This is a genomic window from Vibrio sp. Vb0667 (assembly GCF_033391095.1).
Window position 1 is genome coordinate 49697 of record NZ_JAWPOL010000013.1, and the last position, 56654, is coordinate 106350.

Annotated in this window: 50 protein-coding genes and 1 pseudogene; 29 read left to right on the forward strand and 22 right to left on the reverse strand. The window is 43.9% G+C overall.

Annotation, left to right across the window (positions count from 1 at the left end; genetic code table 11):
• Nucleotides 1-306: 306 nt before the first annotated feature.
• From R8269_RS13785 to envZ, 5 genes are all read left to right on the forward strand, one after another.
• Nucleotides 307-2187: an ATP-dependent zinc protease gene (locus R8269_RS13785; RefSeq protein ID WP_318222563.1), complete on the forward strand. Its 1881-nt coding sequence runs from the start codon at nucleotides 307-309 to the stop codon at nucleotides 2185-2187.
• Between the two features lie 117 nt (nucleotides 2188-2304).
• A complete protein-coding gene (gene greB, locus R8269_RS13790) occupies nucleotides 2305-2796 on the forward strand; it encodes a transcription elongation factor GreB (protein WP_053307281.1) in 492 nt (163 codons plus the stop codon).
• A gap of 105 nt (nucleotides 2797-2901) precedes the next feature.
• On the forward strand, nucleotides 2902-3297 hold the full coding sequence (locus R8269_RS13795) for a DUF1090 domain-containing protein (RefSeq protein ID WP_017635004.1): 396 nt from the start codon (nucleotides 2902-2904) through the stop codon (nucleotides 3295-3297).
• A 129-nt stretch (nucleotides 3298-3426) separates the two neighbouring features.
• Nucleotides 3427-4146 (forward strand): two-component system response regulator OmpR, encoded by a 720-nt coding sequence (ompR, locus tag R8269_RS13800; protein ID WP_005379333.1) that lies wholly within the window; start codon nucleotides 3427-3429, stop codon nucleotides 4144-4146.
• Between the two features lie 102 nt (nucleotides 4147-4248).
• Nucleotides 4249-5541 carry a two-component system sensor histidine kinase EnvZ gene (envZ, locus tag R8269_RS13805; RefSeq protein ID WP_017820700.1) on the forward strand — a complete coding sequence of 431 codons (1293 nt, stop codon included), beginning with the start codon at nucleotides 4249-4251 and terminating at the stop codon, nucleotides 5539-5541.
• A 72-nt stretch (nucleotides 5542-5613) separates the two neighbouring features.
• Here the strand turns inward: envZ and R8269_RS13810 are convergent, their stop codons facing one another.
• The 13 genes from R8269_RS13810 to R8269_RS13870 all read right to left on the reverse strand — a co-directional run bounded on the left by R8269_RS13810 (nucleotide 5614) and on the right by R8269_RS13870 (nucleotide 21627).
• Entirely contained in the window at nucleotides 5614-7002 is a 1389-nt protein-coding gene (locus R8269_RS13810; protein WP_005379335.1) for a uracil-xanthine permease family protein, read from the reverse strand.
• A gap of 232 nt (nucleotides 7003-7234) precedes the next feature.
• Nucleotides 7235-9316 carry an ATP-dependent DNA helicase RecG gene (gene recG / locus R8269_RS13815; RefSeq protein WP_205391079.1) on the reverse strand — a complete coding sequence of 694 codons (2082 nt, stop codon included), beginning with the start codon at nucleotides 9314-9316 and terminating at the stop codon, nucleotides 7235-7237.
• A 253-nt stretch (nucleotides 9317-9569) separates the two neighbouring features.
• Complete coding sequence (gene trmH, locus R8269_RS13820) at nucleotides 9570-10253, reverse strand: tRNA (guanosine(18)-2'-O)-methyltransferase TrmH (protein WP_017635001.1); 684 nt, start codon at nucleotides 10251-10253, stop codon at nucleotides 9570-9572.
• Between the two features lie 52 nt (nucleotides 10254-10305).
• A complete protein-coding gene (gene spoT / locus R8269_RS13825; RefSeq protein WP_005379340.1) occupies nucleotides 10306-12426 on the reverse strand; it encodes a bifunctional GTP diphosphokinase/guanosine-3',5'-bis pyrophosphate 3'-pyrophosphohydrolase in 2121 nt (706 codons plus the stop codon).
• A 39-nt stretch (nucleotides 12427-12465) separates the two neighbouring features.
• Nucleotides 12466-12738 carry a DNA-directed RNA polymerase subunit omega gene (gene rpoZ / locus R8269_RS13830; RefSeq protein ID WP_005379346.1) on the reverse strand — a complete coding sequence of 91 codons (273 nt, stop codon included), beginning with the start codon at nucleotides 12736-12738 and terminating at the stop codon, nucleotides 12466-12468.
• A gap of 181 nt (nucleotides 12739-12919) precedes the next feature.
• Nucleotides 12920-13543: a guanylate kinase gene (gene gmk, locus R8269_RS13835; protein WP_005379347.1), complete on the reverse strand. Its 624-nt coding sequence runs from the start codon at nucleotides 13541-13543 to the stop codon at nucleotides 12920-12922.
• A 448-nt stretch (nucleotides 13544-13991) separates the two neighbouring features.
• Complete coding sequence (locus R8269_RS13840) at nucleotides 13992-15215, reverse strand: tetratricopeptide repeat protein (protein WP_005379348.1); 1224 nt, start codon at nucleotides 15213-15215, stop codon at nucleotides 13992-13994.
• Between the two features lie 9 nt (nucleotides 15216-15224).
• A complete protein-coding gene (locus R8269_RS13845; RefSeq protein ID WP_005379353.1) occupies nucleotides 15225-15857 on the reverse strand; it encodes an energy transducer TonB in 633 nt (210 codons plus the stop codon).
• 4 nt (nucleotides 15858-15861) lie between these two features.
• Nucleotides 15862-16269, reverse strand: coding sequence for an ExbD/TolR family protein (locus tag R8269_RS13850; RefSeq protein WP_005379359.1), 408 nt, complete (start codon nucleotides 16267-16269; stop codon nucleotides 15862-15864).
• 25 nt (nucleotides 16270-16294) lie between these two features.
• Nucleotides 16295-16822: a MotA/TolQ/ExbB proton channel family protein gene (locus R8269_RS13855; RefSeq protein ID WP_318222564.1), complete on the reverse strand. Its 528-nt coding sequence runs from the start codon at nucleotides 16820-16822 to the stop codon at nucleotides 16295-16297.
• A 9-nt stretch (nucleotides 16823-16831) separates the two neighbouring features.
• Nucleotides 16832-18193 (reverse strand): MotA/TolQ/ExbB proton channel family protein, encoded by a 1362-nt coding sequence (locus R8269_RS13860; protein WP_005384750.1) that lies wholly within the window; start codon nucleotides 18191-18193, stop codon nucleotides 16832-16834.
• A gap of 3 nt (nucleotides 18194-18196) precedes the next feature.
• The gene (locus R8269_RS13865; protein WP_005379365.1) at nucleotides 18197-18961 is read right to left on the reverse strand and encodes a DUF3450 domain-containing protein; all 765 of its coding nucleotides are present in this window, start codon (nucleotides 18959-18961) and stop codon (nucleotides 18197-18199) included.
• 65 nt (nucleotides 18962-19026) lie between these two features.
• Entirely contained in the window at nucleotides 19027-21627 is a 2601-nt protein-coding gene (locus tag R8269_RS13870; RefSeq protein ID WP_005379366.1) for a TonB-dependent receptor plug domain-containing protein, read from the reverse strand.
• 820 nt (nucleotides 21628-22447) lie between these two features.
• Between R8269_RS13870 and R8269_RS13875 the strand changes: the two genes are divergently transcribed.
• The 6 genes from R8269_RS13875 (at nucleotide 22448) to R8269_RS13900 (ending at nucleotide 28718) form a co-directional block, all read left to right on the forward strand.
• A complete protein-coding gene (locus tag R8269_RS13875) occupies nucleotides 22448-23473 on the forward strand; it encodes an ABC transporter permease subunit (RefSeq protein ID WP_005379368.1) in 1026 nt (341 codons plus the stop codon).
• Nucleotide 23474: 1 nt separating this feature from the next.
• Nucleotides 23475-24518, forward strand: coding sequence for an ABC transporter permease (locus R8269_RS13880; protein WP_005379369.1), 1044 nt, complete (start codon nucleotides 23475-23477; stop codon nucleotides 24516-24518).
• Nucleotides 24519-24555: 37 nt separating this feature from the next.
• Nucleotides 24556-26382 (forward strand): extracellular solute-binding protein, encoded by a 1827-nt coding sequence (locus R8269_RS13885; RefSeq protein ID WP_005379370.1) that lies wholly within the window; start codon nucleotides 24556-24558, stop codon nucleotides 26380-26382.
• A gap of 9 nt (nucleotides 26383-26391) precedes the next feature.
• Nucleotides 26392-27249, forward strand: a complete 858-nt coding sequence (locus R8269_RS13890) for an ABC transporter ATP-binding protein (RefSeq protein WP_213869971.1) — start codon at nucleotides 26392-26394, stop codon at nucleotides 27247-27249.
• Nucleotides 27250-27284: 35 nt separating this feature from the next.
• The gene (locus R8269_RS13895) at nucleotides 27285-28124 is read left to right on the forward strand and encodes an ABC transporter ATP-binding protein (RefSeq protein ID WP_005379372.1); all 840 of its coding nucleotides are present in this window, start codon (nucleotides 27285-27287) and stop codon (nucleotides 28122-28124) included.
• Between the two features lie 168 nt (nucleotides 28125-28292).
• Nucleotides 28293-28718, forward strand: coding sequence for a phosphate-starvation-inducible protein PsiE (locus R8269_RS13900; protein WP_025768316.1), 426 nt, complete (start codon nucleotides 28293-28295; stop codon nucleotides 28716-28718).
• 159 nt (nucleotides 28719-28877) lie between these two features.
• Here the strand turns inward: R8269_RS13900 and R8269_RS13905 are convergent, their stop codons facing one another.
• On the reverse strand, nucleotides 28878-29567 hold the full coding sequence (locus tag R8269_RS13905) for a GGDEF domain-containing protein (RefSeq protein WP_033905923.1): 690 nt from the start codon (nucleotides 29565-29567) through the stop codon (nucleotides 28878-28880).
• Nucleotides 29568-29976: 409 nt separating this feature from the next.
• Here R8269_RS13905 and R8269_RS13910 point away from each other — a divergent pair, with 409 nt between their 5' ends.
• The 6 genes from R8269_RS13910 to R8269_RS26690 all read left to right on the forward strand — a co-directional run bounded on the left by R8269_RS13910 (nucleotide 29977) and on the right by R8269_RS26690 (nucleotide 35112).
• Nucleotides 29977-30306, forward strand: a complete 330-nt coding sequence (locus R8269_RS13910; RefSeq protein WP_033905924.1) for a hypothetical protein — start codon at nucleotides 29977-29979, stop codon at nucleotides 30304-30306.
• A gap of 336 nt (nucleotides 30307-30642) precedes the next feature.
• Nucleotides 30643-31629: a helix-turn-helix transcriptional regulator gene (locus tag R8269_RS13915; RefSeq protein WP_080264747.1), complete on the forward strand. Its 987-nt coding sequence runs from the start codon at nucleotides 30643-30645 to the stop codon at nucleotides 31627-31629.
• On the forward strand, nucleotides 31610-32002 hold the full coding sequence (locus R8269_RS13920; RefSeq protein WP_318084282.1) for a TerB family tellurite resistance protein: 393 nt from the start codon (nucleotides 31610-31612) through the stop codon (nucleotides 32000-32002). The genes R8269_RS13915 and R8269_RS13920 overlap by 20 nt, the downstream gene beginning before the upstream one ends.
• Nucleotides 32003-32004: 2 nt before the next feature.
• On the forward strand, nucleotides 32005-33069 hold the full coding sequence (locus R8269_RS13925; RefSeq protein ID WP_137281645.1) for a chemotaxis protein: 1065 nt from the start codon (nucleotides 32005-32007) through the stop codon (nucleotides 33067-33069).
• 61 nt (nucleotides 33070-33130) lie between these two features.
• Complete coding sequence (locus tag R8269_RS13930) at nucleotides 33131-34837, forward strand: ATPase (RefSeq protein ID WP_318084281.1); 1707 nt, start codon at nucleotides 33131-33133, stop codon at nucleotides 34835-34837.
• Nucleotides 34834-35112, forward strand: a complete 279-nt coding sequence (locus R8269_RS26690) for a YkgJ family cysteine cluster protein (RefSeq protein ID WP_202640110.1) — start codon at nucleotides 34834-34836, stop codon at nucleotides 35110-35112. The genes R8269_RS13930 and R8269_RS26690 overlap by 4 nt, the downstream gene beginning before the upstream one ends.
• A 44-nt stretch (nucleotides 35113-35156) precedes the next feature.
• On the opposite strand, the gene R8269_RS13935 is transcribed toward R8269_RS26690, so the two are convergent.
• Nucleotides 35157-36167, reverse strand: coding sequence for a hypothetical protein (locus R8269_RS13935; protein ID WP_318084280.1), 1011 nt, complete (start codon nucleotides 36165-36167; stop codon nucleotides 35157-35159).
• 432 nt (nucleotides 36168-36599) lie between these two features.
• Here R8269_RS13935 and R8269_RS13940 point away from each other — a divergent pair, with 432 nt between their 5' ends.
• Nucleotides 36600-37262, forward strand: a complete 663-nt coding sequence (locus tag R8269_RS13940) for an inovirus Gp2 family protein (RefSeq protein ID WP_318084279.1) — start codon at nucleotides 36600-36602, stop codon at nucleotides 37260-37262.
• A gap of 50 nt (nucleotides 37263-37312) precedes the next feature.
• On the opposite strand, the gene R8269_RS13945 is transcribed toward R8269_RS13940, so the two are convergent.
• The 5 genes from R8269_RS13945 to radC all read right to left on the reverse strand — a co-directional run bounded on the left by R8269_RS13945 (nucleotide 37313) and on the right by radC (nucleotide 40022).
• Nucleotides 37313-37798: a lecithin retinol acyltransferase family protein gene (locus R8269_RS13945; RefSeq protein ID WP_318084278.1), complete on the reverse strand. Its 486-nt coding sequence runs from the start codon at nucleotides 37796-37798 to the stop codon at nucleotides 37313-37315.
• A gap of 101 nt (nucleotides 37799-37899) precedes the next feature.
• Nucleotides 37900-38460: a tyrosine-type recombinase/integrase gene (locus tag R8269_RS13950; protein WP_029834113.1), complete on the reverse strand. Its 561-nt coding sequence runs from the start codon at nucleotides 38458-38460 to the stop codon at nucleotides 37900-37902.
• Between the two features lie 208 nt (nucleotides 38461-38668).
• Nucleotides 38669-39097: a DUF2787 family protein gene (locus R8269_RS13955; protein ID WP_318222565.1), complete on the reverse strand. Its 429-nt coding sequence runs from the start codon at nucleotides 39095-39097 to the stop codon at nucleotides 38669-38671.
• A 26-nt stretch (nucleotides 39098-39123) separates the two neighbouring features.
• Nucleotides 39124-39549, reverse strand: a complete 426-nt coding sequence (locus R8269_RS13960) for a DUF2787 family protein (RefSeq protein ID WP_123015104.1) — start codon at nucleotides 39547-39549, stop codon at nucleotides 39124-39126.
• Nucleotides 39546-40022, reverse strand: a complete 477-nt coding sequence (radC, locus tag R8269_RS13965; protein ID WP_318222566.1) for a RadC family protein — start codon at nucleotides 40020-40022, stop codon at nucleotides 39546-39548. Before radC ends, R8269_RS13960 begins: the two co-directional genes overlap by 4 nt.
• 228 nt (nucleotides 40023-40250) lie before the next feature.
• Between radC and R8269_RS13970 the strand changes: the two genes are divergently transcribed.
• The 9 genes from R8269_RS13970 to R8269_RS14010 all read left to right on the forward strand — a co-directional run bounded on the left by R8269_RS13970 (nucleotide 40251) and on the right by R8269_RS14010 (nucleotide 53153).
• Nucleotides 40251-40688 carry an RNase H family protein gene (locus R8269_RS13970; protein ID WP_258666550.1) on the forward strand — a complete coding sequence of 146 codons (438 nt, stop codon included), beginning with the start codon at nucleotides 40251-40253 and terminating at the stop codon, nucleotides 40686-40688.
• Between the two features lie 161 nt (nucleotides 40689-40849).
• On the forward strand, nucleotides 40850-41053 hold the full coding sequence (locus tag R8269_RS13975; RefSeq protein WP_258666548.1) for a helix-turn-helix transcriptional regulator: 204 nt from the start codon (nucleotides 40850-40852) through the stop codon (nucleotides 41051-41053).
• Complete coding sequence (locus tag R8269_RS13980; RefSeq protein ID WP_237668767.1) at nucleotides 41043-41285, forward strand: ribbon-helix-helix protein, CopG family; 243 nt, start codon at nucleotides 41043-41045, stop codon at nucleotides 41283-41285. Before R8269_RS13975 ends, R8269_RS13980 begins: the two co-directional genes overlap by 11 nt.
• Complete coding sequence (locus R8269_RS13985; protein ID WP_309474193.1) at nucleotides 41282-44407, forward strand: anti-phage-associated DUF499 domain-containing protein; 3126 nt, start codon at nucleotides 41282-41284, stop codon at nucleotides 44405-44407. The genes R8269_RS13980 and R8269_RS13985 overlap by 4 nt, the downstream gene beginning before the upstream one ends.
• Nucleotides 44408-44445: 38 nt before the next feature.
• Nucleotides 44446-45525 (forward strand): anti-phage-associated DUF3780 domain-containing protein, encoded by a 1080-nt coding sequence (locus R8269_RS13990; RefSeq protein ID WP_318222567.1) that lies wholly within the window; start codon nucleotides 44446-44448, stop codon nucleotides 45523-45525.
• A 101-nt stretch (nucleotides 45526-45626) separates the two neighbouring features.
• Complete coding sequence (locus R8269_RS13995) at nucleotides 45627-48647, forward strand: anti-phage-associated DUF1156 domain-containing protein (RefSeq protein WP_258666541.1); 3021 nt, start codon at nucleotides 45627-45629, stop codon at nucleotides 48645-48647.
• Nucleotides 48648-48690: 43 nt separating this feature from the next.
• On the forward strand, nucleotides 48691-51438 hold the full coding sequence (locus tag R8269_RS14000; RefSeq protein ID WP_318222568.1) for a phospholipase D-like domain-containing anti-phage protein: 2748 nt from the start codon (nucleotides 48691-48693) through the stop codon (nucleotides 51436-51438).
• A gap of 30 nt (nucleotides 51439-51468) precedes the next feature.
• Entirely contained in the window at nucleotides 51469-52077 is a 609-nt protein-coding gene (locus R8269_RS14005) for a DUF4433 domain-containing protein (RefSeq protein WP_086597670.1), read from the forward strand.
• A gap of 8 nt (nucleotides 52078-52085) precedes the next feature.
• Nucleotides 52086-53153: a macro domain-containing protein gene (locus tag R8269_RS14010; RefSeq protein WP_123015111.1), complete on the forward strand. Its 1068-nt coding sequence runs from the start codon at nucleotides 52086-52088 to the stop codon at nucleotides 53151-53153.
• Nucleotides 53154-53236: 83 nt separating this feature from the next.
• Here R8269_RS14010 and R8269_RS14015 read toward each other — a convergent pair whose 3' ends face one another.
• A complete protein-coding gene (locus R8269_RS14015) occupies nucleotides 53237-54454 on the reverse strand; it encodes a tyrosine-type recombinase/integrase (protein WP_086597672.1) in 1218 nt (405 codons plus the stop codon).
• A 203-nt stretch (nucleotides 54455-54657) separates the two neighbouring features.
• Nucleotides 54658-55524, reverse strand: coding sequence for a YicC/YloC family endoribonuclease (locus tag R8269_RS14020; RefSeq protein ID WP_005395766.1), 867 nt, complete (start codon nucleotides 55522-55524; stop codon nucleotides 54658-54660).
• Between the two features lie 184 nt (nucleotides 55525-55708).
• Here R8269_RS14020 and rph point away from each other — a divergent pair, with 184 nt between their 5' ends.
• Entirely contained in the window at nucleotides 55709-56425 is a 717-nt protein-coding gene (gene rph / locus R8269_RS14025) for a ribonuclease PH (protein ID WP_031780917.1), read from the forward strand.
• 104 nt (nucleotides 56426-56529) lie between these two features.
• A pseudogene (pyrE, locus tag R8269_RS14030) lies at nucleotides 56530-56654 on the forward strand (orotate phosphoribosyltransferase); the annotation flags it as partial.

Below are 56654 nucleotides of genomic sequence, written 5' to 3' on the forward strand. Positions count from 1 at the left end.
AGGGTGACAGCGGCGTTGACTTGCTCTGGGCGAACATTCAGTTCTTGAGCAATCATGCGACAGATAGCTTGGCTCATCCGTGTTTTCTCTTTTAATTCGGTTTTGGTTGTATAGAACATTGGGGTCGTTCGAAGAATTTGCAATGTTTTAAATTAACGAGGCAAAAATTTACCGGGCGCTGGTGGACATCAGTCAGATTTATGTCAAAACTGTAATTAAATTGAGAACTTATATCCGCAGTTATCGACTAACCTAATTCCACGGTTGTTGATATCACTAAATGTACCTCGGCTTATACGGATAATCATGATGAAAAAAATGTCTTTGGCGTTAGCGCTTACGAGTGCCTTACTTGCCGCCCCGCTTAGTTGGGCGCAATCTATCTCAGGAACCACACAAGCTCCCGTTTATCAGCTCGATAACAAATTGGTACTAGGGCGTGTGGAGAGCGTCTACTACAGTGACATTCCGGAACTAAAAGCGGTGCCATTTATTGGCAAGATTGATACTGGTGCAGATACGACATCGATGCATGCGGAGAATATCCATGTCAGTAGCTCACACCCAGATTACCAAGATTTGAAAGATAACGAGTTACTTTGGGCAATTGTCGATGACTTAGGTGGGACGAAGGCAAAGTGGGACGCCGAAAGCTTTAAGCAATATCAAGTAAAGGTTAGCTTTACGGTTCCTCACCCTTATACAGGGAAGGAAATACAGATTACCGATGATCTGGAAAGAGTGAGCGCGATTCGCAGTCGAACAAGCAAAAAGCCCATCCTACGCCCGACAATAAAAATGCCGATGACAATCGCTGGTCACACCGTTGATACGGAAGTGAACCTGACCAAGCGTACGCAATTCTCTTCTCCTATCTTGATTGGTAAAACTTATCTCGATGATAACGCATGGGTCTTCGCTGGTTATGATTATCTTCAAGAACAGCCAAGCGCAAAAATGATTGGCAAAAAAGAGACGGTTGAAGTCGAAGGTGTGCCATATAAGATCAGCATCTCAACTTCTAGCCGTTATACCAACGTCCATGCACTGGACATCAAGGTAGACAAAAAGCATAACGAAGTATCTTTTATGTTAGAGGGCGAGAATGGCAAGCGTCATCCAATGACATTACCCTTGGTACGAATGCTGAAAACGACCAAAAGCGAGCGCCCTTTAGTCTATTTACCCGTCAAAGTCGGCGAAAATGAAACTCAACGTTGGTTGGTGTATCTGCGTGATCGCAGTAAGTTCAGTTCGCAAATTCGCTTAGGTCGGGACGTTGCGAGTCAGCACTTTGTTATTGATACGGACAAAGAAAATCTATTGGGTGGCGTAGAAAAAACGTTCAAAAGCGCACTCAAATCAAAACCTCTTGTCGTTTCACCAGAAGAACAGGTCACCATTGATGGTTATACCGTCCCTGCTTACCCCACTTTTACTGTGAAAACGCCATTACTGCGTGTAAATGGGTTTGAAGTAACAGAAAAAGGTAAGGATGAGTCCGTCACGTTTTATTTAATGAACGATGAGGGGAAAGAAGAAAAAATCACCAAACCAGTGTTGAAAAAGCTCAAGGTTGGCAGCGCGGTTCGCCCTGTTGTCGAAGGAGACTTTCTTCTCGGTAGAAAAGACACATCAATGAAGTTTGCGCTCGATGTGCTTGATGAGGGTGACACTCAACCCTTTTTCGTGTTTGGTCATGACATAGCCAAGGGTGGTGTGTTGCTGAACACTCGCGCAGACCATCTACTAGATGCAAGGCCACTTTTCAAAGCTGGCCATATCGAAGTGGCTGAAGTTGAGGGGATGTCTTTCCCTGTGAAGTTAGACACGGGTGCAGATGTAAGCTCAATCAATGCTAAGAACATCAAGCAGTTTAAGAAAGACGGCAAAGACATGGTGAGCTTTACCTATGAGAACGATCTTGGCATGAAACAGGCGTTTACCAAGCCTGTTGTTGATGTCATGCGTATTAAAGCTAAGAAAGGCGAGAAAGCGAACGTACGCCCTGTGGTTGAAATGCATGTTAAGCTTGGCGAATTAGAGAAGAAGATCCGAGTCAACTTACAGGACCGAGGTCGCTTCCATTACAGCATGATTTTAGGTAAAAACTTCCTAAAACATGGCGCGGTTGTTTCGAGTGATACGAATTACATCGTGACGCAAAAACCGGATTACGAAAAGTAACACTCTGGCCGCCTTATCACCTTGATACCCAAAGCCTGAACAACATTGGATCTTTGGGTATATCATCTCCTTAATGCTGCCAAAGAGCAGCATTTTTTAGTTGAGATAGGAGTTAATTTGAAAACTAAGCTGATTACACGAGAAGGTTACAACAAACTCAAACAAGAGCATGATTACCTTTGGAATGAAAAGCGCCCGGAAATCACCAAGATCGTCACTTGGGCGGCGAGCCTGGGCGATCGCTCAGAAAATGCGGATTACACCTTCAATAAACGTTTACTCCGTCAGATCGACCGTCGTGTCCGCTTCCTTCGTAAATTCCTGCCAGAAGTCACGATCGTTGACTATTCTCCGCAACAAGAAGGCAAAGTCTTTTTTGGTGCATGGGTGGAAATAGAAAATGAGGCAGGAGAAGTGAAAAAGTTTCGTATTGTCGGGCCTGAAGAGATTTATGGCGATGCGAAAGACTACATCTCTATCGATTCACCTATGGCGCGAGCGATGTTGAAAAAACAAGTGGATGAAGAGTTCACGGTACGCACCCCAGAAGGTGAAAAAGAGTGGTTCATCAACTCAATTGAATATATTCAACCGGCCTCGGAAGACTGAGGCTTTATCACCGATTCAAGTCTCATGAAGTTCACTAGGAGTGACTTGGGTCTCAACGTCAGAATATTTGGTATAAAGGCATGGTGCCTTTCTCGGAGAAGTAAAATGAACAAAGCAGTCATGTGTAGTGCTGCACTAACAATAGGTTTCTCACTTTCAGTTTTTGCTCAAGATGAAGTGAAAGGCTGTGACGCTAAAGAGTTAGCGGTAGAGCAGCAGCTCGAGTATGCAAAAGCGCAAGGTAATGAGCATCGCATTAAAGGCTTGGAGCAAGCACTTTCCGCTATCCAGAATGAATGCTCGGAAGGTGAGCTGCGCCAAGAGCTGCAAGCAGAAGTGGAAGAAAAGACTAAAGAAGTTGAGGAGCGAGAGGAAGAATTAGTCGAAGCTCAGCATTCAGGGAAAGCAGACAAAATTGAGAAAAAACGTCACAAGCTGGCTGAGGCACAGCAAGAGCTGCTTGAGGCCAAACGTGAACTGGAATGGAATTATGGTCAATAGTAGGTGCTGAAAATATCTGCTAGAGAGAGAATAAAGCGCTTAAGATAAAAAGAGTAACAATTTGCTTGAGCACGTTAGGAAAAACAGTGATACATTTTCGACAATAGACGCTTCTGAAAGGATGTTTCAATGCAAGAAAATCATAAAATTTTAGTGGTTGATGACGATGCTCGTTTACGTGCTCTATTGGAGCGTTACCTTTCTGAGCAAGGTTTTCAGGTACGAAGTGTCGCCAATGGCGAACAGATGGATCGCCTACTAACGCGCGAAAACTTTCACTTAATGGTGCTAGACCTAATGTTGCCAGGTGAAGACGGTTTGTCAATTTGTCGTCGTCTACGCCACGCGAACAATATGTTGCCAATCTTAATGCTCACCGCGAAAGGTGATGAAGTGGACCGCATCGTAGGTCTTGAGGTAGGGGCGGATGATTATTTGCCAAAACCGTTTAACCCACGCGAATTATTGGCTCGCATCAAGGCCGTATTACGCCGCCAAACCGTAGAGTTGCCGGGTGCACCAAGCACGGAAGAAAAAGTGGTGGAGTTCGGGGAGTTCCGACTCAATCTAGGCACTCGCGAGATGTTCCGCGGTGACGAGGCAATGCCACTCACCTCTGGAGAGTTTGCTGTTCTAAAGGCGCTCGTGATGAATGCACGTGAGCCAATGTCACGAGACAAATTGATGAACATGGCGCGTGGCCGTGAATATTCTGCAATGGAACGTTCTATTGACGTACAAATCTCACGTTTACGTCGCATGTTAGAAGACGATCCGAGCAAGCCGCGCTACATTCAAACCGTATGGGGCCTAGGTTATGTTTTCGTCCCAGACGGCAAAGAGGTGTAATCTCTTCACTCCATAGCCAGCACTTGGCTATAGCAACTTCAGCCTTCATTACCTTCCCTTTGAAGGCTGAAATTTCGCGATTAGGACCACTAGGAACGTTCCATGCGCATCCGAAGTTCACTGACACAATCTATTCTGCTGTTCATCTCTTTGCTTCTCGCGAGCCAAGTTTTCTCTTACTACGCCGTTTTTAACTACGCGTTGATGCCGAGTTTGCAGCAGTTCAATAAAATTCTCGCCCATGAGCTCAATTTGGTGCTTGATGATGAAGGACCTTTAAAGTCTGATGCACCGTTAAGGCGTCAATTGTTAGAAAGATTAGGGGTGACGGTTCATAGTCTCGATAGCGATAAGGCGATTGAATTTCATCACGCAATGTCGATTGATTTGATGTCTGAAGAAATGAGCCAAGAGCTGGGTTCGCCCACAGAAGTGCGCTTATTGCTTGGCGATGAAAGTTACATTTTGTGGATGCACATCGAAAAGTTGCCGAACTCCATCATTCGTATTCCGTTATCTGAGCTGCAAGAAGAAGATTTTGCCCCGCTGTTTCGTAACAGCTTGATTATGGCGCTGCTGATCATTGCAGGTGGTTGGTTGTTTATTCGTTTGCAAAACCGTCCACTTTTGGCTTTAGAGAGAGCCGCGAAAGACGTCGGTCGAGGTGAGATCCCGCCCCCCTTAGCAGAGAAAGGCGCATCGGAGATTCGCTCTGTAACTCGAGCCTTTAATCAAATGTCGAAAGGTATTCAAGAGCTAGAAGAAGACCGAGCCTTATTAATGGCAGGGATTAGCCATGACTTACGAACACCTCTGACGCGTATTCGCCTAGCGACAGAAATGATGTCTCCTGAGGACAGCTATCTTGCGGAGGGGATCATTAGCGATACGGAAGAATGTAATGAGATCATCAGTCAGTTTATGGATTACCTCAAACCGGTGAACCAAGAATCGTTTGAAGCGGTTGATATCAGTACGATTGCCAGTGACGTCGCCAGTTCTGAAGGTGGTTATGAGGTTGAAATTGAAACAGATCTTAATCTTAACTTGCCGCCAGCCAAAGGAAGCGCGATTGCGATTAAGCGGGCGATCAGTAACTTAGTTGTGAATGCGCTACGCTATGGCAATGGCTGGGTCAAAATCAGCACTGGTGTGACAGCAGATAAGCAGCTAGTGTGGATTTCAGTAGAGGACAACGGACCGGGTATCGAGCATTCTCAAATCGCGAGGTTATTTGAACCCTTTACGCGTGGTGACACCGCTCGCGGTAGTGAAGGCACTGGGCTAGGGTTGGCGATTGTGAAGCGTATAATCAGCCAACATTCAGGCTCTGTGGTGATGCGTAATCGCAGTGAAGGCGGTTTAATCGCTCAAATCAGCTTTCCTACCAAGTAAGTCGATGGCCCGCACCCTTTAAAACAAAAAGCCCAACCTAATTAGGTTGGGCTTTTCTTATTCTCAATAATCTTAAGACTCTTTCACTTCCTGAGGAAGTTCATCTTCGTCTTCCAGTTTCTCTGGCAGAAGTAGATTTAAAATGATCGCTGTGATGCCACCTGCTGCAACACCAGTTGAGAAAATACTCTTAATAAATTCTGGCATAAATTGCAGGATCTCTGGTTTTTGTGCGATACCAAGTCCCATTGAGAAGGATAAGGCCATGATCAGAATTGCGCGGCGATCGAGCTCAACACGAGAGATAATACGCACACCAGCGGCAGCAATCGTACCAAACATGACAATCGTTGCGCCGCCAAGTACTGGCTCAGGAATCAGCTGAACAAAGCTAGCGACGCCAGGAAACAAGCCAAGAATCACTAACATGCCAGAAATAAAGTAACCCACGTAGCGGCTCGCGACTCCTGTTAGCATGATGATGCCGTTATTCTGGCTAAACGTTGAGTTCGGGAAGCTGTTGAAAACGGCTGCGATTGCGGAGTTTAAGCCGTCTGCTAACACACCGCCCTTAATGCGTTTCATGTACACTGGGCCTTTTACTGGCTCACCAGACACTTCAGATGTTGCGGTAATATCACCGATGGCCTCTAGTGCGGTAATAAAGAAAATCAGTACCAGCGGAATGAACAGAGACCAGTCAAACGATAAGCCATATTGCATTGGTACGGGCAGTGCTACGATCTCGGTTGCGCCTAGCTGAGAAGTATCTACCATCCCCATAAAATACGCCATGATGTAGCCCACTAGCATCGCAATCACGATTGAAGCCACACGGATGTATGGGTTTTTCGAGCGGTTTAAAATCACAATTAATCCAAGTACCGTTCCAGCCAGAGCAAGTTTGTCTAAGCTGCCGAAGGTTCCTTCATTTAATGCTGCGTAGCCACCGCCCATTGATACTAAGCCGACTTGAATCAGTGTGAGACCGATAAGAGTGACGACGATGCCTGAAACGAGCGGAGTGATGATTCGGCGGGCATGCTCCAATACGCGAGATAGGAAAATTTCTGCAAATGATGCGACTAAAATCGTACCAAAAATGGCAGCCATCATGGTGCTGATGTCTGCTCCACCGGCTTTCAGCGATAGGCCTGCACCAATAATAGGACCTAAAAAGTTAAAGCTGGTGCCTTGAACAGAGAGCAAACCAGAGCCAATTGGGCCAACGGTGCGAATTTGAATAAACGAAGACACGCCTGACGCAAATAAAGACATGCTGATGATGGTGTTCGTTTGGTCTGCAGGTACACCCAAAGACTGACAGATGATCAGTGACGGAGTGATAACCGCGACGAACATCGCCAATAAGTGCTGAAGTGCGGCAAAAATGGTTTGAGGCAAAGGTGGTCGATCGTTGAGTTGATAGACCAGTTCCGAAGATCGGTTTGAAGTTGTCATTGTTTGTCTCGCTAGTCGCAATATTTCCCTAGTTCTCGCTGAATGGGAGAGCAGGGTGGAGTTGACGTCGTTACCTGTGATTGCTGTTAATCAGAGTCAACTCAGGTTGGTGGAGTGTGATCTAACACACTTAAAAATTTGTGCGCGATTATAGAGAGATTTACTCAAAAAGCAAACGTTTGCTTTGTTTTTGGCGTATTAAAAAACGAGCCATTTGGCTCGCTTTCAATCATTACGCTTTGGAGTAAATATCCCGCTCACCCAACCAGCGATCGATAATCGCTGTTGCGTTAGTCGGGTAATTGTCATGAATATGACGCGCAATACGCTGAACTTCGGGAATCAGGCGTTGATCTCGAACTAAGTCTGCGATTTTGAAATCAGCAAGACCTGTCTGCTTTGTACCCAATAGTTCTCCAGGGCCACGAATTTCTAGGTCTTTCTGCGCAATGACGAAGCCATCGTTACTTTCACGTAGTACTCCGAGACGTTTTTGCGCGGTTTTTGACAGCGGAGAGTGGTACAGCAGCACACAATGGCTAGCAACGGAACCTCGGCCCACGCGACCTCTTAACTGGTGTAATTGTGCCAAACCAAGACGTTCAGGGTTTTCTATGATCATCAAGCTAGAGTTTGGCACATCCACACCAACTTCAATCACTGTCGTTGCGACCAGCAAATGCAGTTTATTGTCTTTGAAATCTTGCATCACCGCTTGTTTCTCTGCCGGCTTCATTCGTCCGTGCACTAGACCAATTTTTACGTCCGGCAGTTTACGTTGAAGCTCTTCTGCGGTATCTGCCGCGGCTTGCGCTTCTAATACTTCCGACTCATCAATCAGGGTACACACCCAATATGCCTGCTTGCCTTCGTTTAAGCAGGCATTTCGGACACGCTCGACGATGTCGTCACGTTTTGTATCTGGAATGGCAACGGTTTGAATCGGCGTTCGACCCGGTGGTAGCTCGTCAATCACCGACGTTTCTAAGTCAGCATAAGCAGTCATGGCTAACGTTCGCGGAATCGGCGTTGCTGTCATGATGAGCTGATGTGGATAGGCGCCTTGTTTTGCGCCTTTTTCACGCAATTCTAATCGCTGATGGACACCGAAGCGGTGCTGTTCATCAATGATGACCAAAGCAAGGTGATGAAATTCAACGTGCTCTTGGAATAGCGCGTGAGTACCCACTACCATTTGCGCTTCACCACTGGCAATACGAGCCAGCTCGGCTTCCTTTGCCTTACCTTTGAGTTTGCCCGCTAACCAACCGACTTGAATGCCCATGGTTTCAAACCAGTTTGCGAAGTTGATAGCGTGTTGCTCGGCCAATAGTTCGGTTGGCGCCATGAGTGCCACCTGATGGCCATGCTCAATGGCTCTAACAGCGGCCAAGGCGGCAACCAATGTTTTCCCCGAACCAACATCGCCTTGCACTAATCGCATCATTGGGTGCGGTTTTTCTAGATCGGCTTCAATCTCTTGTACGACTCGGGTTTGAGCGTTTGTAGGAGAGAAAGGCAGTTGGGCTAAAAGCTGCGTTTTTAGTTTATTACAAGGACCGAGAGGTAGCGCTGAATCCTTCTGACCTTTGCTACGCACCGCCAGCATCGATAAGTTTTGTGCGAGCAATTCTTCCATGATCAAGCGGATTTGGGCAGGATGTTTGCCTTCGTCAAACTCATCTAAATTAATGGTTGGTGGTGGGCGATGAATGGTGTGCAGTGCTTGCGACATCGTGATTTGATGGTCATACAACCCCGCTGGAAGTAATTCCTGCACTGCGGTTTTATCAAGCAGGGCTAAAGCTTGTTCGGTAAGGTTGCGCAATGTGATTTGACGCAATCCATCGGTGGTGGGATAAACAGGGGTTAAGCTCTGTTCTACATCGGGCTTTTGCTCGCTGACGTAAAACTTGTAGTCAGGATGAACAATTTCCAAACCCATGCCACCGCGCTTAATTTCACCGTAAGCATGTACTAACTTACCTTGCGTGAAATTGTTCTTCATGGCTGCGGTAAAGTTGAAAAAGCGCAGCGTGATAGTGCCATTACCGTCGCTGATTTTTACCGTTAGCATTTTGCGCTTACCGAAGATGGTGTCGACTGCCATGACCTTACCTTGCACTGCCGCCCAAAGGCCAGCATGCAGTTTGGCAATAGGGTAAATACGAGTACGATCTTCGTAGCGTAACGGAAGGTGAAACAGCAAATCTTGAACGCTATGTAAGCCAACTTTGGCGAGTTTTTCTGCGACTTTCGCGCCAACTCCAGAAAGGGAGGTTAATGGGACGGCAGATAACATTTGGGCGGACATAGAGGGCTCAAGAAAATGGTTAACATAGCAGTATGTTAACCATGGAGCTGTGTTTTTGTACAGGAAAAAATAGTCATGCTTTAGTTAGTGTCATGATTTGACTGATAACCTATCATTCCGAGGAGCTTTAGCGACATCAGGATTCTATTTTCAACAAGTATGTCGCTGAAGTTAACACTATCAGCATCTGTATATTTGAGAATTAGATCCTGAACCACGCTCCTTCGCCGCCGTTCAGGATGACGAAAGTCTGTTACTTGCTTTGCATCTCTTGCCACCACGCGTCATCGGCGATGATTTGACCTTCTTCATCGAGTGGTGGGTAAACGAGCCCTTTTCGTTTCGCGACTTTTGCCAGCACTGGGTGACCACGTTCAAAGAGAATACGGTTGATTGTCTCTTTAGGCAGAGCGCTTTCTTCTCGGTCGTACATGCCTGCGGCTTCACGTTGACGTTGCGCTTCATACAAAATTACGGCACTGGCAACCGATACGTTTAGTGACTGCACCATGCCCACCATCGGGATAATAATGTCTTGATCGGCAAGCTGTTTGGCTTGCTCCGAAGCGCCAACTTTTTCACTGCCTAAAATGATTGCCGTTGGTCTGGTGTAGTCGATCTCGCGAAAATCGACGGCGGTGTCCGAAAGATTGGTCACCAAAACCTGCATACCTTGCGCTTTGAGTTCGGTAATCGCAGTTTCAATCGAATCGTGAGTATCCACTTCAACCCAGTTACGCGCGCCAGCTGAGGTATGGCTCAGCGTACGCATTTTGTCTGGCCAAATTGCGTGAACTTTGTGTAAGCCTGTCGCGTCAGCGGTGCGGATCACAGCAGAGACGTTGTTTGGCTTATGTACTTCTTCGAGACAAAGTGTCAGATCAGTTTGGCGAGTTTTTAGGACTTGGTGAATACGGTTGTAACGTTCTAGGTTCATATTTATTGAGGTATAAAAAATCGCCACCTAACAGAGTAGGTGGCGATAGAGGTTAGTTCTTTCTGCGTCTGACTCGGGTTGCTTGAGGCATTGCCTTAATCTTACGCATGATACCAGCAAGGTGGACACGATCTTTCGTCGTCAACAGCACAGTCACAGTGTATAGACGACCATCACGTTCTTCCGTTGAAAGGCCATGAATGTTTGATCCTGTTTTCGAGATCACGTTGGTCAGTTCTGCAAGAGCACCTTGGTTGTTAAGCATGTCGACTTTAAGTTCAGCAATGAACTCTTTATCGTAGTCTTCAGACCAAGCGACAGCCATATAACGGTCTGGCTCTTTCTGATAACCACGAACGTTCGGACATGTTTCTCGGTGAACAACCAAACCACGACCAGGCGATACGTGAGCAATAATGTGATCATCTGGGATAGGATGACAACAATTTGCAAACGTCAGCAATAAGCCTTCTGCGCCACGAATCGGAAGCTTCTTCTTCGAGTCCGTTGGGATTGAACTTGTTGTCGTGAGCTCTTCGGTGTCACCAAGGAGACGACGTGCAATCACAATGCTCATCAACTCACCCAATCCAATAGCAGCCAATAAATCATCGATGCTTTCTAGGCGAAGATCATTCAAGACTTCTTGGATATTTTCTGGATAAATTGAATCAATCGAGTGACGGCCAAGTGCGTGATTAAGTAGGCGACGACCTAAAGTAATCGACTCTTCACGACGCATCGTTTTCAGTACTTGTCGAATCTTAGTGCGGGCACGAGAAGTCACGACATAGTTTAGCCATGCCGCATTCGGACGCGCACCAGGGGCACTGATAATTTCCACCGTCTGACCGTTTTTCAATGCCTTACTCAATGGGTAAGGGTTACGGTCAACACGAGCACCAACACAAGAGTTGCCTACATCGGTATGTACGGCATAGGCAAAGTCGACAGCCGTTGCGCCTAAAGGTAGTTCAACGATACGACCTTTTGGTGTGAAGACGTAAATCTCATCTGGGAAAAGATCGGATTTTACGTTTTCAATGAATTCGAATGAGTTACCCGCGCTTTGTTGTAGCTCTAACAGGCTTTGCATCCAACGCTGAGCTTTCACTTGCGCAGTGGTGCCAGACTTGTCGCCTTTGTCTTTGTAAGACCAGTGTGCCGCGACACCTTTGTCCGCCATTTGATCCATATCTTCAGTACGGATCTGAACTTCAACAGGTACGCCGTGAGGGCCAACCATGGAAGTGTGTAGCGATTGATAGCCGTTCGCCTTTGGTACCGCGATGTAATCTTTCATGCGACCAGGACGTGGCTTATACAAGCTGTGTACTTGGCCTAAAACGCGATAACAAGTATCAGCGGTATCAACAACGACTCGGAACGCATAGATATCCATGATGGTGTGAAAGCGCTGTTCTTTGGTTTTCATCTTGTTATAGATAGAGAACAGGTTTTTCTCACGACCAACGACGCGAGCATTCAAGCCAAAATCTTGCAGACGGCCTTCTATTTCGCTGTGAATGCGTTGGATCATCTCTTTACGATTACCACGTGCGGCTTTAACCACTTCTTTCAGTACGCGGTAGCGGTTGGGATATAGCGCCTCAAAGCCCAACTCTTCGAGTTCGGTTTTGATATTGTGAATACCAAGACGATGAGCGAGGGGCGCGTAAATTTCTAACGTTTCACGAGCAATACGACGCTTTTTATCTGGTCGAAGCGCGCCAAGCGTACGCATGTTGTGCGTGCGGTCAGCCAGTTTGATCAGAATGACGCGGATATCTTGCACCATGGCCAGAACCATCTTACGAAAGTTCTCAGCCTGAGCCTCTTTCCTATCGCGGAATTTGAGTTTGTCCAGTTTAGATACACCATCAACCAATTCTGCGACAGTGTTGCCGAATTTCTCTTCGAGATCTTCTTTAGTTACATCACAGTCTTCAATGACGTCATGCAGCAAAGCAGCTTGGAGGGTTTCGATATCAAGGCGCATTTCGGCCAAGATACGAGCCACTGCGACAGGGTGGATGATGTATGGTTCACCGCTAGAGCGGGTTTGCCCTTCATGGGCATCTCTCGCTACCACATAAGATTGACGCAGAGCCTCAATCTGAGGCTCTGTTAGGTATTCTTGGGCAACGTCTTTGAGGCTATCGAATAGATACAAATTATAGGCCCGGGAGGTTGTTGAATTCTAAAGTCAGAATTAACGGTTGTGAGCGATGCTGCTTACTGCCGCTAGCTCTGCCGCTTCTTGCTCTTGCTGTTCTTGACGTTCACGAGCGTCTAGAACTTCTTTAGTAATTAAACCTTCTTCGATTTCGCGTAGAGCGATAACCGTTGGCTTATCGTTCTCTTCTGGCACTAGTGCATCTTTACCGCCAGTTTGCATTTGACGAGCGCGGCGAGCCGCAATCAGTACTAGGTCGAAACGGTTGCCAACTTTTTCAACAGCGTCTTGAACAGTTACGCGTGCCATGAGGACTCCAAATAGTTAACTAAAATTTTAGAATGACGAGAAAGTATACAACCTAACTACTTTATTTACTAGCAATTAGACAAGCCACCGTTTGTGGACTTTCTCAGGTAGTTTATTGTGTTTTTCGCACTGGGCAAAAAACGGGAAATTCTTTATGTTTTACAGCGTGACTTTTTTGAAGTTACTCTGCTAACAACGCGTCAAGCATACCTTTATATTTAGCAGCTTGCTTTTCTTCCTTCAATCTTTCAGCACGCAAGATAGCTTTAAAATCCATCAAAGCGGTATCAAAATCGTCGTTTACGATCACGTAGTCGTACTCGTTGTAATGAGAGATTTCCGACTTGGCTTCAGCCATACGCTTTGCGATCACTTCATCGCTATCTTGACCACGAGTGTTCAAGCGACGCTCTAACTCACCGTTTGATGGTGGCAGGATGAAGATGCTTTTGGCTTCTGGCATTTGTTCACGGATTTGGCGTGCGCCTTGCCAGTCGATATCTAGAAAAACGTCGATACCTTTATTTAGTGTTTCTTCAATCCATACACGAGATGTGCCGTAATAATTACCAAACACTTCTGCGTATTCTAGGAAGTCACCTTTAGCGATCAGGGCTTCAAACTCATCTTTCGCTACAAAATGGTAGTGGACACCATTTTCTTCACCAGGTCGCATGTTGCGCGTGGTGTGAGACACAGACACTTTCATTGCGTAGGTTGGGTTGCGTTCCAACATCGCTGAGATCAAGCTAGATTTACCTGCGCCGCTAGGTGCAGATACGATATAGAGAGTACCTTTGCCCATTGTACTGTTCCACTTTTGATTGGATTGATTGAGTGCCGAAGGAAAGTTCGACATTCTTATAACGATAGCACTGGCATTGAGAAATCAACCACCAAAGGGGTGGATATTGGTGATAATCCCGCCAGAAAAATGGAGGCGAAGAGTATCATGATCTCTATTTTGTTACCAGTTGATCTTTCTGTCTATGATCGTCTCAGATGAAATAGTTACTTACGCCAGAGTGTTCCTAAACAGCGAAGAAGGAGCGTGATACAGGACTTACCATCCGCGCACTCTGTTATTAAAACCATTTCTACAACCGTTTAGTGTGCTGATTTTAGGTTTAGAGTCCCGATTTGGCTTGCGTGAGTGACTCTGGTTAAAAATAGGGGTTAATAAAGATAAAACGGAAAAAAGGGGAAGCTTTCACTTCCCCAGGCGTGCGACTGACTCACACTTAATCTTCGAATTATCCTTGAGACTCTAGGAAATTTATCCAAGGGCTAACGGTTGACCTGAATTTTGGCGATTGAGCAGCGCCTTTCATCGCCTGCAAGGCCTTTTGTGGCTGCTTAAGCTCGAAATAGGCCATCCCGCGAATGTATTCAAGTTCTGCCTTTTGCTCTTTAGAGGCACTGGATGCCGCGCTTTCTACAAAACGAGTTGCTTCAGAATACTGCTTGTCTTGTATCATTAAGCGAGCAATCTGAATTTGCGTTTTAGCAGAAGGAGCGAGGTTATATGACTTTTTATAAGCGAGAATTGATTTATCTAGCTCTTTAGCTTGCTGCCAGAAGCTGGCTAGGCGGTCATAGTTTTCCTTCGTCTTTTCAATGTTTCCAGCTGCCATTTCCTTTTCAAGAGTTTTGGCTGCTTTATATGGAATACCTTGATAAGCCAAGAAGTTTACAAAGCGCAAATATTCCTTCTCTCCTTCTAGTTTCCCCATTTTGTAAACCATTTCTAGGGTGGCTAGAGAGTTGCGCTCTTGACCTAGCTCCATGTAGACACCAGAAAGTTGCATCCAGTAACGCTTTTTCTGAGGGTACTTTGAAGTCAGAGTTTTGAGTACACTGGCAACGCTTTTCAGCTGGCCTAACTCGTAGTGAGATGCAACGAGAATTAAGTACCAAGACTCACTTGGGCTCTTGCTCATCGCGATGGCTTTTTTGGTTGGCGGGATTGCATTTTTGTAATCTTCCAACTGAACATAAGCGCTCGCTAACGTGATATAAGCATGAGCTTGAGGCTTCTCTTTGGTTGTTTCTGCAACCTTGAACCATTCCTTCATCGTTTTTACAGACAACGTATACTTTTCTTCAGCTAGGTAAAGCTGAGCCAAGCTGTAGCGAACTTGTTGAGCAACCGGAACGGGAAGTGCGTCGAGCTGTAATGCTTCGGCAAAGTATTTTGCTGCTTGCACATAATTGTCTTGTAGCGAATACAAAAAGCCAGTCTGCTGAAGTAAAACTGCTCGGTCGTATTTTTTCGAACTTGTGCTTTCTAAAGCGCTTGCTAGTTTTTCTTTCGCTGCTGAATATTTTTCAGTTGCGATCAACTCTTGCACTTTGTTAACGGTTCGAAATGTCCGATCTGATAACTGAGGAGCTTCTTTTGCCATCGTAGGAGCGGCCATTGCCACTCCTGCGAAGAGAATTAAAGAAGCCACTTTGCTTTTCCATAAACTTTTCATCGTGACTCCTTAATTGGTTGAGAACTCTATTTCTTGCGATAGGCGCGAGCTAACAGGTTTCCCGTCAACCAATTTTGGTTTAAATGTCCATTTAGAGACTGTTTTTCTTGCCGCTCGACCGAGGCCTAAGCGTCGTGGTTGCTCTTTAAGAACTTTGATGTCCTCTACGGCACCACGTGCGTTTACAGTAAACTCTAATAAGACGACCCCTTTTTCTATTCCTGCTTTCGCAGCCTTCCTAGGCATTTGAGGTTGGAATGTCGCTAGAGGTGTTGGACCTCCGCTACCCGCGAGTTGCGCACCTCCACCCTGGCTATAATGTCCAAGCACCGAACCACCTGTAACATTAACGGGTAGGTCAAGCTTTGGCATATCCATTGGGGTCTGCTCCATCACCGGTTTTACTGTCGCTGTCACTTTCATTTCTGGCGGCGGCGGCGGACGCTTAGGCGGTGGTGGCTTTGGAAGTTCGCGTTTTTTCTCCTGTATTTTTTCGTCTGGTTTAATGCGAATAAACTCTACCATACGCAGGTCATCATTCGACACTAACTCGTGGCGCTCTTTGTTTACTAGCTTGTCCATCCCCCAGAACAACCCGAGGGAGACAATGAGCGCCAGTGCAATTGAGGCCAGATACCGCATAAGCTTAATCCTTATTGGTTGCGGCAATGGAGATGCTTTCTACACCTGCCATTTTGATCTGGTCCATAACCTTCACTACTACGCCAGCATTTGCTTCTGTGTCGGCTTGGATAACAACTGCGCCATCAGGGCTTTCTGCACGAAGACGTTCAATATTCGCGCGAACCGCGTCCACTTCGATGCGGCGTTTATCAACCCAAACATCACCCGCCGCACCAACTGCGACCATGATGTTACCTTTTTTCACGGTTTGCGCAGAGCTTGCCGTCGGGCGGTTTACTTCTAGACCAGCTTCTTTTACGAACGATGTTGTTACGATAAAGAAGATCAACATGATGAATACGATGTCGAGCATCGGTGTCATATCGATAGCGGTTTCATCACTGCTATCACTGCTATAGCGTCTTTTCATGACCTATACCTCTAATTCCATTTACTCAGGCAATATGCTTTAGCTTATCTCCCAGCTTTTGCGTTGTGACTTTGGCTAAATGATCAAGACGTGAACTAAAGAACAGTCCTGATAGAGAAGCCACCATCCCGGCTAAAGTTGGGATTGTTGCCTTTGAGATCCCCGAGGCCATTGCTCGAGGGCTTCCTGTTCCTGTTACCGCTAAGATGTCGAATACTTGGATCATGCCAACAACGGTGCCGAGCAAACCCAGTAAGGGACAAAGCGCAATCAATACTTTCACGATTGGCAGGCCCTTTTTATTCTCAATGTCCTGACGAGAAACAATTTCTTGTCGGATCATCTTAGCGTTCCAGCTCTGGTGCTCTGATCGCCCCTGCCATGAGCCAACGGCTTTTTTCATGGCTTTTGGAGCGACGGCAGCAAAATAGAACCAACGTTCTAACAATACTGCCCAAAGCATAAAGCTGAGGATGAAGATGGCGACGAGTACATCGCCACCCATTCCCAAGAAGCGCCTAATTGATTCAAGTTCTCCAACTAACCACCACATAACGCCTCCTTAGCTTTCGGCTTTATGTAGTTTTTCCTGATAGCGAGCGATGAAGCCTGCACTCTGTTCTTCAAGAGTTTGAACCAAACGACGACCTTTACTGTGTACGATGGTGTACAGGAACAGTAGAGGAATTGCGACAACCAGACCAAGCATCGTAGTAACAAGTGCTTCAGAGATACCGCCAGCCATTAGCTTAGGATCACCTGTACCAAATAGTGTGATTGCTTGGAACGTACCGATCATACCCATAACCGTACCCAGTAGACCTAGAAGTGGTGCTACAGAAGCGAACAGTTTGATTGAGCTGATAAAGCGTTCAATGCTCGGTGCGTTACGTAGGATGATTTCGTCCAGTTTCGCTTCAAGATCTTCAAGGTTGTCACCTTTGTGTTCTTGGTAAGCTTGGATAACTTCACCCAGAGGGTTACCAGGAATCACGGTTTCTGATTTCGCTTGCTTACGCATTTTACCGCCAATCACTTGAAGGCGTAGGAAGCAAACTAGAGCAATGATAGCGCCAACTGCACCCATACCAAGGATGACGTAACCTACAATGCCACCTTGATCAATACGTTCTTGAACGGTAGGGCTTTGTACAAGTAGAGACAGAATTACACCACGGGATGGGTCAATGAACAGTGGCTCATAGCTGTTTGACGCTGACTCAAAGCCTGCAACATGACGTGTAATATTGGTGCGAGGCTGTCGAGAGAGTTCTTCGAACTTACCTGTTTGAGGTACATAAGTAACGTACTTACCATCGGCAATCGCGTTAAATTCACCGACAAGAGTAACATCGCGAACCGCTTCTTTACCTTCGCCATAAACAACCGTTGCTTGGGTTGTTGCTGTCTCGCCTGAGGCAACCACTTGTTGAAGAATGGTATGCCAGAATGCTTCTAGCTCTTGTGTTGATGGCAGTTCTTTGCTTTCAGCCAGTTTCGTTAGTAGAGCGTCACGCTCTGGGAACTGAACAGCGTTTTGAGAGGCAGCAAATAAGCCCTTAAACTCGCCCGCATATTGGCGGACCACACCAAACATTTCGCCCAAAGTACCAGAGCGAACACGTAAGGTTTCTGTTAGTTCAGTCAGCTGCTTATCGTTTTCATCAAATGTCGCTTTAAGTTGATCGCCCAGTGCTTGCTGTGAAGCTAGCTCTTCACGAGCCTGTTGCAATAATGCCGCTTGCTTATCTCGGTTGTTCTTGAACTCAGCTTCACGGGCTTTGTTCTCTTTTGACTCAACGATGCTTTCTGATTTTACGTTTTTGAGTAGTTCAGATAGGTTTTTAGGCGTTTCTGCTTGTACGCCTGAAACCATAAATAAGCTCGCTAGTAGACCAGCGGCTAGAGTTTTGAATCCTTTCATCTCTTATTCCTCCCCAGCATATACAGGCAATTTGATTAGCGCTGGTGGCGCTTGCTTCTTCGCGATACGAAGGCCTTGCTGTACCGCTATGCGGTAGCTTTCCGGTAATGTTTCCCATTGACGTGTTTGTTGGTTCCACATACCTGTCTCACCACCGTCTGGAGATTGGAATAAAAGCGCCGTGCGACCAATACGTAGGAAATCGTAAGTCACGGTTTCCCCATTTCTATCTAGGCTAGCTTTGTAAGATTCAATTGAGCGAGAGAAGCCTTCTTCAATTTGGTAGGCTTCCATCACTTTACGGAATTTCTCAGAAGTCGTTACGTCGGCGCGATCCATGAGACGACGCAGTTCTTGGACACGTTTATTACGTTCTTTTTTCTGGAAAGGCAGATCGAGAGTCACAAACTCATCGAGTGCATCGATCATTTTAAGTGTTAGTGGCACTACTTCTGTTGCCGTTTGATCGATCTGAGCTATTTGGTTATTTAATGAGTCCAATTCACCTTGCTGTGATTGAACCATACGATTAATTTGCTCGTTGTAGACTTTCATGCTGTCGATTTGACGTAGTAAGCCTTTGTATTCTGCCAACATGCCTTCAGTACTTTCGGCATAATTGTCGATTTTTTGTTGCGAAGCTTCTGAAGATTGATTTGCTTTTGCTTGTGTGGAAACGACAGCACCAGAGTTGGCCGCTATAGAGCTACTACTGATAGTAAGCAATGCTGCAGCTATGGCACTGAGACCAAATTCCTTGAATTTCATGGTTGCATCCTTGTCAGTGTTTTAGTCAGTCGAAAAGGGCGCGGAAAACCCGCGCCAAATATTTTTTAGAAGTCGTATGATGCCTCGACGTATAGCTGACGTCCGATTGGATCGTCATACCCAGTTGCATAGAATGGAGAGGTATCGCTTAGAGGATCTGCAGGCGGTACTTTGTCAAACATGTTGATAGCACCAAGAGTTACACGACCACTCTCGTTGAATTGGTAAGAAGCCGTTAGGTTCCACGTTGTCATACTAGCGATTTCTGCTTTGTAACCCGCTTTTTTAGCAGAATCACAGTCATCAAAGTAGTAACGGTTTGCGTAGCTTGAACACATACGGTCGCGGTATTTACCAAATAGGTTGATAGCGACATCTTCATATGCCCAGCCAAGATTTAACGTTGCGGTGTATTCAGGCATGAAATCTCTTTCATCCGTTACAGGCTCGCTGTCGTTTTCTTGATATTCAGCAATCAAGATCTTCGTTACAGCAACACGCGTGTTAAATGAACCGAACTCATTAGTGTCGTATGCGTATTTGATCGCTAGGTCAATACCAGAACGCTCTTCATACGACTGGTTCACTGGACCATAGGATACCGACTTGATGGTGCCATCTGGGTTACGAACGACTTCAGTACCTGGGTATTTACCTGGATCGTTAATTACATCTTGGTAAGTTGGTGCAGTTACGACGTCTTCCATCTTGATGTGGTACCAGTCAACGGTTACACCAAGATCATCCACAGGCTCCCACGCTAGGCCCAAGTTAATGTTTGTACTTGTTTCTTCTTTCAGCTCTGAGTTAGGGCCATTAAGCGTATCGAAGTACTGAGTATCACACTCTGGGTACTTGTCTTTATCTTGTGGGCCGCTACCACCAGCGTTGGCACAAAGCACAGGGTCAAAACCAGAACCAAAGCCTCGAGTTTGATCACCAAATAGTCGCTTCAAGTCTGGAGCTCGGAAGCCTAGACCGTAGCTACCACGTAGCAATAGGGTGTCAGTAGGACGGTATGCTAGGGCTACTTTAGGAGTGAATGCGCCGCCAGTTGCCGAGTCGTCGAAGTAGTGGTCGTAACGACCAGCGACAGTCATTTCTAAATCTTCAATGATAGGAATAAGAGCTTCAACACCAAGACCAATCTGATCGCGGTCACCGCCGCCTGATGTTCCACCTAGACCAGAGAAACCACCAGCTGCTGTTGTCGCATCAATCGTCTCATTGTAGTCAGTACGGTTCCATTCACCATAAACAGCAAAGCCAGACATACCTGCAGGAAGTTCAACCAAATCACCAGCCAGTGAGCCGTTAACAGAGTAAAGCTTTGAGTAAGCTTCTTTGCTTGAAGTGCCGCTGTATTTGTCTACAACGTCTTGAGAGATAGGCCCTAGAAGATCGACATCACCATTTTGTACAGCTTGGTCGAGAGTTAGGAAGATTGCTGGGTTGCTTGTTTCAACGCTTTGCTCAGAGTAACCAGCGGATAGGTCCCAATCATACGTATCAGCAAGCAGGCCGTTCAAGCCTAAGGTTAAGCCAAAAGAATCGGCTTCAGTGTTACTTTCGCGTGGTCCAAATTCGACCATACGGCGAGTGTATTCGCCTTCGCCGCGGAAGTGAGTGGCATCAACTTCAACGCTGTAAGGGTTAGGTTCGAATTCAGATTCTGTAGACTTGTAGCCAAAACGGGCTTCTGCCATGGCAGTGACATTGTCGTTAATGTCCATTTCACCACGTAAAAGTAGGTCTACTTGTTTGTTTTCTGGTTTTAATGTTCGGTATGCAGAGCGGTTAACACCACACTTTCCATCCGCTCGTTCAATCGCGGCATCACCAACGACTTCTTTACATGAAGAACCAGCATCAGCTGGTGTTAGAAGTGTTCCGTTGGCGCCTTCAAAGTTTGCACCGTAGCTAGAGTAGCCACTTAGCTGAGAACGGCTAGAACCGTCATCGCCAGCCCAATCATCTCGGTCAGATTGCTTTAGCATTTCGTTGCCCGCAAATTGGCCAACGAAGAGAATACGTTTGTCGTCAAAGTTTTTGCCAGCCACAACGTCTAAACGGCCGTTTTGGTAACCACCATCCGTCGCGTCACCCGCGCGTACTTTTACAGAAACGCCATCAAAGTCTTTCTTTAAAATGAAGTTTACGACACCACCGATTGCGTCGGAGCCGTAGATAGCAGAACCTGAGTCGGTCATTACTTCAACACGCTCAATAGCGGCGACAGGGATTTGGCCGATATCTTGGAAGTTAGATGTACCATCTTGTGCTAGCGGGTATTGAGGAAGACGACGGCCATCAATAAGAATCAATGTGCGTGACGCGCCAAGGCCACGTAAGTTGACTGACTGCGCTGCTGGTGTAAACGAGAAAGAGTCTGTTTGAGCCATTACACCACCTGTGTTTTGGGTCAAACTGTTCAATACGTCTTGCGCGCTGTTAAAGCCTTTAGACTCAATGTCTTTACTATTAATAACAGTAACTGGTGAAGGACCTTCCATATCCGTCGTGGAGATACGCGAACCAGTAACTTTCATCTTTTGAAGTTTTTCAACTTGCTGCTCTTCTGCCAGTGCTGTTGCTGGGGCTGCAATTGCTGCTGTCCCCAAAGCAAGGCTTATCGCAACAGATAAAGCGGTTGTGTTTTTATACATCCTTGTTGCTCCGATTATTATTATTTCCTATGTCTGGCCGCATAGCGGCCAAATGTGACGTTAATATTTCGTTAACGTTCGGCCAATGTATAACCGAGATGAAAAAAGGAAGTCAAACCAGTGGTAAACGGGGATGCTTAAATGTAAAAAAGATGTAAATAACCAGGCTTTATTTAAAAGGCGGAATAAAAAACCGAATAAGGTTTATGAATCGAGATTAAATTTCAATAAAACACCGTATTTTGTGTTTCTTATAAACTTTAATGACTTATCTTGCCTATGGTTTTTTAGTGGGTAATTGAATCTGGAAAAAGATATTTTTCCAGTGAATTGTTCTGAGATGAGTTTTATATCGAATCCATACTTTGTTAGCTCGAACTTATTAGGTGGTATCAAAATATGATACCCATTGCTGTTAAAGGGCTCACTCGTATTTTTAGGTCAAATATAACCTTGGATTATGTGTCTATTTATGTGTGTAGGGTGCATTTTTATGTAGGGTTTTGGCTCTAAACAGCCTAGATTGATATTCTGTATGAATTATTTTTGTGGTTTTTTATAATTTTTTACAAAAACATTTCTGTTTTTCGACATCGAAGGAAGTTTGTCATGTTTTGGTTTCAAACACTTGAAGCTGATGTGGATTCAAGATAAATATGACGCTGAAATTATTGCAGTAGTAGAAAAGTCTAGCTCTTGAGGCGCAGGGAGTGTGCTTCAACAGTTTTAGTTACTACGAGATAAATATGCACCATTTTGGGCGGAAAATATCCTCTTTCACTCCGTTTGAACTGGACAGTAGACAAGGAGCAAGTTGTATATGCTGTCGTACTTTTTACGCCGTTTGGCGTTGGTTATCCCAACGTTTCTCGGGATAACTATTCTCATCTTTGCTATCACTCGTTTCGTGCCTGGCGGACCTGTTGAACGCATGTTGTCACAAATGCAGTCCCAGGGGGACGGCGCCGCATCAATGACGTCTGCGGGTGGTAATACGGCTCTTTCTGACGATCAAATCGCGGAGCTGAATGCGTTTTATGGCCTGGATAAACCAGTAACGGAAGCGTACGTCGAATGGTTAAGTCGTTTGGTAATGCTAGATCTTGGCGAGTCGACGCGTTACTACGAGCCTGTCTCGGACATGATCGCAGAGCGTTTGCCAGTGTCGTTGTTTTATGGCGGCATGACCTTCTTTATTAGTTATTTTATCTCGATTCCTCTTGGTTACTATAAGGCGCTCAAGCACGGTTCTGTCTTTGATTCCGCTTCTTCAGTACTCATTTTCGTAGGCTACGCGCTACCAGGTTATGTGGTGGGTGTATTGCTGATCACGTTATTTAGTTATCACTTGGAATGGTTTCCGATGGGAGGCTTTGTCGGCGATGACTTCGATGATTACGAAACCTTCTTTGAACGCACTAAAGACATTATGTGGCATGCGGTGTTGCCTTTGATCTGTTACCTCATTGGTGATTTTGCCACGCTGACGATGACAATGAAAAATAACCTGATGGAAAACCTTTCCTCAGATTACATCCGCACCGCAATTGCGAAAGGATTACCTTTCAAAAAAGCAGTTCGTAAGCACGCGTTGCGTAACAGCTTAATTCCAATCGCGAGTCACTTTGGTAACTCTTTGTTGTTCTTCATGACCGGTGCCTTCCTGATTGAAGTTATCTTCAATATTGATGGCATTGGCTTATTGGGTTACGAATCAATCATGGAGCGTGATTACCCTGTTGTTATGGGTATTGTCGCCATTAATGCGCTGTTGCTGCTCATTGGTAACATTATTTCAGATATTTGTGTTGCTTTAGTCGACCCACGTGTGAAGTTTGGAGCGTAACATGATTAAAGTTAGTCCATTAACTCAAAAGAAAATTCGTCACTTTAAAGAGATCAAACGAGGCTATTGGTCGTTTGTTGCTCTTTCTATTATGTTGATCCTTTCTCTATTCGCCGAACTTTTGATTAACAGTAAAGCGCTAGTCGTCAAGTACGATGGTAGCTACTATTTTCCTGTTGTCAGTGACGTACGTTTAGGTAGCGAATTCGGCCAAGAGTCATCCAGCGAAGCGGATTATCGCGTACTGCAAAAAGCGTTTGAGGCCGAAGGGGGCGACAACTTTGTTATTTTGCCGCTTGTGCCATGGAACCCATATGAACAAGATTTTAGTGGTGATTTCCCGCCAACAGCACCTAGCGCCGAAAATAAGCATTATTTAGGTACAGATGTGATAGGTCGCGATATTTTGGCGCGACTCGTCTACGGATTCAGAACGGCGATGGGATTTGCGTTGCTTACGATGGCCATTTCCTACGCGATCGGTACTGCAGTCGGTTGTGCTATGGGTTTTTGGGGCGGTAAATTTGACTTGTTTGTACAGCGACTTATCGAAATCTGGTCAATGGTCCCGTTTTTGTACGTCATTATGATTCTTGTTTCAATCGTTCAACCGACGTTTGCTCTCTTTGTCGCTATTAACGTGCTTTTCACTTGGATGGGGATGACATGGTACATGCGGACCATGACCTATAAAGAAGCGGCACGAGAATATGTAATGGCGGCTCGTGCTTTAGGGGCATCGACCGGACGTATCTTGTTTAATCACATCTTGCCAAATACGATGGTGATGATTGTAACCCTAGCGCCTTTCACTATTGCAGCTAACATCACAGCACTGACTGCTCTCGATTACCTAGGATTAGGCTTGATGCCACCAACGCCAAGTTGGGGTGAACTACTGCAACAAGGTAAGTCAAACTTAGATTCGCCATGGATTGTTGCGTCAGTAGTGACTTCTATTGTTCTGGTTCTGGTAATGGTGACCTTTATTGGTGAAGCCATTCGAGCGGCTTTCGACCCGAAAAAATTCACACGCTATGTTTAAGCGAGCATTGTGAGCAAAACATAAAAAGGGAAGTTTTATGAAGAAATTATTTTTAGCGTCCACGCTGAGCGCCCTGAGTTTTGGTGCAATGTCAGCAACGCTTCCGACTGACTTAAACTGGCAAACAAACTGGGATGAGCCTCAATATGGTTCGCCAGAAGCGAAACGTGGAGGGACTTATCGCACCTTTATGTCAAGTTTCCCGCAGACGTTACGTAGTGTTGGCCCAGATGCTAATGCAGGGCTACGTTCTTTTATCTTAGATGAAACACCAGGCTTGGTGGTCCGCCACCCAGATACTTTAGAGTTCATACCTGAGCTTGCTAACGAGTGGGCGTTAGCAGGTGACAACAAAACGGTCTATTTTAAACTCAACCCTGAAGCCAAATGGTCGGACGGCAAACCTGTGACTGCCGACGATTTCGTGTTCATGCTGAAGTTTTATCGTTCCAAAGACATCTTGGAACCTTGGTACAACGATTACTACAACAAAACGATTGCGGATGTTATCAAGTACGACACTCACACGTTTGCTGTTAAGGCGGCGAAAGAGTTCAATCCGGAAGAATTGCTGTTACGAATGGGGGCTCTGCGCCCACGTCCCGCACATTTTTATGCTAACCCTTCAAAAGATGAAAATGGTGACGGTATACATGACAACTTTGTCCGCTACTACAATTTTAAAAGTGAACCAACGACCAGTGCATACTACCTAGATGACATTAAAAAAGGTAAAAGTGTTACCTTCAAGCATGTCGGTGAAGACTGGTGGGGTTACAGCAATAAGTATTATCAACATCGCTATAATGTCGACAAAATCCGCATCACAGTGATTCGCGACAGTGATATCGCGATGAAGCACTTTGAGAAAGGGAAGCTGGACGCATTTGGTCTTGTTTTACCAAGCTTATGGCATGATAAATCGAATACGGAACCTTACCAAAAGGGATACATTCAAAAGTTCTGGGGTTACAACCAATTTCCAGTTGGGGCTGGTGGTGTATGGATGAACACCGCGATGCCTTTGCTGGATGATTTAAACATTCGCAAGGGCATTACTTACGCGATTGACTTTGATGGCATGATAGAGAATGTCATGCGTGGCGACTATTCCCGTAAACCGAACCCGACCGGTTATGGTCATGGTAAATACACCCTACCAGATGCTAAGGCACCGAAGTTTGATCCCGCAAAAGCGGCCGAGGCATTCGAAGCGGCAGGCTTTAACAAAATTGGTCCTGATGGTATTCGTGTCAATGATAAAGGTGAGCGCTTAAGCTTCGAGCTGACCTACGGAACACCTGTTCATACTCCTCGTATTGCCTTTTTGCGTGAGCAAGCCAAGCTAGCAGGGCTGGATATTGAGCTCAAGTTAGTTGATGGCTCATCCATGTTCAAATACGTACGTGAGAAAAAGCACGATTTGGCTTTCTTAGATATGGGTACGTCTGAGATCCCAACGTATTGGGAGTATTTCCATTCAGTTAATGCGAACAAGCCGCAAACTAACTCTTTCACAAACTACAGCACGCCTGAACTGGATGAAAAGATCATCGAGTATCGTTTTGGCATGGATATGGATAAAAAGATCCAGCTAGGTCATGAGATTCAGCGTGACATCATTGATGCTCACGTTATCGTCCCAGGCTACATGGTTCCTTATGTCCGCTATGGTCACTGGCGCTGGTTAAAGTTTCCAGATAAGCCAATGAATCGCATGACAGAGGCGCTGTTCAGTGGTGCAATCATAGGCGATGGCACTTACTGGATTGATAGTGATATCAAAAAAGAAACGAAACAAGCGATGAAGTCAGGCAAAGCTTTTGAACCTGTTGTTGTCGTAGATGACACTTATAAGCTGTAAGGATTGGTTATGGAAAACGATGTAATCCTAAGTGTTAAAGATCTCGAAGTTGAATTTACCACCGATGATGGGCCAGTGAAGGTTCTGCATGGTGTGAACTTTGATGTGAGAGCTGGACGTACACTCGGTCTGGTAGGAGAGTCAGGTAGTGGTAAGAGCGTAACCTCAATGTCGATCATGGGGCTATTACCTAAGCCATATGGCAACATTATCAAAGGTGAAGTGAATTATCGCGGCACCAACCTAGTTGATTTGCCTGCGGAAGAGATGTACGCCATGCGTGGCGATCGCATTTCGATCATCTTCCAAGACCCGATGACGGCGCTCAACCCAGTGCACACCATTGGTCGTCAAATATGTGAAGTGCTTGAGCTCCATCGACCTGAGCTCGACAAAAAGGAGCGGGAGGCGTACTCGGTTGAAATGCTGGCAAAAGTAAAAATTCCAATGCCAGAGAAGCGATTGAATGAGTATCCCCATAACCTATCTGGTGGTATGCGCCAGCGTGTCATGATCGCGATGGCATTGGCCTGTAAGCCGGATATTCTGATTTGTGATGAACCGACTACAGCGTTGGATGTTACGGTTCAGGCGTCTATCCTTGAACTGATGAACGAGCTTCAGGAAGAAACGGGCATGGCGATGATCTTCATCACTCACGATCTCGGGGTTGTGGCAGAAGTGTGTGATGATGTTGCCGTGATGTATGGCGGGCGTATTGTCGAAAAAGCAGAAATTTTTGAGTTGTTTGATAACCCACAGCACCCATATACAGAGCGTTTGATGGGGTTGATGCCGAGCTTAGATAATGAGCCAAAGCAGATGATCGATATCAAGCCTATTGATGCCAGTATGTTTGCCAGTTAACTGAGCAAAGTGAACCAGTCATAAAAGAGGATGTTATGGCAAAAGAAGTATTAAGAATTGAAAATCTTAAGCAGCACTTTGTTTCTGGTAAAGGGCTGTTCAAGAAAGGCTACACCATCAAAGCGGTAGACGGAGTTTCACTGTCTGTTTCTGAAGGTGAAACACTGGGGCTAGTTGGTGAGTCAGGTTGTGGTAAGAGCACCCTTGGTCGCACGATCTTAAAGTTATACGAGCCAACAGAAGGTAAGATTTTCTTTGAAGGTAAAGACATCACTAAACTGTCTGTTAAAGAGATGCGCTCGCTGCGTAAAGACATGCAAATCGTCTTTCAAGACCCAATGGAGTCACTCAATCAGCGTCATACCATCGGTATGATTCTGGAAGAACCGTTTGTTATTCATAAAATTGGCACGCCAACAGAGCGTAAGCAATGGGTAAAAGAGCTTTTAATCAAAGTGGGATTACCAGAAACGGCAGTAAACCGTTATCCACATGAATTTTCAGGCGGACAACGGCAGCGTATCGGTATTGCTCGCGCGATTGCATTGAAGCCTAAACTACTGATTTGTGATGAATCGGTATCTGCGTTAGATGTGTCGGTACAGGCGCAAATCTTGAACCTATTGCTACAGCTGCAACAAGAAATGAACTTGGCGATCATATTTATCTCTCACGATCTCTCTGTGGTGAAACATGTCTCTGACAAAGTTGCCGTGATGTATTTTGGTAAAGTGGTAGAAGCAGGCAGCGCTAAAGAAATTTATGCAAACCCGCAAAACGAATACACAAAAAAACTCCTATCTGCGATTCCAATCACTCACCCTAAATATCGGAAGAAAAAGCGCGTAGCTGAAAAAAAGCAGCAAGTGGCGTAAGTGATGCCACAGGTCCTATAACACAAAAGCGCTCCGCCAAATAAGCGGAGCGTTTTTATAAGCAAATGCCAGGACTTGGAGTCGATTTGCACTGATGTTTATTCTGATTGATTGAAGATCGTTGCATGCTAAACTCAAAACCTATTTTCTTTGTTTGGATAATGGACCATGCCGTCGAATTTACCGAAATCCTTTAGTCGACCTTTCCTGAAAATCTTCCATATTTTGGAGGCGGTGTTATTAGTCTCTATTACCTTGGCGACGTTGTACGCCATGATGCAAGAGTTTGTGCACGTATTTGTAGAGAAGCGTGTCTTACTCACAGATATTCTTTTGATGTTTATCTATCTGGAAGTGCTCGCCATGGTGCAGCAGTTCGTGATGAACGGTAAAATTCCGGTACGCTATCCTATCTACATCGCGATGATGGCGATCGCCCGCTACATCACACTCGGAATGAAAGAACTGGATGCAGTTTTGGTTGTGTGGTTATCTCTGGCTGCGTTTATTTTGGCTGCGGCTACTTTGCTGATCAGAATTGGACACCATTATTGGCCCTACGTTGATAACAGTACCTTGGAAAAAGACGAATAAAAGAAAGCCCCGTATTAGCGGGGCTTTTTTGTTTCAATACTCGATGACTTTTAGATCATTCAATATTCTGGATCTGAATGTTGATTTATTTATTAAAATTCATTTATATCAATAATTTATTTAATTTAAGTCATTATTTTGTATTTTTTAACCACCACATTACCCACCGATTGGTGCTTTATAGATATAACTTTTGAGTGAGTCGTTTTTACTTTGTTTGTTTTTATACATATCTTTGTCTGCTCTCTCTATTAGTTGCTTTGCATCTAAATGTTCAGGCTCTCTTGCCTTATGGTACACGTAAGATCCAACTGAAACAGAAAGGTAGAAATGCTGTCCATCAATATGTATTGGCTCCTGAAGCTTAGTTCTTTTTTGTAAGCAGTTACACCAACTCGTGGTTTTTTGGTGGTCGTAGTTTGGGAGGATGGCAATGAATTCATCTCCTCCAAACCTAGCTATCGTCTGCTTTGGTAGTTGCATTTTTTTCAAGATATTACCTAGTCTTTCAATCATTCTATCTCCGACAACGTGACCAGCAGAGTCGTTAATTTTCTTCAACTGATCTAAATCGATAAATACCAGTGAGAAAGTTCCAATATCATTGTCTTGAATTAGAGACTCTATGTGTGTAATGCCTTGAGCACGAGAAGATAAACCAGTCAAAAAATCAACACTTAAACGCTTCTCTAAGAGTAAAACTCTATTTGTAAGTTTTTGATTTTCAATCTCTAAGTCTGAAATTTTTTTTAGTATGTTTTTAAGTCCAACATTATTAGGGAGGGACATGTTTTGTTCATCAATAAGAGAAATGCTACGGGCATGAGTGTTGCCTTTACTTTTTGACATATCGTTACCTTCAATATCTTGATTGATATTAGGTTACTTTGTTATGCGGCAAGTTATGTCGTAGTAGGTGGTTAAATGAATCTATTGCTGGAAACATTTTGGCTGCGACATGATGTGTCGCATTCAATCGTAGACAGTAGCATTAGTAGTGGAGTTTTATTGTTGATTTTATTAATTTATATTTCACTTATCTATGTAAGTTATCTAAGTGTAAGAAAAATTAATAATCTTTATTGGTAGCCTATTGGTGATCAAAAGTAACTTTTATAGTCGATCATTAAGAGTATTCAGTTATGAGTGCAATGATCTCAGAAGCATGGCTTTTAAAGGTTATCTGTTTTAGTCGTATTGATAGATTGTTTAACTACAAAATAAACAACGTTGAATTAACAGTTGGTAAGGAGTCATTATGGGATTTTTCGATTCATTGGTTAGTGCAGGAAAATCGGCAGTTAAGGCAGTGAATGATGCTGCTTTAACTCAAACCTTAGAACAATGGGAAAAGGTAAATCGAGCTCCAAGTGAGCGCGTCAGAGATTACTATGATAGAAATAATCAGCAAGACAAAAATTCGCCTTTAAAAAGGGCTCTTGCTATTGCTGCATTACAAGACGGTAATCTATTTGCAAAAGATCAGGCAGCAAAAAAAGCCCTGCTTAATCTTAGAGAAAAAATAGCTTTTGAAAATGACCGGAAAGCACAAAGCTTGATTAGAGCTATAGATAATTTAGAGCGATAATATTATTACTTTTCGCTACCCTCTCATGAGCACAAGGTTATGGGAGGGATAACGACATCAACTTAGCCCCCTCCTCCGATGTTTCGATCTCATTCTCCTCTAACGTGCTGACTTTGTAGCTGACGGTCGCTAACTTACCTCTGAGATCAGTATACCGAAGTAAAATTCGTTATTTTTTGAACTTTTTCTGGTTGATATTTGTGCGACACAACTTGTCGCTGGAATCAAATATAATTTGTGTGCATTAAGTCACATGATGGATTAGTTTCACATGTATAGTATCGATGTTCTCATTTATGGAACGAATGTCACGATAGATTTAAACAACGGAATAACTTGGCTTTGTCGAAAAGAAAAAGTACACAAGACTCATTAGTTCTTGTGCTTGAAATACTTAAACGAATCCCTAAGCACAGAAAGATAACGGCTCTAGAAATACGAGAGCAATTAGAAGTAATAGGCATTTCGAGAGATATAAGAACAATACAACGCAATCTAGAGATGTTGAGTGAACACTTTCCCATAGATAGGGATACTCGCTCTAAGCCTTATGGGTACAGTTTTGATAGAAATAGTCACGCACTAGGAGTGAGCTCACTTAATGCTCATGAATCTTTACTCTTGGCTTTAGCAGAGAAGCACCTAAAGTTACTGCTACCAAAAGATGTAATGCAGTCACTAAGACCTCACTTTACAGAGGCTAGGTATAACCTCGAGTTTGACCCTAAAAACCATAAAGATCGTGTGTGGAAAGATAAAATCAAAGTAGTGCGAGAGTCTCAACCTCTTCTAGCGCCAAAAATTGATAACAAAGTTTTGGAAAATATAAGTAAGGCATTGTATGAAGATCGTTTATTGACCGTAACCTATCACAATGCCAATAAGCAAGTTAGAACATCTACAGTTATGCCGCTCGGCCTTGCACAGCAAGGAGTTCGACTTTATCTAGTGTGCCGGTTTGACGGGTTCAACAATGAAAGAAGCTTAGCCGTTCATCGTATAAATGATGCGATAGTTTCGTCATTTAATTTCAAGAGACCGGAGAGCTTTTCGTTGGCTAAATACGATTCTGACGGAAGATTTGGTTTTGGCGAGGGAGAGTTGTGTCGAGTTCAGTTTGATATAGATAAACAGGCTGGATACCACCTTGTTGAGACACCGTTGTCGGAAGACCAGGTCATAGAAGAGTTGGGAAGTACCTATAGAGTGTCAGCCACAGTCATTGATTCATTCTTACTTGATAAGTGGCTTAAGAGCTTTGGAACAGACGTCTGTAACATCTATAAAAAGAAAGGAAATAGCAATGTTTATTCAGCACCTTAATGATGAACAACAAGCCGCATTATATTACTTCTCTAAGGAGTTAATTGCAGCTGATGGATACGTTGATGAACGAGAAACTCTACTTTTGGAGGGAATCACTGCTCAATGTAACAACAGTGCAAATTTAGATAAAACGTTTGATATTAAAAAGCTTTCTGAGATCTTTTCAGAAAAGGCGCAGCAAATGGCGTTTCTAATTGAATTAGTTGGTGTTGCTTACGCGGATCAGGTAATTGCAGAAAGTGAAGACAATTTCATAAAAAGTGTAGCGGAAAGCCTAAATGTGGACTTGTCAATCATTGAAGAGTTAAAGGATTGGGTTCAGCGCCAGATGGCTCTTGTGCTCGAAGCAGAAAAATTTTTGGAGAAATAAACATGCCATTACCATTTATTTTAGCAGGTGCTGCTGTTGCAGCAGCAAGTTATGGAGCTAAAAAAGGCTACGACGGGTATCAAGATAAGTCTGAAGCAAACGATATTATTGAGTCTGCAAAGAGAAAGTACGATGAAGAGAGAACTGTCTTTGACAAACAGAATGAACAGACAAATAAAAGTTTAACCAGCCTCGGTGAGTTTCAACTACAAGTTGGTAACGATTTTAAAGAGTTCAGAACAATTGCAGAAAAGCTTTTAGTTAAATTGAACCAATCCAACTCTAAGGACCTAGAAATTGACTTCCCTCAGCATAAGCTTGATGAGATAGATGGTCTCGCGTTATCTACAACAGCTTACATGAGTAAGGTCGCTGGAGCTGGTGCTGCTGGTGCTGCCGCTGCATATGCTGTATACGGTGGCGTTATGGCTATGGCTGCCGCTTCAACAGGAACACCGATTGCCGCTCTATCTGGCGCTGCTGCATATAACGCAACTATGGCCGCTATTGGCGGAGGTTCCCTTGCTGCTGGTGGCTTTGGTATGGCTGGAGGTGCGATGGTTCTTGGTGGTGTTGTTGCAGCTCCTATTATGGCGATTGCTGGGTGGGCTTTTGCCTCTCATGCGGAGGAAGCATTAAGCGATGCAAGAAAAACTCGAGCAGAAGTTAACGAAGCTGTAGGTAAGATGGAGAAGGGGCGCAAACAACTAGCCAAAACTAAGTTATATGCCGATAGAATTTACAAAGAGATAGAACGCCTGTATTCAGTATTTAAAGAATACTTTGATAGCCTAAAAGCTTTTGAACAATTGCTATCGAACAAAGCTGACATTTCCAAGTTCGAAGATGACGTTATTCGTCTAATTCAAAATGGCTACCAAATTGCCGCTATTCTCACTGATATCATTACAACACCGCTGTTTAAACCTAAAAAAGACGCACAGGGTAATGTGGTATTAAATGATGAAAACATTGTTCAAATTGAAACTGATAGCGATGGAATGCAAGTGATCAATGAGCCTGGAATAAAAGCTACGCTTGCAAAGTCGAGTAATACTCACAAGTAAGTATTGTTCTCGAAGAGATATAAAGGGAGGTTTTTCTCCCTTTTCAATGGAGCTGTATGGTATGTCAGAAACCAATTCACAACATTTTGCGCTAGTCGATGAGCTAAATAAGACGGTTACTAAAAGTCTAGTAACGACGTTCGGTTTGGATTTTTTACTTTTTGAAGACAAAAAAGGTGGCGATGTTGCAACCGTTCACAATGTTCGCCAGCACCAAAAAGGTGATGCTGAAATCTATGTCTCAAAGAGTGTTCAAGCAGAGTATGCGAATAAAGGGGATTACAAACCAGTTAAACATCATGCTGACGGAAGTATCGTAACTGATAGAAAGAACAAACCCAAAAGAGAAGATCGTTACCACTCTCATCAGAATTATAAGGCGAAGGGAAAGGAAGACAAAAAGCTGCAACATGATGGTAATTTGCCAGACGAATATCGTAACCAGCTTATGTCTCAGGATGAAAAACGCCAACTAGACCACATCATTTCATCGCATGAAGTCCATAATGATGCGGGAAGAGTGCTTGCAGGGCTAGACGGCGTAGAACTTGCTAATCAGAACTCAAATTTTCAATCGACACATTATTACATCAACAACCTCAAGTCAGATCATTCTATGGATGATTTCTTAGGAACCGTTGTACCAAGGACAATTGAGAACAAGCGTAAAAATATAGAAAGAGATAAACTGCGTTTAGCTTCTATGCCCTCGGAAACTAAACAGCAAAAGCATGAAAAACGTAAACTAGCAGATAAAATCACCAAGCAAAGTGAACAGGTTGCTGTTCTTGAGAGTCTTGATGAAGACAAAATGCGTGAGGCGGATAAGAGAGCAAGACAGCAGTACGATAAGCAGATCAATTTCACTTACTATACCAGCAGTAAGTTTTTTAAGAGTACTGCTATGGCGTCTAGTAAAGCTGGTTTCGCTATGGGGGTTAGACAAGCATTAGGGCTTGTTCTTGCTGAAGTTTGGTTTGAAATAAAAGATACAATTCCTCAGCTCTTTAAAGATAAAGAAGAAAACTTCACACTTGATAAGTTCCTAAATAAGCTAAAGGTTACCGCACTAAAAATTTGGGATAGGGTCAAAACTCGATTCAAAGATATTCTGGAAGAGTTTAAAAACGGGGCTTTAGCGGGTGCCCTGTCTAGCTTAAGTTCGACCATAATGAACATCTTTTTCACCACTCAAAAGTTGATTGGAAAACTCCTCCGTGAAACTTGGTCAAGTCTAGTTTCGGCTGCTAAAGTCTTGTTCTTTAATCCGCAGAGACTTAGCCCTGGTGCTTTGGTGCGAGAAGTTACACGTATTTTATCTACTGGTGTTGCGGTTGCAATGGGAGTGATGCTTAACCAACAGTTAGCCTCGCTGATGACATTTCCTCTCGGTATTGAACTAGCCTCGTTTGTTAGCGCGGTGGCTACGGGCATAATGACTATTGGTATCACATACTTTTTAGATCACAGTAAATTAATGCGAAAAGTATGGGATTACCTAGATCAGTTTAAGTCAGTAGAAAAGAGAACCTTGGAATACTTCCAGACGGTAAATGCTGAACTTGATCGATACTTGATTGAGCTTTCCAAAGTTGAGTTTAATCTTTCACCTGATGAACTAGCTGGACTTGTCGACAACTTAGAATCTGTTAGTTGTGAATACGAAAGAAGTATGATGTTGTCGAAAGAAGTAAGTCGAAGAGAGATAGAGTTACCTTTTGAAGACAACAACCTAGATAGTACTAGAGCTTGGTTGATGAGTTTATGAACCAAGTTACCCTAAATCTTTTCCCTTGCTATTCATGCGGTAAATGTTGTGCGAATGTTGATTTATCCGCAGAGACCAAGAACTTGGACCGAGGTGACGGCATTTGCCGTCATCTCAATGTGGAAAATAAACAATGTCGTATCTATGACACGAGACCGGATATTTGTCGAGTAGAACTACAGTATAGAAGGCATTATGCTTCTACTTATACTTGGCAAGCGTTTGTTGATATAAACCTATCAATATGTGAGAGCTTGCCTGATAAATTTGCATAAACATAAGGTGTTCTACAAAACAGCATATCTATGGCAAGTCTCACTTACTTAAGCTTAAGCTGATCATACTTCTCATCGATAAGTTTCTTGATTACATCGCTGATATTGGAGTCATCCTGCTCCACCAACCATGTTAGCCGTGTTTTAGTTCGGTCTGTCATAGAAACACTATAGGGGCGTTTGCCCTTCGTTTTCTCTCGAAACTTTTTTTGATTCCAAGATGCTTTCATTTTTTGGATTACTAATGTTGTCTCAGCTGGTTTCATTAGTAATTGATAATCGAAATAGGCGACTAGCGCTTGGTACTTTTCACTAGTAACTACTGGTTGCCAAGGTAAGATAAACCCATCTAAATTTCTTTTCAGGTACTTTATACAGCTTGTAATTTGATCTTCACTTTTATGGTCAAGCCAATCGATAAACTTTTGGTTTTCGCTGGATTGATTAGTACATTGAGCCCATAGATCGTGAATCAAATTTACCAAATAGAGCTGCCCTCCCAAGTCAACATTACTATGGTGTAATGTTTCAATAACATAGCGAAAACGCGCGTTATGGTCGACGAATTGTCGTAGTTCATCTGTCCGCGTAAAAAACCTCAAAGGCACAGGATGCTCTCTAAATTCGTTGGACGTTGGTCTTGCTTTTCTACCATAAGAACTCGATGCGACTGGTGAAAAGTTATACTTTTCTTTCTGTGCAAAACGTGAGTTTTCATTATTTGAGAAGAAAGCTGCTGAGTCAGGTTCCGAGTGAAACAAAAGGAACGTGATACAGAAACCACAGGCTCTTGGATTGTCCTTTAGGAAACGCAACTCGTCTTCCGAGATTTGATCATTGGCTTCGAACTTTTCACGGACCTCTGCAATTAGTTGTGATTTACCTTCACATTCTTCTAACTCGGATAGGTATCTGTTGAGGTACTTATTTGCTTGTACCAAAGTATTACAAGACTCAATAAAGCTTGTATCAATGGAATGTTGTTTGCGTATTTCTCTTGCAAGGTAAATAGCTTCACGCCACGAGTGAGCCTGTAACATATCAGAATCATTCATTACTACTTCTCTAATTAAAAACATAATCACGTTAGTAATAGATTATCATTTCAATAACAGTTACTCATTAATTTAATGTTGTTTTAGTAATAACTTAATAGTGATTACATAGTAATTTATTGTTGATGGGTTTGGCTTTTGAAGTGTTGTTTGGTATGGCTTTAATCGTGATGACGCTTTGTTTCAGTGATGATTTTCGTTTCGTTCTTGATAACTTGAGAGTGAATTTCATACTTTGTGCGATAGATGGAGTGTTGTCAGAGCTGGTTTGTGACCGAGTAACAAGCCAGGTTTAAGTGACGGTATGGTTAATATATTTAGTCAAAGGAGTTAGTTAGAAGAGCTATACCTACCTCAAGTAGGTTAGGGGCATACGGTAAAAAATCATATGAGAAGAGATTCCTGTAGATAAACAACACAGGAATTAATCTCATGAAGAAACCTACCTACCAAGGATTACCCACATTAGGCTCATCATATGATCTTAACTGCGATTATCTGGAGGTTATCCGCGTACCAATGGATAACGCTGTCGATGAGTACCCGACGGTTTTTGCTGTTCGATTTGATCTTCGCCAACCTAAAGGTGATTTTCTTGATTGCCTTAGCCGTGATGAAATCTTGGGCAATGAGGCTTTAGCCATTCGACGTACAGATTTAGCTACTCGATTTGTTCAGTCGTTCAAGGCCAAACTTAAGGCACATGAACGAAGATGTCACCGCAAAGGGATAAGAGTTTATCCTTGTACCGTTAGGTTCGTGTGGGTTAGGGAGCGTGATAAATCGGAACATGACCACTATCACTTTGTTTTACTCCTAAATGAGGATCGTTTTGGGAGGTTGGGCAGTATTACAAGAGAAGGCTCTCTAGCATGGACTATCACCAGTGCTTGGGCTAGTGCACTTAACTGTGATGTTGAGACTATCCGTCGCCTTGTGCATTTCCCTGACAATGCATGTTATGTCCTTGAGAGAAAAAGCGAGGACTTTATTGAACAGTTTAACGACTTATTCTGTAGACTCAGTTATTTTGCCAAGTATGCTACAAAGCATAATGACGAGGGTAATCGCTGTATAGGTCGAAGTATTCGTTAGGTTCGAACCAAGGTCGTTATCTAGAAAGCAAAAAAGGGGAGAGAATCCCCTTATCCTTTATGACGATGCCTTAAATCCCATACACGCCACTGATTCGCTTGAATGTGCGCATAAGCGTCACCTTTAAGCTGAGTTAATGTGAAGGTGTTGGAGAATATGTCACCACCTAGACAGTAGCTACAGAACTGATGGCAGTTTTCATTTAATAGGGAATAGTCTGTTTGTACACCAAGCATAGCTTCTGCTAGTTGAGCGGTAAACTCACTGCCAGTAGAGTTGCCGTGAGCATTGCAACTCACGTAAATGGAAAGGGCTGTGGTATCTGCTAGGAATTGATGAATTGATACGGCCTCGATAAGACCTTTGCCATTACGATGGATGATACGTCCGTCTCCCACGTAGACACCTGAATGTTCAGCATATCCAAATGCGAGATCGCAATACACAATGCTACCTCTGATTGGGTGATTGGTTTTCCAGAATAAGTTTTGGATTAAACTTTTCGATAAGCTGCCTATTGCGTGATATGGGTTCATGTTATTTGCTCTCAAATGTATTAATTGCGAAACTCAAAAAGGCTGTGAGCCTAATGTTTATAAGGGATTGACGGTCCCGCCCCCTCACTAAATGATCCGGTTTAAAGTTCAAGAGAAACAAAGTCTTTATCGACTTCATCTTGAGTGATACCGATATAGCGAAGCGTGACGCCCTCAGATGTGTGACGAAGCATTTTCATTACACGGCCTATATCTTTTGTGGATTGGTAAAGAAAGTAGCCTCGCGTCTTTCTCATCGAATGAGTACCTAAAGCGATATTTAGCTCTTGGCCTACTTGTTGAAATGCCATGGACACAGCACGTCGCGTGATTGGCTGCGGTGGTTTGTTTTTCAACTGTTGGCATCGGTGGGATTGAAATAAGTAGATGTGGTCGGGATGCTGCTCCCTTAATCTAGCAATGTGCTGCTGAGCTTTGGTATTGAGCTGAATGTTTGCCAGCTTGCCAGTTTTACTTTCACGAATAATAAGTCGGTCACCATGAATGTCTTCAAAGCGAATCGATAATAAATCAGAAATCCTCAGTGCTAGGTTTAATCCGATATGCCATACATCGGCCATTTGCGGATTACAACGAATACTCAATAGATGACCAACCAGGCGTATGGTGTCATCATCTTTGATTGCTTGGACCTCAGCCATAATCTGCTTCCTTTTTTGTCTGTAGAAGGATGTTTTGAGAAGCACAGAGCCGACGATATCAAGAAACCCTTGTGCAATAAGGGATTGAAGCTTCCCGTTTTAACAATATGGGAAGCAGGCATCGGTGCAGCTCTATGCTGATGGTTTTGTTGAATGATTGGTTACGGAGGGGAGTGTTCCGGGGTGGTAAGTGGATTGGCTCTGGTTACTAGCCACACTTAATCTGAATTTGGTTGTAAGCGTCCATTGCCACATAAGCTAGAAAGTTACACTCCCACATTTCATACAGCTCAGTGGTCTCTTGTAGGTGCATGCCCAGCCAGCCGCTAAATCGAGCGAAGGCGACGTTGTTAGCAAAATCAAAAGTCAGGTCGGGAACCAGTTCCGGTGTTTCGTCGCCCACATAAACGCGGTCCATTATTTCACTAATAGCAATTTGGCTGTCTTTAATATCGATGGTGATAGAGACAGGATGAAACCCGCCGTCTTTCGGATGGTAACTGGTGTCCTTAAAACGGATAGTTAGCCGCCCTCGGTAATTAACATCATGAATAGAGCGTTTGATTAAGTCTTTGAGTTGGTGTGAAGGCTTGGCTCGCTTGCATGCGAACATAGCCAGGTTAGCAGCTTGATTCATAGTGACCTCTTTGAGGGAAATGGAGATTAGCGAATGGGGGTAATGTCGATTGAGATTGCAGAGTGTGCGATGAGCGAGTGAGTGATTGCTTTAAGCCAGCTGGCGAGTAAGGTTTGTACTTCCGGCCGTTGTAAGCTGCACTGCTTAATATCAGGGTGATAGAACCAACAACCCGCGAAGTTGAAATACAGCGATAACTCTTTTTGTGGCGAGCCTGTGACGACAACATCAAAGGTGGCGATAAAGCGAAGCTGCCATGGCGAATCACTGGATGTACGTTCTAGTTGAATTTCAATGGGCTGAAATCGTTGGTCAGTTTCTTGAGAGCGAATGTTTAACGCCAAACGCTCAATTGTATTAGGAATGGTCCTGTCCAATAGCAGGGCATCTAGAAAGCAATGCATTGGAGTAACGAGCTCATCATTAAGCCCGGAAATAATAAACTCACTCATATCAATCCCTTTTCAGCAAATGAGACACAGTCTTCACCAACAACGATGTGGTCTAAGACACGGATATCCACGAGCTTTAGAGCGTCGATAAGTCGCTGAGTAATGCGTTTGTCGGCTTGGCTAGGCTCAGCAGTGCCGGAAGGATGGTTGTGGGCAAAAATCACCGCGGCAGCGTTGTGGTTTAGTGCTGTCTTCAATACTTCACGTGGATAAATCGAAGCGGCGTCAATCGTGCCAAAGAACAACTCTTCAAAACTGATCAATTGATGTTGGTTATCAAGAAACATCACGGCAAACACTTCACGCTCATGTGCTCCTAATTTGAGCTTTAAATACTCTTTAACATTGGTTGGATTAGTGAACGTGCCTTCACGTTTGTATTTCGTAGCTAGAGCTTCGGCTGCACGCTCTAGCAGCTCATTGAGTTCTGAAGTCTCAAAGGGGTAGTCATGGTCAGTATTTGGGGTACGCATAAGGGCTCCTTAGACTATCTGTTTGGTTATGCGTACTGATGAAATATATCTGAAAGGGTTTTAAATCAGGCTTGTTAGGAATTGGAGGATAGAAAGCAAACGTGCCCGGAGACGGGTAAAAAATAACTGACTTGCAGTTGTTATGTAGGAATCGCTGTAAAGCAAGTTATTAACAATAAAGCCGAATCAGAGAGTGTATCGGCTTTTTAGTCTCTGGAGAGTATGACAATGAGTATAGAAATTTATGTAGAAGCGGCCATGGTGAGAAAACAAAGAGGTCGTCTTGTTGGTGGTATTGCGTACATAGCACTCGATGCTGATGGATGTATTGATAATGAAGATTGGGATCCTGTTGACTATGTCAAAGACCGGGCTTACCTAGAGCTATCAGCGCTTGCTTTTGGATTAGAGAATGCCAGAGATGGCGATATTATTTATTCAAGCAGCGATTATTGCGTCAAGGGCTTTAATGAGTGGTTAGATGGCTGGAAGCGACGAGATTGGCGTAAAGCAAATAAAGAATCGATAGCTAATGCAGAGCTCTGGCGGCTGGTGGATGAAAGAAGCGCGGAGAAGCGTGTTGAGGTGAGGAAAGTCGCTGCCTGTTCAGCAGGGAAAGATGCCGCTTATAGATACGCTCTCCTGGCGACGAAGCGTCAGTTGTAAAGACAATGAATCACTTGCTGGTACTGCCAGCAAGTGATTCATCTTTGTGTGCTGCTTTGTTCAGGAATTATTAGCTATACCCTCAGAGTAAGCGTGCAGGAAAAGTAAAAAATAACGCAGCGGCCTTTGTTATGAGTTGAACTACATAACAAGGTTTTAAAATGTTGAATTTTCTTAATTTAGAGCAAGTGGAAAACAAAACAACACTATGCAAAAGTACCATCTATAAGCTAATGAAAAATGGTGAGTTTCCAAAAAACTTCACAGTATCAGGTAAACGTAAGGCCTGGAATGAAAAGGCGGTTGAAGATTGGATGATGAGTAAAATGGATGGGTGCAATCAAGAGTTTAAGGATGTATTCTAAACGCAGTACATTTGCAGGCATTCAGGGTATTAAAATGGCTACTACTAAAACTGCAACGTTAACCATACGAGTTGAACCAAATTTAAAAGAAGCGTTGCGTACAGCTGCTCAAGCTGAACATCGCTCTATCGCAAATATGATTGAAGTGATGATTCGCGAGCATTGTGAAAAAAACGGTATAGCTATAGATAACGCCCAAGAATTAGATCAGCGTCAGGAGCTTAAGAAATGATTAAAACGGTTAAACAGGCATGTAGTTTCAACCCTGTAATTCAGGACTACAGGATGAGCCAAGGGATTGAAAACCTGGCGGATCTAATTACTGATGAGGGTGATGGAAGTGAGTTCTTTTCACGAAACTTCGTGACTCACGGTATGGAGCAACTTTTCCGAGAAGGTATGCTTCGTTTGTCTGGCAAATCGGATCAAGCCGTTTTCGAATTAACTCAAGCGATGGGTGGTGGTAAAACCCACATGATGATCGCTCTAGGCCTACTTGCCAAACATGCTCATTTAAGGCCCACTGTATTACCTGAAAGCCTTAGTAGTCGCTTAGATTTCGGCAAAGCTCGAATTGCTGCTTTTAATGGACGAAACAACCCGAGCAACTATATTTGGGGTGATATCTGCACACAACTTGGTGCCGAAGAACAAATTAGAGAGCACTGGGTTAATGGCCCTAAACCAGTTGATCAGCAGAAATGGAAAGACATCATCGGAGACACACCAACTCTGATTATGATTGATGAGCTACCTCCTTATTTGAACGTTGCTAGTACGCAGGTTTTAGGTTCCGGCACGTTAGCTGATATGGTCGTTTATAGCTTAAGTACTTTAATGAGTGCAGCCTTAGAGCTACCAAATTGCTGTATCGTTATGGCTAACCTATCAGGCAGTTATAAGGCACAGACAAAAGCACTTGCAGACTCTATATCTAACCTGCAGCAAGAAACTCGCCGTCAATCAATGACCATTACCCCTGTGCAATTATCGGGTAATGAAATCTATGAGATTTTGAAAAAGCGTCTTATTGATGAAATGCCTAGTCAGCAAGTAATCAACGACATTGCGGAAGAGTACGCACAACAAATCAAAAAAGCGGAAGACGGCGGCTACATTATTGCGTCAAGTATTGAGCAGATAGCCGAGCAAATTCGAGAAACATACCCGTTCCACCCTTCTTTCAAACACCTAGTTGCTCTGTTCAAAGAGAATGAAGGTTTTCGTCAAACGCGAGGTTTGATGCAATTTACTGCTCGACTTCTGAAAAGTGTTGAGCAAAGAAAAACCGATGATGTGTTTCTTATTGGTACTCAGCACCTCGATTTAAATGACGAGCAAGTGAAAGATGAAATCGAGAGAATTTCTCCAAAGCTGGTACCAGCGATAACACGAGATATTGCAGACAAAGGGGATGCAATCGCTGAAATTATCGATGCAGAACAAAGCAATGATGCGGCAGTTCAGTTGATGACTCTTTTATTAGCGTCGTCTCTCTCGCGAGCAGTTGGTGGACGTATCGGTTTATCAGAAAGCGAAATTATTGAGTTTTTAGCAGCTCCAAACCGTAAAGCAGATGAGTTCTTAGAAGCTATCCAGAAACTACGTGAACAAGCCTGGTATCTGCACCGTGAAGACGAACGTTTCTTTATAAAGGAAACAGAAAACTTATCTCGCCAGATAGAAAGAAGCGCCAAAGAAATCCCACAACCTAAAATTGATCAAGCGTTGATCAATCGCTTGAAAGGTATATTGCAACCTAACACTCGCAGTACTTACCAGGATGTTCAAATTTTGCCTCGAATGGATGAGCTTAAGCTCAGTGGCCCTCGCACGCTCATCGTTATAAAGCCTGATGGTAAAGTGCCACCAAGTGAGCTAATGAACTTCTTTGAGTTCCAGCAAGAGAAAAACAACCTTTTAGTACTCACTGGACAAGATAGCATCATGGCGGATGCTGTTGAAGAAAGGTTGCGTGAACTATATGCATTAGAGCTAATTAACAAAAAGCTGAAATCTGGTGACACATTATTCGAAGAAGCTAGAGATCGATTAGAAGAGGCTGAGGGGCGTTTTGCCAAAGCACTGTCTGCATCTTATAACACGATTCTTTTCCCAGGTATTGATGAGTTAGATGGCTCCGAGCGTTTGCTAAAAGTGACGATCGATAATGGATTAAAAATCGGCGAGGGTGAGCAGTCTGCTGAAGTACAAATTGACAAGTTAATGGCAGATCCTCGTGCCAACTATAAATTAGCAGCAGATCTCAAAGAAGACTTTGCCCAGTATTTTGCAATGGCAGAGGCTGAGCTTTGGCCGTCAGGTGCTGGAAATAGACGTACTCCATGGAAAGATGTAGTAAGCAAAGCTAAGTGCAATCCTGCTTGGCCTTGGATGCCTGGTAACAGCGGTATGGATACATTAAAAGCAGAAGCGCTCAAACAAGGTCGCTGGCGACAAGGTGAAGATGGTTACATTGAAAAAGGACCATTCCCTAAAGAAAAGACGAGCGTCAACGTTTCGTTACTAAGTACACATCCAGATACTGGAGAGTCAGTGCTTAGTTTAACGCCAAGAAATGCTGGAGATAGTCCGATAATTCACTACTCAACTAAGTCAGAGGTTTTTGAGACAGACGCGCAAGTTGAAGATAGCGAAAGCTTTAGTACAACTGAAAGTACGCTCTATTTCTTAGTGAGAGATCCAAGTGGAAAGTATGAGACAGGTGCGGCTACTCGTTGGGTCGCGGATCTTAAGATAAGACATCAGGTTGAGGCGTTAGCAGATAAACGAAAAATTACTCTGCAATGTACGCCACATGCTGACATGTTTTACACGTTGGATGGTTCTAACCCTAAAGATGGCTCCGTTTATGACAAGCCGTTCGATATCGGTTCGGATGCAACGTTATTATTAGTGTACGCCAAATCAGGTGAAGCTTCTAAAACAGCGGAATTTTCTATTCCACATGTTGGCGATAAAACTGTAAAAATTGACGACACTAAACCAGCAAGAATCAATAGTGCAAAGCGTGTATCACTCGATACTACCGATAAGGTTTTCTCAGTTATTAATCGATTTAAAGATCAGACTTCAACTCAATTTAAAGGAGTTAGGATCGAAATTGGTGAAGGTGAAAACACCGTTGGTATCCGCTTTGGTGAACGCCAAGTCACAGCGACCATGATCGAAAAAACAGTGAACAGCCTAAGAGAACTACTCAATGAGGCAGATGCAGCGGTTACTGTTAACGTCAGAGATGGTATCGAGTTTGAAAATGGTTTTGAAGCAAAAGAGTTCGCTAAGTTAGCTGGAATTGAGCTTCGCCCTGGTGATGTGGTGCAGGAAGAATAACTCTGTATGTATAAAGTAAACTGTGATGAGGTGAAAAGATGTCAAAGGTAACAGCAAAACAAAATGCGCCTAAGTATTCGACGCTTGGTTTTGGGGTGCCAGCGTCCAGCGATCCTCATCACTTTAAAGTTATCATTCCAAAAGCGAATAGCGGAAAAGTTGAAATTAGTGAGCATCTGGGCATGCAAGCTCAGAGTGAAGAATTATCAGTTATTGATCGCGTTGTGCTAGACCGCCCTAGCTGGAGTGCAATACGTGCAGAGGTGCAGCGAGCGTTCAATGCTCGTTTGAAAAGCTATGATCTAAAGCCAAGCTCTTGGAAAGTGGGTGAGAACGTTGTCGACCGCTTGCTAGGTAAAGAGCTTTGTGTACTTGCTTGGGCGATAGAGGGGATGGATGTTGAAAATATCTCTGTGGCTGTTCGTAACTGGTTAGCGCTTCGTCCTGAAGAGCGCTGGTGGTTATTTGGTATGACAGCAATGAGCACCGGCCATAAGGATGACCGTGATGTAGGTTGGCGTATTGCACTGCGCCACGCTCTTGGTGACATTGTACAGACAGAGTCGTTAGAAAAAGACAGGCAAGTTCGTGAGGTATCACCTGGTTACTCACTGGTTCAAGGCGAGAGTGAGGAAAACCTGAAACCATCTAATGAAAGCTCACAGAAGCCTGCTGAAAGTTTAGCTGAGCTGCCGGCTAGTAATGCAAATCCAGTAGTTCAAGACGAGGAAATGCCATTACCCGTTACTGAGCCTAAAGAAGAGAGCTCATTAGCGGAGGATGTACTATTCCTATTTGAGGCCAAGAAGGCTAAAGCTGGTGGTCACCCAGTTGGTGATATGAGTAAGCCCGAATTTGTTGTTGGAAAAGGCTCGACGGCAAACATAGCCGTGGCGAAATCATTACGACCTGCGATTCGTGAACTACGTAAGAAGCTTTTAGACGAAGGTGTTCTAGTGGAGGACGGAGAGGTTTATTCCTTTACATGTGAGTACACATTTAAAAGCCCAAGTCTGGCGGCTTGTGTGATTGCGGGCAACCCGCGTAGTGGTATGGATGCGTGGCGAGATTTAAAAGGTCGCAGCCTCAAAGAGTTGGGTTACGGCAAAAAAAACTAACTAATTTCGCAACAGGGTGACGAAAATACTTTGTCCCTGAATACACCGACATAAATATAGAGCGATCTCTAAAACATCGCTCTTTTTGGAGATAAAACTAAATGGCACAACTAACGCCTTTAGCATTAAAAGATGCCCCTGCTCTTATCGAAGCAGCTTTTCCCGCACAAAAGGTTTCTTTTGAAGCTCAAAAAGAAAGAAAAGCGAATCTTGGTCAGACATTAACAGGACTGGGGTCATACTGGAAGGGCCGTAAGCCTCTGATTTTGGTACGTTCAGTGGTGCTTGGTAGCCTGTTGCCACAAACAAATGATACTGAGAAAGACTTAGAAATCTTCGAGATGCTGATGGCATTCGATAATGAGAGCCTCGCCAAAAGAGCCTTAATTCAGAACGCAATCAAACCTAAAGATATAGCAGAGAAAGTAAGCCTTCATAATCCGTGGGATTATTTTGCTCACAATGTGAAAGTAGATAATGCGCGCTTTAGTGAAGTTGATTCTTTGATTTTTCCTCTTTCCCCTGATGAGATGGGCTTAAAACTGCGTTGGCGACGCGATATCGAAGAAAAAGATAAAATCAGTTTGTTAGCTCTATACCTCGATACTATTGAGCGCTACGAAGAAAAATCACTGCTATGTAAACGGCCGGAAGAAGTTGATCAAAAGTGGTTGTATGAGCATGTATGGGCAATAGTTAACCAGCATTATAAAGATTATGGCGTAAATGCTCACTCGCATGCGGAGCTTATTGAACAACTTGGTGTTTTGAAGTTTGGACATAGGCCAAAAGTTGCTGATACGTTTAGTGGTGGCGGATCTATTCCTTTCGAAGCTGCCCGCCTTGGGTGTGATGTCAATGCCTCTGATCTCAACCCAATAGCATGTATGCTTTCTTGGGGAGCACTGAAGTTATTGTCTGCTGACGAGCAAGAGCAGAAAAGGTTGAAGGAGAAGTTTGAAGAGGTCTTTTTAGCTATTAATCAAGATATTCTTGAATTAGATATTGAATGCGATGAAGAGGGCAATCGAGCAAAGTCATTTTTATATTGTGTTGAAGTTAAGTGTCCTGAAACAGGCTGGTTAATACCTCTGTCTCCTAGTTGGGTGATCTCGAAAACTCACAATGTTATTGCTAAGTTAACCCCAAATCATGAAGCCAAAAAGTTCAATATCGATATTATTTCAGGTGTCTCTCCACAAGAAATGAAAGAAGCAGAAATTGGCACTGTTAGCAAAGGTTCTATCGTTTATGAGCTTGATGGTAAGACCTATAGAACGCCAATCAAGACGTTGAGAGGTGACTATAAAAAAGACGATGGTACAACTGTTAGCCAGTTGAGACAGTGGGAAAAAAATGATTTTCATCCTCGTAAGGACGATATTTTCCAAGAGCGCCTCTATGCTATTCAATGGTTCTCAAAATCGACCTTGAACACTAATAGACCAGAGGTGTTTTTCAAAACAGTTTCAGAGAGTGATTTTGCTAGAGAAGAAAGAGTTAAGAAGCTAGTAGCGGAATCTATAGATTCTTGGCAGTTACTTGGATTTCTACCAAATATGGAAATCGAAGCTGGTTACAACACTAGTCAGCCTGTGAGAGAGAGGGGATGGAAATATTGGCATCAGTTGTTTAACGCCCGCCAACTATTGACTTTTGCCATTGCAAAAAAACACATTATTGAATCAAATGAGCCTAGTTTGCTGCTGGGTTTCTGCTCTTCGTTAAATAAGAGTACGAAGCTTTCTCGTTGGGACTCTGCCAATCGAGGGCGCGAAGGAGTCAAAGATGTATTCTCTAATCAAGCTCTGAATACTTTATACAACTATGGAGCCCGTGGTCTTCTAGCCCTGAAGAACTTTATGTTTTTTAAGCCGGCTTATGTTGACGTTATTGGAAACAGCAAAGTATTAAATCATCCTGCCGAAGGCGTTACTAACAGTAACGATATTTGGGTGACGGACCCACCTTATGCAGATGCAGTTAACTACCATGAAATTACTGAGTTTTTTATCGCGTGGCTTAGAAAAAACCCACCAGCCCCATTCGATGAATGGACCTGGGACTCTAGGCGAGCCCTTGCTATTAAGGGAGCAGGTGATGACTTCCGTAAAGGTATGGTTAATGCGTACAAAGCCATGGCAAATCATATGCCAGACAACGGTATGCAGTGTGTAATGTTTACCCACCAAGATACTGGCGTATGGTCAGATATGGTTGGTATATTCTGGGCGGCTGGGCTGCAAGTTGTAGGGGCTTGGTATATTGCTACAGAAACAAGCACTGAGCTAAAGAAAGGTGGCTATGTTCAAGGTACTGTGATTTTGATGTTACGTAAACGTCCTGCAGGCGAACATTCCGGCTTTAAGCAGCGTTTGTTACCAGCAGTTCGAGCTGAAGTGAAAAATCAGATCGAAACCATGATGCATCTAAACGATGAAGTGAAAGATAAAATGGGGGAGCCAGTCTTTAATGACTCTGACTTACAGATGGCAGGCTATGCAGCAGCATTAAAAGTGCTTACATCTTATACCCATATTGGTGGCGAAGATGTGACATCATTTGCACTACGTCCTCGAACTAAAGGTGAAGTGACAGTAGTCGATGAGATTGTTCAACAAGCGGCAGAGGCTGCTAACAGTCTTTTAGTACCTGAAGGACTAAGTGCCGATACATGGCAGAAACTAAGCGGTATTCAACGTTTTTACTTAAGAATGATGGATATTGAGACTACTGGTGCAGGAAAACTAGACAACTATCAAAACTTTGCTAAGGCATTCCGTGTTGAAGATTACGCACGCGTAATGGGCAGTATGGCTGCCAATAAAGCTCAATTAAAACGAATTACAGAATTTGCTTCCCGTGATTTAACAGAAACCACAGAGATAGGTCCAACTTGGTTGGGGCAGTTAATTATAGGTTTACAGCAACTATTAGCCGAAGCAGAACCTCAAAGTGTGATTAGTCACCTCCAGGAAGAATTACCAGACTTTATGGAAATTCGACCAGTTTTGATCGATATACTGAAATTCATTGAAAACAAAGCACCGGAGCAAGCAATGCGAGATGTTGCGGAAGTGCTAGGTGCCCGTTTACGCAATATGCGAGCTTTAGGAAACTAAGTGACAAATGATGAGCTACTTATGTAGTAAGGGAAAATGATATATGGCAATCAGACGGTTTTCTTCACGAACTCATCGGCTGGATAGTAGCTTTTTACTTGAACACCTAAAAGGAGCCCGCAGTTACAAACGCATAGCGGGTTACTTTACCAGTTCTTTGTTTGAAGTTGCGCATGAGCTCATTGAGGCTATCCCTGATGTAAAAATCGTCTGTAACGTGGATATTCATCCTGATGACTTGAAAGTGGCTCAGCTTAGAGAAGCTAAGATGATTGGTCGTTGGAATGAGCAAGATATAGAGACAGAAGCTTTGCTTAACCGCGACCGCTATCGAAGGCTTGATAGCTTTCTAGCTAAACACGGACAAGTTATTCGTGTAGCACCTGACAGTGTGTGTGGTTTTTTGCATGGTAAAGCCGGAGTCATCGAGTGTGCGGATGGCCGAAAGTTGGGCTTTATGGGCTCAATGAATGAAACAAGTAGTGGCTGGCAAAGGCACTATGAGATCCTTTGGGAGGACGATTCTCCTGAGGGAGTTGCATGGATAGAAGAAGAGTTTGAATACTTGTGGAACGCCGCTCGTCAGTTGCCCGATGCAGTAATACGTGAGGTCAAGCGCCGTGGATATCGTCGTGAAATCGTATTTGATGAGATTGATGATGAAGATGATGTAGCACCTGCTGCATTGATTGAATCACCGCTCTATCGGCAGGGCTTTTCACTAAGGCCCTGGCAACAAGGCTTTGTTACCGAGTGTATTCGCCATTATCGTAATCATGGAATTGTACGCTTGCTGATTGCTGATGAGGTTGGTCTAGGTAAAACTTTATCAATGGCAACAGCCGCATTGAGCCTTTGCCTTCTTAGTGATAAAGAAAACAAAAAGCGTAAACCCGTCATAATCTTTGCGCCAGCAACACTGTGCGAGCAGTGGCAAACAGAGATGATCGACAAACTAGGTATTCCTTGTGCCAGATGGCATACACAAAAAAAAGCTTGGATAGATTCGGATGAGCGGGTTATCTCACCTTCAGGACAAGAGTTTATCGCCAAGTGCCCTTTGCGTATTGGTATTGTCTCTACTGGGTTGATGATGCAAGAGTCTTTAGAGAAAGAGCATCTTTTAGGTTTGAGGTTTGGACTTACGATTCTTGATGAGGCTCATAAGGCCCGAAGTAGACAAGGGTTTGGAAAGGGAGCGGGTACTCCTAATAACTTACTTACCTTTATGCGTGATGTTGCGGCACGTTCCGACCATGTACTCTTGGGTACGGCGACACCCATTCAAACTCGTTCAGAAGACCTCTGGGACCTTATGGGTATATTGCATCAAGGAGTAGGTAATTTTGTTCTCGGGAATGATTATGCCAAGTGGCATCATCCAAAAGATGTACTGCCTATTTTATCTGGTGAGCAGCGTGTCAGTGAGCCTAGTTTTGCATGGGAGTTGCTACGTTCACCACTACCGATGGTTGATTCCAGCAATGAGAAACATTCGAGAAAGCTGTTTCGCTCAATTCGAGAAGATCTTGATCTATTAAACGACAGAAAGTCAGATATTAAAAATCCACTAACAGATTTATCTGAGGATTCTAGGGACTACCTAGAAGACGAGCTAGATCGTGATATTGCTGGAGCCAGTTTTTTCCAGAGGGAGAATCCATTTGTTCGTCATATAGTGTTACGAAAACGTGTAACATTGGAGGATGCTAACCTACTCCCTCGTATTGGGGTTAATGTTCACCCCGATAGGCAACTAGCTAAAGAAGAGCATAAGTTTGGCAGTCTGTTTACGGGTAAGGCGCTAATTACTAGTGAAGAGTTTCGCCAGGCTTATACAGAAGCCCGACATTTTGGTAAAGCTCTTGCTCAAAACGGCAAAGGCAGTGGTTTTATGAAAAACCTGATGGAGCAACGTATTTGTTCCAGCATTGTTGCCGGGTTAAATACAGCCAAAATGCTGCTAGAGGGGCTAACGGTCCAAGAAGAAAGTGATGAGCAATTTATTGAACTAAAAGCGGAAAGCCCAGAAGAAATAGCAGTTCTTGAACGAATGATCGCAAGGCTAGAAAGAGTTGATGAAGATCCCAAACTACGTGCAGTAGTGCATTACTTGGAATTAGAAGGTTGGCTAAAACATGGGGTTATCATTTTCAGCCAGTACTACGACACAGCAAAATGGGTTGCAGACTCTTTAGCTGAGCGATACCCAAATCAAGCTGTGGGTTTATATGCAGGAGCAGGTAGAAGCCGATTATACCAAAAAGGCGATAGCGTAAATATTGAGCGTGAGACTTTAAAGAAGATGGTCGCGGAGCATCAATTAGAAATCATGGTTGCTACAGACGCAGCCTGTGAAGGCTTGAACCTACAAACGTTAGGCACACTAATAAACGTTGATCTACCTTGGAACCCAACCAAATTGGAGCAAAGAATAGGCCGGATCAAGCGCTTTGGACAAGTTCGAGAGCAAGTTGATATGCTTAATTTGGTTAATGAGCAGACTGTTGATGAAAAGGTGTATGACAAGCTCTCTGAGCGCATGCAGGATCGTTACAACTTGTTTGGTGCATTGCCAGATACGATTAAAGATGAGTGGATAGATGATATTGAAACTCTCGGGGAAGAAATGGACAAATATATCGAAGACAGAAAACAGGCAAATGGATTTGATCTTCGTTATACAAGCACCATGGAACCGTCGGATAAAGATTGGCGAGATTGCTCTAACGTTTTATCCAGAAGAGACTTTAGTGAGTTAATGACTTCTGGTTGGAGTGAGACAAAATGAGTCATAGTGTTACAGTAAGAAGAGATGATAATGACTGTTAAAGTGTCGCACATCACGCATATCGATAACCTTGGCAGCATCTTAGCGCAAGGATGTTTATGGTCTGACTCTAAGCGAATTGAGCTGGGATTAGTCAATCAGAATATTGGCTACAGTCACATTAAACAGCGGCGCCTTGTTCGCCCTGTTAATGTAGCGGCAGGTGGAACCATTGGTCAGTATGTACCTTTTAACTTTTGCCCTCGCTCTGTGATGCTGTTTGTTATCTACAAAGGGCATCCAGACTTCCAAGGTGGACAGGACAGGGTGCTACACTTAATCAGTGACACTGACACTATCCGATTGAGCAATCAACATTGTTTCTTTACTGATATTCATGCTGATTTGGATTACGCAGAACAAATAGATGACTTTGATCGTATTGGTGAACTAGATATTCAACGAATCATTAATGAGAAGTACTGGCAGGACTTTAAAGAAGAAAAGCAAGCGGAGTTTTTAGCCTTTGAATCTGTACAATGGATTACCATCCAGCAAATTGGCGTTAAAACTCAAGCTATCGCAGATGAAGTGAATGCTTTGCTCCAGGTTGCGCAGCATAAGCCAGAGGTCGTTGTTCGACCTGAATGGTATTACTAGAGGTTACTATGATCACTTATCAAACAGGGAATATATTGCATGATCAAGCTGATGCTATTATTAACACCGTCAATACTGTTGGAGTGATGGGTAAAGGTTTGGCATTGCAGTTTAAAAAAGCGTTCCCTGAGAACTTTAAAGTTTATAAGAAAGCCTGTGATGATAAATCTCTAGTAACAGGACAAGTATTATCGGTATCTCTTAACTCAATGAATGCACCGTACTATGTGATTAATTTTCCAACCAAAGCGCACTGGAAGGGGAAATCAAAGCTTGAATTTATTGAGCAAGGCTTGGATAGCTTGAAGGCAGAAGTCAAGCGTTTAGACCTTAAATCGGTAGCTATTCCAGCATTAGGCAGCGGTTTAGGGGGATTACCTTGGCATCAAGTAGATCAATTGATTAATAAGCATTTGGTGGATATGCCTGATGTTGAATGGCGAGTCTATCCACCACAAGCAGCACCGAAAGCCGAAGCTATGATAAATAGGACTAAACGACCAGCTATGACAGCTGGTCGGGCCGCTGTGCTTGGTTTGATCGAGCGCTATGTGTCTACAGGGTTCGGTTATCGTTTATCTTTATTGGAAGTACAGAAGCTTGTCTACTTTCTAACAGCTGTTGGTGAGCCATTAAACAAGGTCGTCTTTCAGAAACACCATTATGGGCCTTATGCTGATGTTCTTCGTCATGTGCTTGATAAAATGGAAGGTCATTTTATATCTGGTTATGCCGACGGTTTAAATAAACCGGAGACACCGATAGAGCTCAGAGAAGATGCCGCCACAGAGGCTCTTGATTATCTTGAGCGGCATATTGATACCAAACTGCGCTTTGATAAAGTGGCTAAATTAATCGAAGGATTTGAATCTCAAAATGGTATGGAGTTGCTTTCTACCGTTCATTGGGTGGCGACCCAAGAATATAATGATAAAGACTTGAGTTCTGATGATGTAGTTCATGGTGTTCAAAGCTGGAATGCAAGAAAAGCAAAGATGAAACCTGCGCACATATTGGCAGCATGGAATAGACTAAAAGAACAAGGTTGGCTTGATAACAAAGCCCCTACTTCATGAATCACACAATTAAACAGAGGACTTATTGTTCTCTGTTTAATTGTATTAGTGTTAAATAAAATTTTTAAGGTATGGCGTACCAACTAAATAAATCTGTGCACTTTAGCTGCGAGCGTAGTTAAAGCCTCTCTCCGCTCTTCAAAATAATCATGTCGGTCATAAATCCCTTCAACACCTTTTAACTTGTGATTCAAGCACCTTTCGGCCACATGGCCGGGGGTGCCTTGTTGTGCCAATAAAGTGCGGCACGTACGGCGTAGATCATGAACAGTAAAGTGAGGCATATCCCCCATAAGATTCGGCGGCTGTTTCTTTTTACCTGGTTCATGCCCGAATAGTTTGGTAATCGCACGATTAAGCGTATCTGGCCCCATATGTGGATTTTTACTGGATCGGCGACTAGGGAATACATACTCAGAGCCTAAGCTTCTCACTTTCAGTTCTTCAAACCATTCTAATACTGGTTTCGCTAAAGGGATAGTAAGAGCAACATTGGTTTTGCTGCGTTCTTTTGGGAGTTCCCAAACTGCTTTTTCTAAATCAAACTCTTCCCATTTGGCTTCACACAGCTCGGATTTACGTACACCTAAGCACACGAGTAAGGCACATGCTAAATAGTTGTCACGGGTAAAGCTCATCGGGTTTTGTTTAGCGGTATTAAAAAACTGCTTGAGCTCTTCGGTAGTTAAGGCTCTATCTCTGCTCTTTTCCACACCGCCAGCATCCCGAACCGTAAATGCAGAAGCAGGATTACCTTGCATGAGGTCGAGCTTCATTCCATGGTTGAACAGTTGTTTACAATAGTTAAGGGCGTCATTCGCGATTGCGGGTTTCCCGGCAGCAGTAATGGCATTAATAGTGGTGCGAATATCACGAGCGTTGACTTGCTCGAGAGGGATATCGCCGATATGAGGGGCAATATCTTTTAAGAAGACACGTTTCGGAATGTTAGGGTGCTTTAAACGTTTTTCTAGGGATGGGTACCAGTCTGAAAACAAGTCGTTAACGGTTTTAATTTTTTCTTGCTCTGCGCGCTTTCGTTGTATGAGCGGATCAAACCCTTCGCGGACTTGTTTCATTTTTTCGGCAGCGAGGAGTCGGGCGTCACGTAAAGAGATATCACTAACTTTACCGAGTGTCATTTCGCGGCGCTTTTTGTTCGATGTGAAACGCAACATCCAACTAGGATAGCCAGAATGGGGAACAACCAAATACAAACCACCACCATCACCATAGCGCTTTGTTTTATCCCCACCAGCTCTAATTAATGCTTCCACTTTCTTAACTGTTAACTGAGACATCCCAACCTAACTCCATATCCATTAAATCGGCGGAATCTTACTTTACCCACCACCCTGCTCTGATGATAGTGTAACATACCCACCACTTTAACCACCGGTTGGTGGTGGTTAAAGATGGTTCTCTATGGACCGGTATGGAATTAACTCATAGTTAAGTTGTTGATATTTATTGCCTTAAATAACAATATGGAAGCGTGTGGAAATCATTCGATGTTTTGGATCTGCTCACGCATCTGTTCAATCAAAACTTTCAATTCAACGCCCGATGCGGTGATGTCGGTGCTGATGGATTTCGACGCTAACGTGTTCGATTCACGGTTGAACTCTTGCATCATGAAGTCCAGACGACGACCCACTGCGCCACCTTTTTTCAGAATGTTTGTGGTTTCTTTTACGTGAGAGTCCAAGCGATCGAGCTCTTCAGCAACATCCGATTTTTGCGCTAGCAAAATCAACTCTTGCTCGATACGAGATGGATCCAGTTCCACTTTAGCGTCTTCGAACTTCGAGAATAGTCGCTCACGTTGCCATTCTAAAATTTCTGGCATGCGGGCACGCACTTTTACGACTTCTGCAGAGATGGCGTCTAAACGCTGTTCAATCAGCGCTTTCATGTTCTCGCCTTCACGAGCGCGCGCTTCAATAAATTCATCCATTGCGCCATCAAACGCTTCTAGTAGCACTTTATTTACCGCATCCATGTCTTGCTCTGGCGTTTCCATTACCCCCGGCCACTGCATGACTTGAAATGGATTGATTCGGCTCAGTTCACCAGTCATGTGCATGACTTGTTCAGCGGCTTTAATTACCTGGCTAGCAAGCGCTTCATTGATGCTAAGCTCACCTTTTGCGGCAGGGTTTGCTTCAAAACGCAGATTACATTCTACTTTGCCTCGCGCTAAGCGCTTACGAAAGCGCTCACGTAAAACGGGCTCTAACCCGCGAAATTGTTCTGGCATGCGGAAGTATGTTTCTAAATAACGCTGGTTCACGCTGCGGATTTCCCATACCGCAGAGCCCCAATCGCCTTTTACTTCTTTGCGTGCATACGCTGTCATACTGTAAATCATCGAATTTTCCTGTCTTCATTTTTTGAAAATTACTTCAAGAGTGTATCATGCTGCGTTGATAGGTGCGCGGGATGTATGGATTGTTTATGTTGTGCCAGCGGCGTAACCTATGAATCCGGAATCGATTCCGTTATAATCTACGCCCAACCAAATCGTCTTCTCCTCATATTTAAGGTAGATGCCCATGCGTCCAAACGATCGCAAGGCGGATCAAGTTCGCCCTATCAAAATTACTCGTAACTACACAGCTTACGCTGAAGGGTCAGTGCTAGTTGAGTTCGGTAACACCAAAGTGTTGTGTAATGCGACCGTCGAAGAATCTGTGCCACGTTGGCTAAAAGGTCAAGGTAAAGGCTGGGTTACAGCTGAATACGGCATGCTACCTCGAGCAACACATTCTCGTACTCGTCGTGAAGCGGCAAGTGGCAAACAAGGCGGCCGTACGATGGAAATTCAGCGTCTTATCGCGCGAAGCCTACGCGCTGTGGTCGATCTAAAAGCCATGGGTGAGTTCATGATCACCGTTGACTGTGACGTTATCCAAGCAGACGGCGGCACTCGCACTGCATCTATCAGCGGCGCAAGTGTTGCAATGGCCGATGCATTCCAACACCTAGTGGATAGCGGCAAGCTAAAAGCGAATCCAATGAAAGGCCACGTAGCGGCAGTTTCTGTCGGCTTACTAGGCGACGAAGTATTGTGTGATCTTGAATACGTTGAAGATTCAGCGGCAGACACAGACATGAACGTGGTAATGACCGAAGAAGGCAAGATGATTGAAATTCAGGGCACCGCAGAAGGTGAACCGTTCAGTCACGAACAGCTGATGGCATTGCTCGAGTCGGCGAAAGTCGGCATTACAGAAATTGTCGCAGCGCAGAAGGCGGCGTTAGCCAATTGATTTAGATAGCTCCCATTATGGGGGCTATTTTTTTATCTCGACAATAGAGAAATGAATGATTGTCGAGAAGAGACACGAGAAACCAAGGACATAGAGAGAAAATAATGAAAGCATACCAGCGTGAATTTATTGAGTTTGCACTTGAGAAAGAAGTTCTTAAGTTTGGTGAGTTTACTTTGAAATCTGGCCGTAAAAGCCCGTACTTCTTTAACGCTGGTCTTTTCAATAC

Bases quoted from the DNA above. Each gene is read 5' to 3' on its own strand.
- R8269_RS13870 (WP_005379366.1), bottom strand. From the start codon at position 21,627: ATGTATAAAAACACAACCGCTTTATCTGTTGCGATAAGCCTTGCTTTG.
- R8269_RS14020 (WP_005395766.1), bottom strand. From the start codon at position 55,524: ATGATTTACAGTATGACAGCGTATGCACGCAAAGAAGTAAAAGGCGAT.
- R8269_RS13940 (WP_318084279.1), top strand. From the start codon at position 36,600: ATGAAGAAACCTACCTACCAAGGATTACCCACATTAGGCTCATCATAT.
- gmk (WP_005379347.1), bottom strand. From the start codon at position 13,543: ATGGGCAAAGGTACTCTCTATATCGTATCTGCACCTAGCGGCGCAGGT.
- R8269_RS13970 (WP_258666550.1), top strand. From the start codon at position 40,251: ATGAGTATAGAAATTTATGTAGAAGCGGCCATGGTGAGAAAACAAAGA.
- R8269_RS13860 (WP_005384750.1), bottom strand. From the start codon at position 18,193: ATGAAAGGATTCAAAACTCTAGCCGCTGGTCTACTAGCGAGCTTATTT.
- R8269_RS13945 (WP_318084278.1), bottom strand. From the start codon at position 37,798: ATGAACCCATATCACGCAATAGGCAGCTTATCGAAAAGTTTAATCCAA.
- R8269_RS13840 (WP_005379348.1), bottom strand. From the start codon at position 15,215: ATGAAAAGTTTATGGAAAAGCAAAGTGGCTTCTTTAATTCTCTTCGCA.
- R8269_RS14000 (WP_318222568.1), top strand. From the start codon at position 48,691: ATGGCAATCAGACGGTTTTCTTCACGAACTCATCGGCTGGATAGTAGC.
- R8269_RS13785 (WP_318222563.1), top strand. From the start codon at position 307: ATGATGAAAAAAATGTCTTTGGCGTTAGCGCTTACGAGTGCCTTACTT.
- R8269_RS13930 (WP_318084281.1), top strand. From the start codon at position 33,131: ATGTCAGAAACCAATTCACAACATTTTGCGCTAGTCGATGAGCTAAAT.
- R8269_RS13855 (WP_318222564.1), bottom strand. From the start codon at position 16,822: ATGTGGTGGTTAGTTGGAGAACTTGAATCAATTAGGCGCTTCTTGGGA.
- ompR (WP_005379333.1), top strand. From the start codon at position 3,427: ATGCAAGAAAATCATAAAATTTTAGTGGTTGATGACGATGCTCGTTTA.
- R8269_RS14015 (WP_086597672.1), bottom strand. From the start codon at position 54,454: ATGTCTCAGTTAACAGTTAAGAAAGTGGAAGCATTAATTAGAGCTGGT.
- R8269_RS13975 (WP_258666548.1), top strand. From the start codon at position 40,850: ATGTTGAATTTTCTTAATTTAGAGCAAGTGGAAAACAAAACAACACTA.
- R8269_RS13910 (WP_033905924.1), top strand. From the start codon at position 29,977: ATGGGATTTTTCGATTCATTGGTTAGTGCAGGAAAATCGGCAGTTAAG.
- R8269_RS13885 (WP_005379370.1), top strand. From the start codon at position 24,556: ATGAAGAAATTATTTTTAGCGTCCACGCTGAGCGCCCTGAGTTTTGGT.
- R8269_RS13995 (WP_258666541.1), top strand. From the start codon at position 45,627: ATGGCACAACTAACGCCTTTAGCATTAAAAGATGCCCCTGCTCTTATC.
- R8269_RS13980 (WP_237668767.1), top strand. From the start codon at position 41,043: ATGTATTCTAAACGCAGTACATTTGCAGGCATTCAGGGTATTAAAATG.
- R8269_RS13880 (WP_005379369.1), top strand. From the start codon at position 23,475: ATGATTAAAGTTAGTCCATTAACTCAAAAGAAAATTCGTCACTTTAAA.
- R8269_RS13920 (WP_318084282.1), top strand. From the start codon at position 31,610: ATGTTTATTCAGCACCTTAATGATGAACAACAAGCCGCATTATATTAC.
- R8269_RS13950 (WP_029834113.1), bottom strand. From the start codon at position 38,460: ATGGCTGAGGTCCAAGCAATCAAAGATGATGACACCATACGCCTGGTT.
- R8269_RS13985 (WP_309474193.1), top strand. From the start codon at position 41,282: ATGATTAAAACGGTTAAACAGGCATGTAGTTTCAACCCTGTAATTCAG.
- R8269_RS14010 (WP_123015111.1), top strand. From the start codon at position 52,086: ATGATCACTTATCAAACAGGGAATATATTGCATGATCAAGCTGATGCT.
- radC (WP_318222566.1), bottom strand. From the start codon at position 40,022: ATGCGTACCCCAAATACTGACCATGACTACCCCTTTGAGACTTCAGAA.
- R8269_RS13935 (WP_318084280.1), bottom strand. From the start codon at position 36,167: ATGAATGATTCTGATATGTTACAGGCTCACTCGTGGCGTGAAGCTATT.
- R8269_RS13960 (WP_123015104.1), bottom strand. From the start codon at position 39,549: ATGAGTGAGTTTATTATTTCCGGGCTTAATGATGAGCTCGTTACTCCA.
- R8269_RS14005 (WP_086597670.1), top strand. From the start codon at position 51,469: ATGACTGTTAAAGTGTCGCACATCACGCATATCGATAACCTTGGCAGC.
- R8269_RS13865 (WP_005379365.1), bottom strand. From the start codon at position 18,961: ATGAAATTCAAGGAATTTGGTCTCAGTGCCATAGCTGCAGCATTGCTT.
- R8269_RS13875 (WP_005379368.1), top strand. From the start codon at position 22,448: ATGCTGTCGTACTTTTTACGCCGTTTGGCGTTGGTTATCCCAACGTTT.
- rph (WP_031780917.1), top strand. From the start codon at position 55,709: ATGCGTCCAAACGATCGCAAGGCGGATCAAGTTCGCCCTATCAAAATT.
- R8269_RS13900 (WP_025768316.1), top strand. From the start codon at position 28,293: ATGCCGTCGAATTTACCGAAATCCTTTAGTCGACCTTTCCTGAAAATC.
- R8269_RS13955 (WP_318222565.1), bottom strand. From the start codon at position 39,097: ATGAATCAAGCTGCTAACCTGGCTATGTTCGCATGCAAGCGAGCCAAG.
- R8269_RS13845 (WP_005379353.1), bottom strand. From the start codon at position 15,857: ATGCGGTATCTGGCCTCAATTGCACTGGCGCTCATTGTCTCCCTCGGG.
- R8269_RS13795 (WP_017635004.1), top strand. From the start codon at position 2,902: ATGAACAAAGCAGTCATGTGTAGTGCTGCACTAACAATAGGTTTCTCA.
- R8269_RS26690 (WP_202640110.1), top strand. From the start codon at position 34,834: ATGAACCAAGTTACCCTAAATCTTTTCCCTTGCTATTCATGCGGTAAA.
- R8269_RS13905 (WP_033905923.1), bottom strand. From the start codon at position 29,567: ATGTCAAAAAGTAAAGGCAACACTCATGCCCGTAGCATTTCTCTTATT.
- R8269_RS13850 (WP_005379359.1), bottom strand. From the start codon at position 16,269: ATGAAAAGACGCTATAGCAGTGATAGCAGTGATGAAACCGCTATCGAT.
- envZ (WP_017820700.1), top strand. From the start codon at position 4,249: ATGCGCATCCGAAGTTCACTGACACAATCTATTCTGCTGTTCATCTCT.
- R8269_RS13810 (WP_005379335.1), bottom strand. From the start codon at position 7,002: ATGACAACTTCAAACCGATCTTCGGAACTGGTCTATCAACTCAACGAT.
- recG (WP_205391079.1), bottom strand. From the start codon at position 9,316: ATGTCCGCCCAAATGTTATCTGCCGTCCCATTAACCTCCCTTTCTGGA.
- trmH (WP_017635001.1), bottom strand. From the start codon at position 10,253: ATGAACCTAGAACGTTACAACCGTATTCACCAAGTCCTAAAAACTCGC.
- rpoZ (WP_005379346.1), bottom strand. From the start codon at position 12,738: ATGGCACGCGTAACTGTTCAAGACGCTGTTGAAAAAGTTGGCAACCGT.
- R8269_RS13895 (WP_005379372.1), top strand. From the start codon at position 27,285: ATGGCAAAAGAAGTATTAAGAATTGAAAATCTTAAGCAGCACTTTGTT.
- R8269_RS13990 (WP_318222567.1), top strand. From the start codon at position 44,446: ATGTCAAAGGTAACAGCAAAACAAAATGCGCCTAAGTATTCGACGCTT.
- R8269_RS13925 (WP_137281645.1), top strand. From the start codon at position 32,005: ATGCCATTACCATTTATTTTAGCAGGTGCTGCTGTTGCAGCAGCAAGT.
- R8269_RS13890 (WP_213869971.1), top strand. From the start codon at position 26,392: ATGGAAAACGATGTAATCCTAAGTGTTAAAGATCTCGAAGTTGAATTT.